The following is a 55,803-nucleotide window of genomic DNA, read 5'->3' as shown; positions in this document are numbered from 1 at the left end:
AAGTTGTAGTCACTCATCGGGTCAGCTCCGGTTCAGTCTGAGCAGCACCGCCCCGGCAAGGGTCAGCGCGGTTGAAAAAACTTTCCTGAGATCCAGTTTCTCGCCAAGGAAACCGACCCCCAGCAGGAGGGCAAAGATGATCGAGGTCTCGCGCAGCGCAGTGACCAGCGCGATGGGCGCCTGCGTGAAGGCCCACACCACCAGGACATATGCCGTGAAGGAGGCACCGCCGCCGAAAACCGCCAGCCTCCACAAGGCCGGCAGCCCCCGCAGCATCTCCGGACGGGACACCCCGATGATTGCTCCGAAGGCAAGCGCATTGGCGGCAGTCAATGTGCCGAAAAAGCCAAGCGCAGTGCCGGCAACCCGTGCGCCCTGGCCGTCGACGATGGAATAGGAGGCAATGAACATACCCGTCACCAGCGCCAGTGCACCGGCTTTCATGCTGAAGGTGCCATCCTGCCTGCGCACCAGCGCAATCGACAGGATACCGGCCGATATCATCAGCAGCGCCAGCAACTCCGCCTGGCTGAAAGCAGCGCCGAGGAACATGGCAGTCCCCGCAGCCACCAGGAGCGGAGAGGCTCCGCGGGCTATCGGGTAGACCTGCGTGAGATCGCCCAGCTTGTAGGACTGAATGAGGAACAGCTGGTAGCCCAGATGCAGCGCAATGCCCGCCAGCAAATAAGGCCAGCACGCCCAATCCAGGGGCGGCGCGATGGGCAGCAGCAGCAGCCCTGCCGCCCCCTGCCCCAGAACAACCGCCGTCATCGAAGCTGTCTTGTCAGCACCGCCTTTGACCAGCGCATTCCAAGTTGCATGCAGAGCGGCGGCCAGCAGCACGACGGCAAATACGGTCCCGCTCATTCCGCGGCCTCCCGTGCCGCCAGCGTCTGCGCCAGTTCCTCTGCCTCCCGGCGCAGTTTTCGGACCAGCTCCAGCTCGGACTGGAAGTCCACATAGTGCGGCAGCTTGATGTGCTCCAGGAATCCGGTTGCCTGGATGTTGTCGGCGTGGCTCAGGACAAACTCCTCGTCCTGCGCCGCAGCCCCCACGTTATCCTCGCCCAGTTCCTCCCAGCGCAGCGCACGATCCACCAGCGCCATGGCGATGGACTTGCGCTCCGACTGGCCGAAAACCAGCCCGTAGCCGCGGGTGAACTGCGGCGGCACAGTCTTGGAGCCCTTGAACTGGTTCACGGTCTCGCATTCGGTCAGCTCCACCTCGCCGATTTCGATGGCAAAACCCAGTTCGGGGATTTCCATCTCCACCGGCACACACCCGATGCGCAGCTCACCGACAAAGGCGTGGTTGCGCGCATAGCCGCGCTGGGTCGAATACGCCATGCCGAGGATGAAGCCCTCATCCCCGCGCGCGAGCGACTGCAGGCGCACCGCCCTGCCCGCCGGAAAAGACATCGGTTCGCGGGTCAGATCGCCCGGCTCCGCATCCGAGAACGGCTCGCGCTCGATGATATCCTCACCCTGCAGGAATTCGGTGATATGCGGCGTGGCCTCCCGCCGCGGCTCGGCAACTGCCGCTTCGGGCACCTCGCCGTCAGCGGCCAGTTTGAAATCCAGCAGCCGGTGGGTGTAGTCGAAAGTCGGCCCCAGCACCTGCCCGCCCGGCGCATCCTTGAAGGTCGCCGAAATACGCCTGTCGCAAGCCATTTTGCCGGTCTCCACCGGCTTTGAGCAGCCGAACCGCGGCAGGGTGGTTCGATAAGCGCGAATGAGGAAGATCGCCTCGATCAGATCGCCGCGCGACTGCTTGATGGCCAGCGCAGCGAGGTCCGGGTCATAGAGCGACCCCTCCGCCATCACCCGGTTCACAGCCAGGCTCAGCTGCTCGCGGATCTGGGCGAGGCTCAGCTCTGACACCTCCTTGCTGCCGCGGCGCTCCTCGGCAAGCCAGGCATGGGCGTTTTCAATGGCGCGCTCGCCGCCTTTGACTGCAACATACATGCGCTTATGCCTCCGCCGTGACCTGGGTTGACCGCGGCAGCGCAGCGACCTGCGCCCCCGCGGTGAAGAAAAAATCCACACCCAGCGGGTACAGCACTGCGTTGTTCCGGAAGGCAGAAATTTCGGGCAGCTGCATTTGGGCGGTGCCCTTAATTCCCGGTCCCTTCAGCGCCGCATTCGGCGGGCCGAAGCCAGGCACCTCGATAATCAGTGTGGCGGAACGGTCGGGATATTCGGCGGTCCCAGCGCGAAACCGGGTCAGCGGCAGCAACGCGTCCCAAGTGCCCAGCGCAAAGTCGGCCTGCCCGGCCTCAACAACCGGAGCGCCAGTGTGGAATGTCAGCCAGCCGCGCAGCGCGTCGCTGTCCAAGCCTGGAGTCAGATAGACGCCAGTTTCCGGATCACACAACGTCAGCAGCAGGGTGCCCGCAGCCACCGACACCCCCGCAGGCGGAATGGCACCGGAGATGTTCTGGATCTGGCCCGGGCGCGCCATTGCATTCATTGCCGCGCGAAAGGCATGCGCAGCCGTCACCGGGGGATTGCTGAAACCGCCGGCATAGACGGCAGTGCTTGTTTGCAGTCTCATCAGTCCTCTCCCCGCACCATGGTAAAAAACTCGACCTTGGTTGCCGCTGCCTTGGCTGCGCGCGTGTCTTTTTGCGCCTGCCGCTCTTCGGCCAGCGGCGCCAGAACCGCGGCACGCAGGGCCTCCGCGGCACCGGTCTGCATCAGCGCATCAACCTTGGCCGCGATTTCGGCCTTGGCCTTGCTGCGGCCCTGAACATAGCCGTGGCCGACGGTGCCATCGGTCAGCGCCAGCGCGCAGCGGGTGACAGTCATTTCACCCAGATTGAAGGGAGCCCCGGTGCCGCCCATGCGGCCGCGCACCATGACGCCGCCCGCCTCAGGGGCACGCAGGAATTCGCAAGCAGGGTCCGCCCCGAAGCCGTGCCACAGTTCAGTCAGCCGGGCCTCGTCAGCGGAGGCCAGCAGGCTCATCCAGCCTTTGCGGTCCTCTGCGAAAAAAGTGGTGTTCATCTGTCTAAGCCTCTTGGCCATGTTGTCTATTAACTCTATACAACTAGACAAATACTAACCGAGTCGCGCTTAACGGCGCAATCGAAGAGTTGTGAAAGTTCCGTGACATGGCCCGCACCCCTGTTTGGAAATCCATCGCCATTGCCCTGACCGACGACATTGCGCAGGGCCGTTATGAGACCGGCGGCAAGCTGCCTGCCGAGGCGCAGCTTGCAACCCGGTTCGGCGTGAACCGCCATACGGTTCGCCGGGCGCTGGCGGAGATGAGCGAACAGGGCCTGGTGCATTCCCGCCGCGGCGCTGGGGTGTTCGTGGCGGCAAAGCCGACCGATTACCCGATCGGCAGGCGGGTGCGATTCCACCAGAACCTGACACGCGAGGGCCGCAACCCAGCCAAGCAGATCCTGACGCTGGAAACCCGCGTGGCATCTGCCCGCGAGGCCAAGGCGCTGCATCTGGACCCGGGCGCCGAGGTGCATGTCTATGACGGATTATCACTGGCGGACGGTCAGCCCATTGCCCTGTTCCAAAGCATCTTTCCTGCAGACCGCTTTCCCGGCATTCTAGACGCCCTTCAGGAGCAGCGTTCGGTCACCGCAGCGCTGCAGAAATTCGGGGTTGAGGATTACACCCGGATCGAGACCCGGATCACCGCCAAGCTTGCCACGGCCACCCAGGCGCTGCACCTCAGGATCGCCGAAGGCAGCCCGATCCTGCGCACAACAGGCGTCAATGCGGATCCGCAGGGGCGGCCTGTCGAGTTCGGCCGCACCTGGTTTGCCGGCGACCGGGTGACGCTTACGGTAGGCGGCGAAAGCTGAGGGCGCTTTCCATCAGCACCAAGAAAAGCCCCCGCCAAAGGCAGGGGCTCCGTCTATCCAGATCAGATCAAGTCACTGCTGGGCGTTAAAGACGAACAGCGTTTCCCCATTGATCTGGTAGCCGTTGATCAGCTCCCTGGCCTTGTCCGAGACCAGCCATTCCTCCAGTTGCATTGCCAGGCCATTCTTCACATGGCCATGCTTCGCCGGGTTCACCGGGATATAGGCGTACTGGTTGAACAGCACCGGGTCACCGGCGAACAGCAGGCTCAGCCCCGCCTTGTTGCCGAAATTCAGCCAGCTGGCGCGGTCCGACATGATATAGGCGTCCATGCCTGCAGCGGTGTTCAGCGCTGCCCCCATGCCAGCGCCAACAGCACGATACCACTCACCGAAACCTTCGGGCTCCAGCCCTGCGGCCTTCCAGAGGCTCAGCTCCTTCTTGTGCGTGCCGCTGTCGTCGCCGCGGCTGACAAAAGCCGCCTCCGTCCCGGCAATCCTTTGCAAAGCACCGGCTGCATTTTCGGCGCCAGTGATCCCTGCTGCATCGCCTTCAGGCCCGATGAAAACAAAATCATTGTACATGATCTCGCGGCGGTGGGTGCCGTTGCCGCCCTTCAGGAATTTCTCCTCGGCCTTCTTTGAATGCACCAGAATCGCGTCGACGTCGCCCGCCTCCCCCAGGCGGATCGCCTGGCCGGTGCCGACGACCAGCAGCTGCACATCCAGCCCCAGGTCCTTCTTGATCTCCGGCAGAAGGATCTCAGCCAGCCCGGAATTGTGGAAAGAGGTGGTCACCGCCATCTTCATCTCTTCCGCCAGCGCCGCCGTGGCCCAGACCAAAGAGGCAATGGCGCCCAAAATCAGACGTTTCATTCGACAATATCTCCATTCAGAAATGCGCGCGCTTGCGCTGTTTCAGGCCCGGCGAAAAACTCTGCTGCCGGGCTGAATTCGTGGATGCGTCCCTGCAGGACAAAAATCACTTCATCCGCCAGCCGCCGGGCCTGGCCCATGTTGTGGGTGGACATGATCAGCCGGGTGCCGCTGCCGGCGGCATGTGCCAGAATTTCCTCGATCTCGCGCGTAGCCCTGCCGTCCAGCGCCGCACAGGGCTCATCCAGAAACAGCACTTGCGGCTCGCGCACCAGCGCACGGGCCAGCGCCAGCTTCTGCCGTTCGCCCCCTGACAGCATGGTGGCCTGGCGTTCCAGAATTTCACCCAAGCCGACACGGGCCGCCCAGTCCGCAGCCCGCGAGCGGGCCTGGCGGCGGCTTAAGCCCGTCAGCCGCAGCGGATAAGCGATGTTGTCGATCACCGAACGCCGCATCATCACCGGCGTCTGAAACACGAAGGCCTGATGCTTCTGCGCCTCCTCCAGCGGGCAGGCCCAGTCCAGGCTGCCGCCATTCATCCGCACGATACCATGCAGCATCTTCAGCAGCGTGGTCTTGCCCGCGCCATTCGGACCAATGATGATCGAGGTGCCCTGCCCGCCCAGCGTCAGGTCGACCGGGCCGACCAGCACCTTGCCGCGGCGGCGCACCTGGGCGCCTGTGGCCTTCAGCGGGAACATCTGCATCACCAGCGCCCCTCGCTCTCAGTGCGGCCCAGCCAGTGGATCGCCAGGTTGACCGCAATCGCCAGCGCAATCAGCACGAAGCCCAGGCCCAGCGCCATTGCAAACTCGCCCTTACCGGTTTCCAGCGCAATCGCCGTGGTCAGCACCCGCGTTGCGTGGTCAATATTGCCGCCGACCACCATGATCGCGCCCACTTCGCCAATCGCGCGGCCAAAGCCAGCTAGGGCCGCGGTCAGCAGCGCCCGGCGCCCGTCCCACAACAGCGCCTGGATGCGCTGGAACTGGGTAGCGTTCATCGAAATCAGCAGGTCGTGGTAGTCGCTCCACAGCTCGCGCAAGCTCTGATGCGCAACCGAGGCCACCAATGGCACTACGATGATCACCTGCGCAATGATCATCGCCGTTGGCGTAAACAGCAGCCCAAAGACCCCGAATGGCCCGGCGCGGGACAGGAACACATAGACCACCAGCCCAACCACAACAGGCGGCAGGCCCATCAACGCGTTCAACACCGCAATCGTGGCGCGCCGCATCCGGAACCTGCGCACCGCCAGAAAGGCTGCCAGCGGCAGCGCAATGGCGCAGGCTATCACCAGCGCGGTCAATGTGACCCGCAAGGAACGCAGGGTTATCTCCACCAGATCCGCGTCCAGCGTCACCAACAGCCAAAAGGCCTGGCTCAGTCCTGCCCACAGATCATTCATCGCGTCCGGTCACTCTCCCAGGGGCCACATACCAGCCCGGTCTAACATGGCTTTGCGCGGCTCCAAATCACAGGAGAGGACGCCGGGACAGCCAAAAACGGCAAACCGGCTGGAAAATCATGCTGCCAATACCCATCTGAGAAACAACGGCTTCCCTGAGATGCCGCCTGTTAGCGCCAAATCACCGCATTTGGCTCCGTTTCCGCTCACACGCGCTTGCGCGGATGATATGAACATGAAACAACCCCCGCCCAAAGTGTCACCCCTGACGCAACCTTGAGGATACGCCATGTTCGACCTGCAATCCATGCGGGATCAGCTCGCCAACCATTACGATCTGGCCCCCAACCCGGCCTTGGCCGAACAGATGGCAGATGTCTACGCCCGCATGGACCGCGTGGTGAACCCAATCGAATGGGCCACTCATGCACCTTATGTTGCGGCGATTCTTGAGCTGAAGAAACAGCGCAACGCGGTGATTCTGGCACATAACTACATGACGCCCGAAATCTATCACGGCATCTCGGACGTGGTCGGCGACAGCCTTCAATTGGCAATCGAAGCGACCCGGGTCGAGGCTGACGTGATCGTGCAATGCGGTGTGCATTTCATGGCCGAAACCTCCAAGATCCTCAGCCCGGACAAGACCGTGCTGATCCCGGATATGGAGGCAGGCTGCTCGCTGGCAGAAAGCATCACCGCCGAAGGTGTTGCAGAAATGCGCCGCCGCTACCCGGGCGCGCCGGTGGTCACCTATGTGAACACCACTGCCGAAGTTAAAGCCGCCTCGGACATCTGCTGCACCTCCTCCAACGCCGCGCAGATCGTTGCGGCGATGGAAGAAGACACCATCATCATGACACCGGACCAGTACCTGGCCCAGAACATTGCCCAGCAGGTTCCGGAAAAGAACATCGTCTGGTGGGAGGGCTCCTGCATTGTGCATGAGCAGTACACCGCCAAGGACCTGCGCGACTTCCGTGAATGGAACCCGGGCACACGGCTGATCGCCCACCCGGAATGCCCGCCGGATGTGGTGGCAGAGGCAGATTTCTCCGGCTCCACCAGCGGCATCGTCAAATACGTGACCGACGAGAAGCCAGAAAAGGCGCTGCTGATCACCGAATGCTCGATGGCCTCGAATATTGCTGACCAGCTGCCCGAAGTTGAGTTTGTCGGCCCCTGCAACATGTGCCCCTACATGAAGAAGATCACCCTGGAGAAAGTCCTGTGGTCGCTGCACACTATGACCGAGCCGGTCGAGGTGGACCCTGAAGTCGCCGAAAAGGCCCGCGTCGCAGTTCAGCGTATGATCGACCTTTCACAAAAGCTGGGCATCTGATCCGTGATCGAAACCGGCCGTATCGTCATTGCCGGCGCAGGTCTTGGCGCGCTTTATGCTGCGCTTGAGCTGGCACCGCGGCCGGTTCTGGTGATCTCTCCCGAACGGCTGGGCGAAGGCGCAAGCTCAGCCTGGGCCCAGGGCGGTGTCGCAGCTGCCATGGCCAATCATGACACGCCCGAGGCGCATGCCGCCGACACCCTGCAGGCAGGGGCCGGAACAGTTGATCCGGAGGTTGCCGCGATGGTGACCCGGGTTGCGCGCGAACACATCCTCGACCTGACCGAACTCGGCACGCCCTTCGACCGCGACGCGAAGGGCAACTACGTGATGAGCCGCGAGGCCGCCCACTCCGCCGCCCGCGTGGTGCGGGTGAAGGGTGACCAGGCCGGCGATCAGATCATGCAGACGCTGATTGCCGCCGTTCGCGCAGCCCCGTCTGTGCAAGTTCTGGAAAACACTCAGGCTGTGCGGCTCGAGACTGAGGACGCAACTGTCACCGGCATCTGGATCACCCGCGCCGACGCGCCCTCTGCCCCGGTGCTGATCAAGGCGCCCGGCGTGCTGCTGGCCGGCGGCGGCTCCGGCGGGCTTTTTGCCCATACTACCAACCCGCCCCGCATCCGCGGCCAGGTGATCGGTTTTGCCGCCCGGGCCGGCGCTTGCATTGCGGATCCGGAATTCGTGCAATTCCACCCTACCGCCTTTGACATCGGCGAGGACCCCGCTCCGCTGGCCACCGAAGCCCTGCGCGGCGAAGGTGCGGTGCTGATCAACTCAGACGGCGAACGCTTCATGGTCGAAGCGCACCCGGATGCCGAACTTGCCCCGCGCGACATCGTCGCCCGCGCGATTTTTGCCGAAACGCAGGCAGGCCGCCGCCCGATGCTCGACACCCGCGAGGCTCTTGGCGCCGAAGTGCTGACCCGCTTTCCGACAGTCGCCGAAACCTGCGCCCGCGCTGGCATCGATCCGGTGCGAGAGCCGATCCCCGTCGCTGTCGCCGCCCACTACCACATGGGCGGTGTTGACGCCGACCTGCAGGGCCGCACCAGCCTTTCCAACCTCTGGGTCTGCGGCGAAGCTTCCTCAACCGGGCTGCACGGCGCCAACCGGCTGGCGTCCAACGGGCTGCTTGAGGCTCTGGTCTATGCCCGCAACGCAGCACAGGACATGTCTGCGCTGGAAACCTCTGAAGGCATGGAAATGGTCCGCCCCAGCTTCCCCGCCGGAGGCAAGGAACTGGACGACACTGCGGTAAGGTCCCTGCGGGAGACGATGACCGCTCATGCCGGGGTCCGCCGCACCGCCAGCGGTCTTCGCCAAGCGCTTGCGGAGATTGCCCGTCTCGAATCCGAACAGGCTGGCGACGAGAACTTTGTCAACATGTGCGCCACCGCAACGCTGATCGCCGCAGCGGCTTTAAAGCGTAAGGAAAGCCGCGGCGGTCATTTCCGTGATGACTTCCCGTTGGCCGACCCCGCGCAGGCCCATCGCACCCGCATCACCCTGGAGGAGGCCTTGGACATCCGCACCAAGGCCGTGAAGGAGCTGACATGAGCACCCAATTCGCCACCCTGCCCGACCTGATCCTGGAACCGATGGTGCGCGCTGCGCTGATGGAGGATCTGGGCCAGAACGGTGACATCACCACCCGTGCGGTGATCCCCGCTTCCGCCACCTACTCTGCCCGGCTGAACGCGCGGGAGGACGGTGTGGTCTCGGGTATGCAGATCGCCCGCATCGCCTTTCACCTGGTGGATGCCGGACTGAAGGTGGACACCCTCCTGCCCGATGGCAGCCCTTGCAAGAAGGGCGACACTCTGATGACAATCGAAGGCTCCGCGGCCTCGATCCTGTCGGGAGAACGTGTGGCGCTGAACTTTGCCGGGCGCCTGACCGGCATTGCCTCCCTGACCGCAGCCTTTGCCGCAGAAACCAAAGGCACCAAAACGCGTATAACCTGCACCCGCAAGACCACCCCGGGTCTGCGCGTTGCCGAAAAGCAGGCGGTGCTGCACGGCGGCGGCTACAGCCACCGTTTCGGACTGTCGGACGCGATCCTGATCAAGGACAACCACATCGCGGCTGCCGGCGGAGTAAAAGCAGTGCTGGAAGCAGCCAAGGCCAGCGTCAGCCACATGATGAAGGTCGAAATAGAGGTCGATACGCTGGACCAGCTCTCCGAAGTGATTGCCACCGGCGGCGCCGATGTGGTCCTGCTTGACAACATGGACACGCCAACGCTGACCCAGGCCGTGGAGATGGCCAAGGGTCATGTAGCAACCGAGGCTTCCGGCAACATGCGCCTGGAGCGGATTGCCGAAGTGTCAGCCACCGGTGTGGACTATATCTCCTCTGGAGCGCTCACGCACTCTGCCCGCACGCTGGACCTCGGCCTCGATTTCTGATCGCAACAGCGCGCCTCAGTGCACCGCCCGGCGCTTGCGGGCTGCCTCCAGTTTATCTTCGCGCAGCGCTTCCGGCGAAAGCATCAGCACGGTGCCGCCCTCGATTTGGCGCACCGCGAAGCCGGTGCCTTGCAACCCGGCGCGCAGCTCAGCCAGAAGGCCTGAGCAGGCTTCGGGCTTGCTTTCGCACATTACGATCTCCCGGCCTGTCAGATGCTTCAGCCGGAACTCCACGGAATGCCATTTCTGCAGATCCGAGTTGCGGGCGGCCTCCAGAGAAAGATAGGTTCCGGTGACGTAGACCGGCCCTTGCCCCCCGGTCAGTTCCGCAGCCATGACCCGGCTCAGCCGGTGCCAGTCCGTGTAGTAGTAATGAGTCATACCGGCAAAAACGACATACGCAGCCGTAACCACAAACAGCAGATTGCGGCTAAGCCGGACCCGTCCGACGTCACGCAGGGACAGCACAAACAAACCGAGAAAGACTGCTCCGAAAATCCAGAGAAAGCCACCTGACCGTACCGGCATGTCAATGCCGCTGCGAATGACCTGAAGGCAAATCAGCGCCAGCCCCAGCCCCGCGCCGGACAGCATGTACAGCGCCCGCCATTTATCATGACGCAGCACGGACCAAACAGCGCAGGCAAGCAGCACGCCCTGCAGCACCGCCAAACCCGGCACGTTGTAGCCGCCCTTAAGCCCCAGGTTTACCAGGAAAGCCGCGGCCAGCTTGGCATTCTCCAGAGCCGTCGCCAAGTCGGTCGCGGGTCTGGGATTGCGCCACTCCGCCATCGGCACCCCGAAGACGCCGTGCGCGGCATAGTTCAGCGAATAGATTGCCAGCATCCCAATAGCAAAACTGGCGGTGAAAAGCGCAAGCAGACCAGCCAGGTCACGGCCCGAGCGCCGGGTGCTCGAACGCGTCAGGCACATAGCCAGGACCAGGAACGGATAGGTCGTGTAGGCCATCAGTGAGACCGGGACGAACACCAGCATCAGCCAGCGGCTGGCGCGCTCGTTCAGCTTTGTGGCCAGCCAGGCATAAAGCGCGACGATTGCCAGCCCGGGGATCAAGGTGTTGAACCAGAGCGAGATCAGCACCCAGGGCAGGCACAGGCCGGCTATCAGCGCCACCATCACCTGCTGCCAGACATCAGCTGTGCGGCCCAGGGCATTATGCACCATGCACCCCAGGTAAACCGCCCAAAGCAGCTGATAGACGGCGAAATTGAGCCAGGCAGGCGTCACCACCCCGCGCAGGTGCCACAGGTAATTTACCCAGCGCCCCTCCGTCAGGGTCTTGGAGTAAAACAGGGCCGGATCTGCCAGCAGTGCGGGGTAATCATCATGCCGGATCATCGGGTCCGGCAGTTGGAACAGCGCCGTCAGCATCAGCAATGCAAAGACGGCTGTAACCGTCAGCACCAATTTCGGATCAGAACGCCTGTCAGAGACACTTGCAGCGGAACTCGCAAGAACTGTCATGCTAGCTCCTGCTTCCGGCGCGCCCGCCTGGCCAGAACGGCTGCGCGGCCCTGGGCGATTTTTGTGACAACCGAGCGCGGCATCAGCGAAACGATCCCGCGCCGCATCCGCCAAGTCAGACTGCCCGCCAGCGGCACCTTTTGACCTTCCGGTACTGCGGCCGCCAGCACCTCCTGCGGCAAGCCTTCGCGGCCTGCCTCATTGGCGTAAAGAACGGTGTTGTAGCGGTACCATGGTTCAACCCGTTCCATGTCTTTCAGCCGCGGCCGGGCAAAATCGAATGCCGCAAAGCCGCGTGCGGCAAACAGCTCCTGCCAGAAGGACAGCGGCTTTTCATTGATGTGGAACTCACCGCCCTGCCCCGGCACGGCAGCCGAAAACAGCACCCGGTCAGCGTGGCGTGTCAGGCTATCGACCAGCCTCTCCGAGGCGGCTTCAGGAAGATGTTCACCCACTTCCAGGCTCTGCGCGAGATCGAACTTGCGGCCCAGGTCAAACGGTTTGGTAAGATCCGCCGCATGAAACTGATCACGCGGAATCGCCAGCCGGTCGCGGTCGACATAGTCGCCATCAACCCCGGCCACATCGGTGACACCTGCCTTTATCCATTCACTCAGCCAAACCCCGCGGCCGCTGCCGAGATCCAGTACGCTGCCTGCCTGCAGCTGCGGCTGCACAACAGAGATCATCGCCTGAGCCGAGGAGCGCGCACCCTGATCGATATAGTCGTAAAACTCGTTGGAATAGATATGGGACATGATTGCTCCAATCGACGCTCAGCTCTCCGCGGCGTACACCCAGAGGCGGAAGATGATGAAATTTTGAACCGGCAGGATTACCGTCACGGCGGCGGCGGACAGCCAATCCGCCCAGCCCAGCATCGGGCCGATCATACCTGTGATCAGCGCTGAGACGGCAAAACCCGCGGCAATGGTGCACGCAAACCTTGCCATCTGGTCGGGCAGCCCCAGCGGGCGGCGGAAGGTCCACCAGGTTTGCAGAACGTATTGAACCGCTACTGCGGCTGCAAAGGCCAGCGCATTTGCCGGCGCCTGCGGCAACCCAGCTGCCAAGAGCGCGGTATAGCCCAGCACATACAGCCCGGCCACTGTTGCACCGACGACAGAAAACCGAAAGATCTGGGACGCCTGCCCCATCGTCACGAGGCTTCCCGGCGCAGGGCCGCTGGTGCTGCCTCCAATGGGTCAGCCAATTCCTCTGCCCTGCCGGTTTCTTCCGACAGGAAATACATAGGCCGCTGCTTGCTCTCCATGTAGAGACGCCCGATGTATTCCCCCATGATCCCAAGAGTGAGCAGTTGGATGCCAGAGAAGAAGGAAATCGCCAGCAGCATTGAGGCCCAGCCGGGGGCAGTGTTGTAGAGGATCAGCGACAGGAACACGTAAACCGCCATCAGGAAGGTCACATAAAGGCTCAGGAAGGCCAGCCGCGTCGCCATTTTGAGCGGCTTGGTGGAAAACCCTGTCAGCGCATCCGCCGCAAAACGCAGCATTGCCCGCAGCGGGTATTTGGTAACCCCAGCCACCCGCGCGTCACGCACATACTCCAGGCCAATCTGCTTGAACCCTGCCCAGGCAAACATGCCGCGGATGAAACGCGCCCGCTCAGGCATCGCCAGCACAGCATCCAGCGCGCGGCGGCTGACCAGGCGGAAATCGCCGGTGTCCTTTGGAATGTCGACATCCGAAAGCGCATTCAGGAAACGATAGAATAGAAAGGCGGTTGCCTTCTTGAACAGGGTCTCCCCCTGCCGCACTGCCCGCCGCCCATAGACCACATCATAGCCACGATCCATCATCAGCATCATGTCCGGCAGGATTTCCGGCGGATCCTGAAGATCGGCATCCAGCATGAAGATACGGTCGCCCCGCGCGGCCTCCAGCCCTGCGGTCAGCGCCACCTGATGGCCGCGATTGGCTGACAGGCGTATGCCCCTCACTACAGGGTATTTTCGATGGGCGGCTTCGATCGCAGCCCAGGTTTCATCACTGGATCCGTCATCCGCCAGGATGATCTCGGCGTCCTGCGCCCATGGTTCAATGGCCTGCACCAGCCGCTCCACCAGCAAGGGGACCGACTCTTCTTCATTGTAGCAGGGCACAACAACGGAAAGCTGCACTTTCTCGCCCTCAAGTCTGTTTGTTAACCGCTCGTTAACCATGATAATGGCCGATCCGGCACGGCCAAGGCAACGGCGGCCCGCTGGGACCTGAATTTGCGATCAAATGGTTAAGAGCCTGTGTGCTTTCCGTAACGCACTATGGCAAAACCAAGGCAAATGCGGACGAATTGCCGAAAATCCGCCCGCTTACTGCCGCGGATTAGCGGATTACAAGACCCCCCTTGGAATCGTTTCCTGCCACTCCTTGGTCAGGACAACTTCCCTGCTCTCGCCCTCATATGCCGTCACCTTGCGCCAGAGATGGAAATTCTCCCGGTCGCACGTCACCTTGTTTTCCGTATCGACCGCCACCTGCCAGCCACTGCGCTCGAACTCAAAACGCCAGTCGCTGGCAAAGGCTGCCGTGGCCGGATCATCTGGATGCACCTCGTAATGCATCGTGACATGGCTGCCGGCACACATGCCGTGATAGGGATCCGCCGACTTGCCGTAATCATCGAAGGTATCCAGCACCAGCGTGCCGTCCTCGCGCGACCAGGTCTTGGAGGTACCGCCGGCTGCCCGCAGCTGCTTTGCCTGAAGCACCGGATAGTCCCTTGGATCACCGGGATTCTGAGGCGCAACCTCTTCTGAAACCTGGCGCTCCGGCAATACCAAAGCACAGCCTTCTAAGTGCAGGGTAACCTCTGCGGCCTCGGGCGCGGGCCAGACAATCGGCCAGTAGGACGTTGACAGGGCAAGCCGCAGCACATGGCCGGCTCTCAGATGATGCGCACATTCGTTGAGCTCGATCTCAGCTTCATAACGCTCCCCCGGAGCCAGCTTCTCCGGGGTTTCGAACCCGTTGCGGCAGCCGAGGTTCAGCGGCCGAAAGGTTATTCTCTGCGACACGCCCTCGGGTGACACATCGCACAGCCGCGCCACCAGCTGCGCCACTGGCTTGTCAACGCTGAAGGCCACCTTCACCCGCGCCCGCCCCAGCAGCTCCAGCGGCTCTGCCAGTGGCGTGGTGTCGAAACAGACCGATAGCGCATCATCAACTGCCTGATCGCCCGCCAGCTCGTTATCAAACCGCATCCCCGGGCAGAAATAGCCGGACGCCTGTCCCACTGTGGAAGGGTTGCTGACTGCAAGCGTTCCTTGCCCGGGTGTATCCGCCAAGCTCCCCTGCCCCAGATACATCACCCGATCCCGCACATTGGGCGAAGGCCATTCCGCCTCCGCAACCCAGCGGCCCTGGCGCGGCTTGTTTTGCATGGTGGGATCGAAATGCTCCTGCATGAAAACGCGGTAGTCCGGCAGGTCCTCCGCGCCGGTGTCCTCCCCTTTCAGCCATTTGCCAAACCAGCGCAGAACCTCGCCGTGAAAATCCGCCGGGTCCAGTTTGGCGATATGGGCATAGCGGTGCTCCCACGGGCCGATCATCGCCTTGGCAGGCACGGTCAGGTTGGCGGCCAGCGCAGGCGGCGCGTTCACATAGGCATCGGCCCAGCCGGTTATGGCCAGCACCGGCGCCTGGATCGCTGTCCAGTCTTCGCAGACCGAACCGTGTTTCCAGAACGCGCCCCGCACCTGCCGCCGCAGCCAATCGGCGGCCATGAAAGGCATTCCCTCGATCCGCTTGATCCAATCCTCGCGCCAGTCCGGGCGCAGCTCCGGGTCGGCAGGACGCGACTGGTAGGCAAACATTTGGCTGCCCCAGTTGATGTTATCGCTCAACAAGCAGCCGCCCATGTAATGGATGTCATCGGCATAGCGGTCCACGGTGGAGGCCACAGAAACCACTGCCTTCAATGCCGGCGGACGCCGGAAGGCCAGCTGCAGCCCGTTGAAACCGCCCCAGCTGATGCCGATCATGCCTATATTCCCGTCGCACCAGCCCTGCGAGGCAATCCATTCCAAGACCGCTTCACCGTCACTCAGCTCCTGCTCGGAATACTCGTCATCAAATACGCCTTCACTGTCGCCAGTGCCCGCGATGTCGACCCGGATACAGGCATACCCCTCAGCGGCGAAAACTGTATGCGTGGTTTCATCCCGCGGGGCGGTGCCGTCACGCTTGCGGTAGGGCAGGTATTCCAGGATCGCAGGAAAAGGCCCCCCGCCTTCAGGCAGCCACATCCGCGCGGCCAGCCTGCGTCCGTCCGGCAAGGTGATCCAAGTGTTTTCGATGATGCTGTAAGCGCCGGGCATTGAGGATGTCCTAATTGATTTTGGTTTCTGCCTTGCCACATTCATTCCCCAAATCCACGGCCACGGGAAGTGTGCGCCTTTACGCAGATGTAAGCGAATGTACGCGAACCCGCAGCTAAATCGCGAAAGGCTGTCTCGACCCGGTTTGATTATCCGGGCAAGCTAACAGCCGATGCCGCACGCCCTACTCAATGTGAAAAAATATGGGCGCCCAAAACGCTTATGCGTTCCGCAGATTTCGAATTGCAGCAAAGCAACCGGCAGCGTGTCGGACTTTTTTTCACCCGGCGAAGCAAAAGGAAAACTTCCTGTAGCCCTGCAGGAAACCTCATGTTATCGATAACGGAACTTTCACCGGCCGCGTGCCAGCAGGAGCAATTGAATTCCCCCTCCCCAGGCGGCACAATAGCCTGGCTCTGCAGCCCCCAAGGAACAGCGATGTAAAATCAATGGTTTCCCGCGTCATTCCTGTCGATCCCTTTGACCTCGTGCTGTTCGGCGCGACTGGCGACCTTGCCCGCCGCAAGATCCTGCCCGCCTTGTTCCACCGGTTTCAAATCGGCCAGTTCAGCAGTGACTGCCGGATCATCGGCACTTCGCGCAGCGAGTTGACAGCAGAAGAGTTCCGCAGCCAAACCGCAGAGGCCGTCCGCGAGTTCGGCCAGGATGTTGAAACCACCCCGGAAGAGATCGCTGCCTTCACCGCGCTTCTGGACTACGCCGCGGTCGATGCCCGCGGAGACGCAGGCTGGGATGAGATCCGCGGAAAACTGCGTGACGACGCCGTGCGTGCATTTTACCTATCGGTCGGCCCGTCATTGTTCACGGACATCGCCCGCCGCCTCAGTGAAACCGGCATCACCACGCCAGACAGCCGCATTGTGCTGGAAAAACCCTTCGGCCACGACCTCGCCTCTGCCCAGGCGCTGAACGCAGCGCTGCGTGAGCATTTTGAAGAACAGCAGATCTACCGGATCGACCATTATCTGGGCAAGGAGACGGTGCAGAACCTGATGGCGCTGCGCTTTGCAAACTCGCTGTTCGAGCCGCTCTGGAATTCTTCCCACATCGACCATGTGCAGATCACTGTGGCCGAAAGCATCGGTGTCGAGGGCCGCGGTGAATACTACGATAAATCAGGCGCCATGCGGGACATGGTGCAGAACCACCTGATGCAGCTTCTATGCCTGACCGCGATGGAGCCGCCGGCGCAGTTCACCCCCAACGCGGTGCGGGACGAGAAGGTCAAAGTGATCGAGGCACTGCGCCCGGTGGCGCAAGCAAGCATTGCCCGCGGCCAGTACCGCGGCAAGGGCGGCAGTGGCTACCGCGATCACGCGGGCAATGCCGCCAGCCGCACCGAAAGCTACATCGCGCTCAAGGTGGAGGTGGCGAACTGGCGCTGGGCCGGCACTCCGTTCTACCTGCGCACCGGCAAGTGCCTGCGCGAGCGGGTGAGCGAGATCGCCGTCTACTTCCGCGACCCACCGCACAACATCTTCGAAGGCTCGGGGCCTGTGCATGGCAATGTGCTGGTGATCCGGCTGCAGCCCGATGAAGGCATCACGCTGAAAACCACAATCAAGGACCCTGGCCCCGGCGGCATGCGCCTCACCGGCGCCAATCTGGACATGACCTTCGCCGACGAGCTGCCGGAATCAGGGCGCCCGCAGGACGCCTATGAGCGTCTGATCATGGATGTCATCCGCGGGAACCAGACCCTGTTCATGCGCGGCGACGAGGTTGAGGCTGCCTGGGCCTGGGCCGATCCGATCATCGCCGGCTGGCAGGACGCGGGCGACACACCGCAACCCTATGACAGCGGCAGTTCCGGTCCCGACGATTCCCTGCTGCTGATCCACCGCGACGGCCGCCGCTGGCGCAGCATTGGAGCCTAAGATGGCAGCCCTCCCCTACGCCCTCGCAATTTGCAGCAAAGGCACGACATGACTCTGAATTCCACACTGGCCGCAGTCACGGAGCGCATCATCCTCCGCAGCGAGGCGACCCGCGCCGCCTACTTGGATCGGATGCGCGCCGCAAAGGGCAAGGGCCCGGCCCGGGCGCATCTCAGCTGCTCCGGCCAGGCCCACGCCTATGCCGCCACCGGTGCAGACCAGCAAACGCTGGCGGCTGGCAGCAAGGGGCATCTGGGGATCGTCACCGCCTACAACGACATGCTGTCGGCGCATCAGCCGTTTGAGACCTACCCCGCATTGATCCGCGATGCCGTTCGCAAGGCGGGCGGCACAGCGCAGGTAGCGGGCGGGGTGCCTGCGATGTGCGACGGCGTCACCCAGGGCGAGGCCGGCATGGAGCTGAGCCTGTTCTCCCGCGACACCATCGCCATGGCGACGGGCGTCGCGCTCAGCCACAATGTGTTCGATGCCGCGGTGTTCCTCGGTGTCTGCGACAAGATCGTGCCCGGACTGGTGATCGGCGCCCAGGCCTTTGGCCATATCCCGGCGGTGTTCCTGCCCGCAGGACCGATGACCAGCGGCTTGGCCAATGACGAAAAGGCGCATATCCGCCAGAAATTTGCCGCCGGGGAAGTCACCCGCGAGGAGCTGCTGAAGGCAGAAATGGCCGCCTACCACGGCCCCGGCACCTGCACCTTCTACGGCACTGCCAACACCAACCAGATGCTGATGGAGTTCATGGGGCTGCATCTGCCCGGGTCCTCTTTCGTCAATCCCGGCACGCCCCTGCGCGAGGCGTTGACGGTTGAGGGTGCCAAGCGAGCGCTGTCGCTCAGCGCTCTGGGCAACAACTACACCCCGGTCTGCGACGTGCTGGACGAGAAAGCCTATGCCAACGGCATCGTTGGGCTGATGGCCACCGGCGGCTCCACCAACCTGCTGATCCACCTCATTGCCATGGCGCGGGCGGGCGGCATTCTCCTCGACTGGCAGGATTTTGCGGAACTCTCGGAGGCTGTGCCGCTGCTGGCGAAAGTTTATCCCAATGGCTTGGCCGACGTGAACCATTTCCACGCCGCAGGCGGGCTGGGCTACATGATTGGCGAGCTGCTGAAAGCGGGGCTTCTGCACCCGGACACCCGGACAGTCGCGGGTGAAGGGCTGGAGACCTATACGCAGGAGCCATTTCTGTCGGAGGACGGGCTCACCTTCCGCCCCGGCCCGGGGCAAAGCCTGAATGACGCGGTGCTACGCCCTGCGGATGCACCGTTCCAGAAGACCGGCGGGCTAAAGCGGCTGACCGGCAATCTGGGCACCGCGGTGATCAAGGTCTCGGCGGTCGCAAAAGAGCACCAAGTGGTCGAAGCCCCCGCCCGGGTCTTTCACGATCAGGAAGAAGCCAAGGCCGCCTTCAAGGCAGGCGAACTGACCAGCGACGTGATCGTGGTGGTGCGCTTCCAGGGCCCCAAGGCCAACGGCATGCCGGAACTGCACAGTCTGACGCCGTTCCTCGGCATCCTTCAGGGCCGCGGCCAGAAGGTGGCGCTGGTCACCGACGGGCGGATGTCCGGCGCCTCCGGCAAAATCCCGGCGGCGATCCATGTGGTCCCTGAAGCCCTGGACGGCGGCCCGATTGCCCGGATCCGGGACGGCGATTTGCTGCGGCTAGATGCGGTGAAGGGCACATTAGAAATCTTGACGGAAGGCGCGCTCGAGCGCGAAGCCGCCACCGCCGACCTCAGCGCCTATCAGCACGGCACCGGCCGCGAGCTGTTTTCCCTGTTCCGCCGCTCGGTTGCCTCAGCCGACGAAGGCGCCAGCGTATTTGGAGTTTGATAGATGCGGATTACCCCTCAGGACGCCAGCCTGCGCACCTGCGAAATTTGCGCCCTGGCACCGGTGATGCCGGTGCTGGTGGTTGAGGACGCGGCCCATGCCCGCCCCCTTGCCGAAGCACTGGTGGCAGGCGGGCTGCCCGCATTGGAAGTCACCCTCCGCACCGGCGCCGCGCTGGACGTGATCCGCGAGATGGCTCAGGTGAAAGGCGGCGTTGTCGGGGCCGGCACGCTGATCACCCCGAAGGACGCCGAAGCCGCCAAGGAGGCTGGCGCCCAGTTCGGCGTCTCGCCGGGCGCCACGGATTACCTTCTGGACGCATGTGAATCGATCGGCCTGCCGCTCTTGCCGGGCGCGGCGACCGCCACTGAGGCGATGCGCCTGCTGGCCCGCGGCTACGGTATGCTGAAATTCTTCCCGGCAGAAGCCTCCGGCGGCGCACCTGCGCTCAAGGCCATCGGTGCACCATTGCCGCAGATCTCCTTCTGCCCCACTGGCGGCATCACACCCGCCAATGCCGAAAGCTACCTGAGCTTGGGCAATGTGGTCTGCGCCGGCGGCAGCTGGGTCGCGCCCAAGGATCTGGTCCAGGCCGGCAACTGGAGCGAAATTGAAGACCTGGCAAGGGAAGCAAGTGAACTGGGCAAAGGCTGAATTTCAAATCTACCGGCCTTGCAAGAGGCGTTGCAGGGCGGCGTCAGGAGGCCCCTTCACTGCCTCCGAAGCCCAGTTCGTTTTGATAAGCGAACAGTGCTGGCAGCCCTCCGGTATGCAACAACAGCACCTTCTGCCCTTTGCTGATGACGCCCTCGGCCAGCAGGCCCAGAAGGCCGGCAAAGGTTTTGGCTGAATAAACCGGATCCAGCAAAACTCCCTCCGCCCGTGCCATGTACTGGAGAGCCTTCCGGACCGCTGCACCGGTGCGCCCGTATCCCGGCGCCAGCGCCCCATCCCAAGTAAGGATGTCCGCATTCCCAAACAGCCGTTGGCCCCCCATAAGATCCGCCAGATCCGCTGTTACCCGGTCCAGACGTGTTCGTTGCTGCTGCGCATCCCGACGGACGCAGACCCCGTAAACAGGTGCAGTGATGCCCGCGCGGCGGACGCCGGTCAGGAAGCCGCCGTGGGTCGCCCCGCTGCCAGAAGGAACCACAGCCGCATCAAAGCCGCCGATCTGAGCCGCCAGCTCCGCGGCGCCCAGCACATAGCCCAGAGCGCCCAAAGGCGGATGCCCCAGGCCGAGCGGAATAATATAGGGGGTACGGCCAGCCGCCCGCAGCTCCTCTGCCCGCGCCTCCAGCGCCGCGTCAGCCCCGGCTTCATCCTCGCCCTCCGGGTAGCCCATGCCTTCTGCGCCCAGAATGTCCGACAGGAAGATATTGCCCGAGCGGTAGTAGAGCGGGTCCATCCCCGGGACCCGCTCTTCACGCTGGAGAATGGCCTGCATCCCCAGTTTCGACGCGGCCGCAGCGGCGGTGCGGGCAAAATTCGATTGCACCGCACCGGTAATCAGAATGGTATCCGCCTGTTCCGCAACCGCTGCACCCAGGTAGAATTCCAGCTGCCGGGTCTTGTTGCCGCCAAAACTGAGACCCGTCAGATCGTCCCGTTTGATCCAAAGATCTATTTCCAACTCCTTGGACAACCTCTCCAGCCGCTCCAGCGGAGTGGGTTGCGCCATCAGTCTGGCGCGGGGAAAATCCGGCAGGCAATCAGGGTTCAGGATCATGACGGTTTTCTCCAGTGGCAGCCAGGGCGGATGCCCTCAACTGTGCGGCCGTATCGCGCGCCGTCAATATTAAACGCCTCCACCCGCAATGGGGATTGAGGCTTGGCCATGGGCCGCGTTGGCGGCGCCCGCGGTTGCTTTACAGCGCTGCGGCCCCCATGTGTCCTGAATGCACCGAAACGCCAAGGACCAGCCTCATGCCCGCCAGTGAACCCCGCCCTGCCCTTCGCGTCGATATAGTCTCAGACGTCGTGTGCCCGTGGTGCGCCGTGGGCTACAGCCAGCTCGCCTTTGCCGCCCGCCGCGCCGGGGTGACCCTGGACATCCACTGGCAGCCGTTTGAACTGAACCCCGATATGGCACCCGAGGGCGAGGACCTGCGGGAGCATCTGGCGGCGAAGTATGGCAGCACGACAGAGCAATCGGCACAGGTGCGGGCACAGTTGACCGAACTGGGTGAACCCCTGGGTTTCACCTTTCGCTTCTTTGACGGCATGCGGATCTACAACACGTTCCAAGCGCATCAACTGATCGAATGGGCAGAAGTGCGCCGCAAGGGCCATGAGATGAAACAGGCGCTGCTGAAAGCCTATTTCACCGATCGCCAGAATGTCTCGGATATTGATGTGCTGGTAGAAGCCGCAGATCGCCTTGGCCTTGACGGCCGAGAAGCCCGCGCATCGCTGGAAAACGGCAAACATGCTGACAGCGTGCGCCAGCGCGAGACGTTTTGGGTAAGCCAGGGTATCCGCGGCGTTCCAGCCATGGTGTTCAGCGGCCGCCATCTGGTGACCGGCGCGCAAGGCGTCGAGACTTACGCCAGCATTCTTGAACAGCTCGGATACACCGGAAACACCTTTGCCTGATGGCAGCGCCCGGCCAGCGGCCGGGCGGCGTTCTCGTTGTTCGGGGCTACTACTGCGGCAAACACTGGGTGATGGCTGATTCTAGCTTGTCCACCACCTCCGCGATCTGTTCCTCGGTAATTATAAACGGCGGTGCCAGCAGGATATGGTCGCCGTTCCGGCCATCGCGGGTGCCCGACATCGGATAGCAGATAAGCCCGGCCTGAAACGCCGCTTTCTTGATCTTGCCGGCCAGTCCCAGCGCGGGGTCGAACGGGGTCTTGGTTTCACGGTCGGTGACCAGTTCGATCCCGCGGAACAGCCCGCGGCCGCGGATGTCGCCGACGTTTGGATGCTGGCCGAAACGGTCCTCCAGCGCGGCTTGCAGCTTCTCTCCCATTTCCGCACAGCGCTGCACCAGGCCCCGGTCCAGCATCGCCTTGACCACGGCAAGGCCCGCAGCGGTCGCCACCGGATGGCCGATATAGGTGTGGCCGTGCTGGAAGAAGCCGGAGCCATTTTTGATGGCTTCATAAATTTGCTTGGTGCAAAGCATCGCGCCGATCGGCTGGTAGCCCGCACCCAACCCCTTGGCGATGCACAGAATATCCGGCGCGACGCCATCTGCCTGGCAGGCAAACAGATGCCCGGTCCGGCCCATGCCGCACATAACCTCGTCCAGGATCAGCAGCACGCCGTATGTGTCGCAGATCTCGCGGATGCGCTTGAAGTAACCCTCCACCGCAGGCACCGCGCCGGAGGTGGCACCAACCACCGGTTCCGCCATGAAGGCCATGACGGTGTCAGGCCCAAGGCGCAGGATCTCCGCCTCCAGCTCATTGGCCACGCGCTGGCCGTAGTCATAGCTGCTCTCGCCGTCGGCCCGGCCCACATATTCATAGCAGGGCGAAATGTGGGAGATGTCGATCAGCAGAGGCGCGAACTGGGTCCGGCGCCATTCATTGCCGCCTGCCGCCAGCGCGCCGAGGGTGTTGCCGTGATAGCTTTGCTTGCGGGCGATGATGTGGCGGCGCTGCGGCTCGCCGCGCTCAAGGTGGTACTGGCGGGCCAGCTTGATCGCCGCCTCGGTGGCCTCAGACCCGCCGGACACGAAATAGACCCGGTCGATGTCGCCCGGCGCGTTGGCCACCAGCAGGTCCGCCAGTTCCTCGGCCGGTTCTGAAGTCAGGAAGCCGGTGTGGGCAAAGGCCAGTTTTCCGACCTGGTCCTGAACGGCCTTGATGACATCCGCATCGGAATGGCCAAGGCAGGACACCGCGGCACCGCCGGAGCCGTCGAAATAGCGCTTGCCGTCCGCGTCGATCAGATAGCAGCCTTCACCGGATACCGCGGTGGGCAGATCAGCCTTGGTGTGGCGGGGAAAAACGTGACTCATGATCTGCACTCCTTGAGGCTATGGCCCGCATCCCGCGCGGCCTGAACAAAGGCGGCAACCGAGGCTGCGTTGTCGGCCAGCAGCCCGCCTTCGGGTGTTTCAATGTTATTCTCAAATCCGATTCGCGCATCCCCGCCTGCTGCAACCGCTGCAAGCAGGCAGGCTTGCTCATACCGGCCAAAGGCGCAGACAGCCCAGTTAAGGCACAGGTCTGCGGTTGCGTCGCGGAAGACGGCCAGCCCTTCGGGGCGGGCCAGAACCGGCGGGCTGTACTTGCCCAGAACAAAGATCGCGTCACGCATGGTTTCCGGAATGACACCGCCCCGATACCAGCGGCGCAGCTGCGCGATGCAGCTGGGGCCATAAAGGATATGCTGCACCTGGGTGCCTGCTTCCTGGCACACCGCATAAGCGCGCGCAGCCAGCCCTGGGTCCCGCGCCATTTCCCGCACTGAGACAGAGGCCGCCGCCGGGCGCAGCGCCTCCAGACAGGCAAGCTGGGCCGCTACGTCATAGATCCCGGCGCTTTCGGTGGTAATCTGCACAGCCATCCCCGGCACGCGCTCCTGCACCGCTGCCAGGGCCTCGCCGTAGCGTCCGGCATCCAATGAATGGCGCCCCTCGTCGTCACGCACATGCAGATGCAGCGCGTGGGCCCCGGCCGCAAAACAGGCTGCCGCAGTTTCCGCCGTCTGCTGCGGCGTCACAGGAAGCGCCGGGTGATCCCCGCGTCCGCGCCGGGCACCATTGGGCGCCACCATTAACCTGTATTTTGCCACCGGTGCTCTCCTGCGCAGGTTTCTCTGGCCCGGCTCGCACCCGGGCTGCAGGTGCAGTTTGTATGCGCGGCACACGCGCTCTCAATCCAGAAACTTCAAAACATCTGTTCTGCCGCCGCCAGCCTGAGCAGCTTTGTGCCGCCTGGACCGGCCAACCGCTTCTGGACTTAGGTCAGCAACCGATTTGGCCCTAACGAATTCCGCAAATCTGACGTTTCTGGTACATAATGCGCCTCATAGCCCGTGTAGGGTGCCGGGCAGCCTGATTCACTTCTAACGCCGAAAGGACATGTCATGGACGGCACGTTCAACGAAAACGATCTCTCCCGCGTTGTCGAGGCCGACAAGGCCCACATGTGGCACCACCTGTTCCAGCACAAGGCGCTGGAAAGCTCCGACCCGCGCATCATCGTCGAGGGCAAGGGCATGCGCGTGTGGGATCAGAACGGCAAGGAATTCCTGGATGCTGTTTCCGGTGGTGTCTGGACCGTCAACGTCGGCTATGGCCGCGAGAACATCTGCAAGGCAGTTTACGATCAGCTGATGAAAGTCTGCTATTTCGCCAACTCCGCAGGGTCCATTCCCGGTGCGCTGTTTGCCGAAAAGCTGATCTCCAAGATGCCGGGCATGACCCGCGTCTACTATACCAACTCCGGATCCGAGGCCAACGAGAAGGCCTTCAAAATGGTCCGCCAGATCGCCCACAAGAAGTACGGCGGCAAGAAAACCAAGATCCTGTACCGCGACCGCGACTACCACGGCTCCACTCTGGCCACCATGTCGGCCGGTGGCCAGGACGAGCGCAACGCGCAGTACGGCCCCTTTGCGCCGGATTTCGTCCGCGTTCCGCACTGCATGGAATACCGCAAGCATGAGCTGGGCCTGGAGCACCTGTCCGGCCGCGAGTTCGGCATCGCCGCGGCAGACAAGATCGAGGAAGTGATCCTGCGCGAAGGCCCGGAGACCGTAGGCGCGCTGTGCCTGGAACCGGTGACAGCAGGCGGCGGCGTGATCGAGGCCCCCGAGGGCTACTGGGAGCGCGTGCAGGAAATCTGCAAGAAGTACGACATCCTGCTGCACATCGACGAGGTGGTCTGCGGTGTCGGGCGCACCGGCAAGTGGTTCGGCTATCAGCAGTACGGCATCAAGCCGGACTTCGTGACCATGGCCAAGGGCGTTGCCTCCGGCTATGCGGCAATTGCCTGCATGGTGACCACCGAAGAAGTCTTTGCCATGTTCAAGGACGACGCGGGCGATCCGCTGAACTACTTCCGCGACATCTCCACCTTCGGAGGCTGCACCGCAGGCCCCGCCGCGGCGCTGGTCAACATGCAGATCATCGAGGACGAGAGCCTGCTGGACAACTGCGCTGCCATGGGTGAGCGGATGCTGAACAACCTGCGCGCGCTGCAGGAGAAGCACGCCGTGATCGGCGACGTGCGCGGCAAGGGCCTGTTCCTGGGCGCCGAACTGGTTCAGGACCGCGAGACCAAGGAGCCGGTGGACGAGAAACTGGCCCAGCAGGTTGTCGCGGAATGCGGCGCGCAGGGCGTGATCATCGGCGTCACCAACCGCTCACTGCCGGGCCGCAATAACACCCTGTGCTTCAGCCCGGCGCTGATCGCCACCGCGGACGACATCGACCAGATCTGCGACGCGGTCGACAAGGCACTGACCAAGGTCTTCGGCTGACATCTCTCCCTGTTGGACGATCAAACTGCGCCCCGGTACCGCCGGGGGCGCTCTTTCGTTTTGGGTCGTTACAGAACCTAAACCAGCCGCACGCCAATCCCGCCGTCAACCGCCATTGGCGCTCCGGTCATGAAGCTGGCGCGGTCTGACAGGAGAAACAACGCCGCTTGTGCAATCTCGGCCGGTGCTGCCATCCGCTTCATCGGATGCAGCCCCGCGATAAAGCTGTGAGTCCCAGGATCATCGCCAGCCATCGCAGTCCTGGTCCCGCCAGGCAGCAGCGCATTCACCCGTATGCCTTCCGCCGCAAGATCAGAGGCCAATGATTGAACCAGGCCGACCAGTCCTGCCTTTGACGCGGCATAGGCCCCCATGCCCGGCATGCCGCCATTGCTGACCCCGACAAAGGATCCGGTAAAGACAAGCGAGCCGCCTCCGCGCGCCTTCAGCGCCGGGACCTGCGCCTTGGCCGAGAAGAAGGCACCGGTGAGGTTGGCTGCTATAACAGCGTTCCAATTTCTGGCATCCATCTTGTCCACGGGTCCCATCTCACCCATTACGCCCGCATTGTTGAAAGCGCCGTCCAGCCCGCCAAATTCCTCTTGTGCAAGTGCGGTCAGGGCAATCGCGTAGGTTTCGTCGGTGACATCACCTGCGAGAAAGGCTGCATTTCCTCCGTCTTTGGTCACTTGTGTGGCGATCCGTTCAAGCTCCCCCTGCCGGCGGGCCCCCAGCACCACATTGGCTCCTTCGGCTGCAAACAGAATAGCTGCCGCTTCGCCGATCCCGCTGCTCGCACCAGTGATGATTACTGTCTTGTTTCTCAGCTCCATGTCCGTCTCCTTGTTGGCTGTGCAGACATGACTAAGGAGCCGGCCGGACCATCGGCGACCCGATACTTGCGGCTATTCCCGGCTCCGTCTTGAAACCGCAAGAATCGGGTCACCGTTCAACCTGATATGTCTCGCGGGCCAGAGCGGCCCGAAGTTTTCTCCAAACTGGCCCTAAGGCCAGATTGCACCGCGCTTAAGTCCACCCTAAGGTGGCGCGCATGGCCATCTCAGTTGACACCTTTTTCCTGAACCCGGACGCCCAGGGCACCCTGCAGGCGCAGATCCAGGAAATGATTGCCGAGGGTATTCTGTCTGGCCGGTTCCGGGTCGGGGAAAAGCTGCCGTCCTCACGCAAACTGGCAGCGCACCTGGGCATCAGCCGGATCACTGTCACCCTGGCCTATACCGAGCTGCTGGCCAACGACTACCTCACCTCGCGCGGGCGGTCGGGGTATTTTGTCTCGGACAACGCGCCGGTGCCGCCCTCCTACACGCCGCAGCAGAAATCCGGCGATGCCGTGGACTGGGGCAAGACACTGGCACGCAGCTTTACAGGCGGCGACACCCCGCGCAAACCTCAGGACTGGCGCGACTACCGCTACCCGTTCATTTACGGGCAGGCGGATGCCTCGCTGTTCGACCACGCCAACTGGCGGCTGTGCGCGCTGCGGGCACTGGGGCAAAAGGACTTCTCTGCGCTGGCCAACGACTATTTCGATCAGGACGACCCGCTCTTGATCGAATACATCGCCCGCCACACCCTGCCGCGGCGCGGCATCACCGCGCGGCCGCAGGAGATCCTGATTACGCTGGGGGCGCAGAACGCCCTGTGGATCACCTGCCAGCTGCTGCTGAACCGCGGGCGGCGGGCGGCGGTGGAGGACCCAGCATATTACACCTTGCGCGACCAGGTGATGCAGACCCGCTGCCAGGTCGATTGCATTCCGGTTGATGAGCGCGGCCTGCCGCCCGGTGACATTCCCGATGACACCAACGTCATCTTCTGCACCCCCAGCCATCAAAGCCCGACCACATTCACGATGCCGATGGAGCGGCGCAAGGAGCTGCTGCGGCGCGCCAGCGAAATCGACGCGGTCATTGTCGAGGACGACTACGAGTTCGAGATGTCCTTTCTCGGTGCCCCCTCTCCCTCTCTCAAGTCGCTGGATTCCGAAGGGCGGGTGATCTATGCCGGCAGCTTCTCGAAATCTCTGTTTCCCGGGCTGCGGCTGGGCTACTTGGTCGGTTCGGAGCCGTTCATTCGCCAGGCCCGGGCGCTGCGCGCCAGCGTGCTGCGGCATCCCCCGGGGCATGTTCAGCGCACGGTGGCCTATTTCCTGTCGCTTGGCCACTACGACGCCCAGATCCGGCGGATTGCCAAGGTGCTGCACGACCGGCGCGCAGTGATCGAGGATGCCATCCGCAAACACGGGCTGAACATTGCAGGTGTCGGCAGTTTCGGCGGTTCAGCCCTGTGGATGGAAGCACCCGAGGATGTCGATGCAACTGCAGTGGCAGAGCGGCTTCGGGAGAAAAGCGTGATCATCGAACCCGGCGCGCCTTTCTTTGCGGCTGAGCACCGCAAGCAGAACTATTACAGGCTTGGTTATTCCTCGATTCCTGCAACCAGAATCGAACCAGGCCTGGCCTTGCTGGCCGAGGCGCTGAAACAGCGCTGAGCAGTACTTCCGGCGCACCGGGCTGTGAAAATTGATACAAAAAGTATCAAAAATATACCCAAGAATCTCGATTGCCTGCCGGGCATGACCGGCTGAATCTTATGCGAAAAAACCGCCTGGCCATTTGAATGGGTCCAGTTTTGGACCTATTCCAGCCGAACAACTGGCCCTAACCCGACCTCCTTCCGCCCCCTAAACCAGAGTCAATTCCCGGCATTCCAGCCCGGGCGGAATATGCGTCTCACTCAGGAGCAAGACCCATGAAAATGACCACCGAAGAAGCCTTTGTCAAAGTGCTTCAGATGCATGGCATCGAGCATGCCTTTGGCATCATTGGCTCTGCCATGATGCCGATTTCCGACATCTTCGAGCCGGCGGGCATCACCTTCTGGGATTGCGCCCACGAGGGATCCGGCGGCATGATGGCAGATGGCTACACCCGCGCCACCGGCAAGATGTCGATGATGATCGCCCAGAACGGCCCTGGCATCACCAACTTTGTGACCGCTGTCAAAACCGCCTACTGGAACCACACCCCGCTGCTGCTGGTGACCCCGCAGGCCGCGAACAAGACCATGGGCCAGGGCGGCTTCCAGGAAATGGAACAAATGCGCATGTTTGCGGATTGCGTCTGCTACCAGGAAGAAGTCCGCGATCCGTCCCGCATGGCCGAGGTTCTGAACCGCGTGATCATGCAGGCCAAGCGCAACTCCGCTCCGGCCCAGATCAACGTGCCGCGCGACTACTTCACCCAGGTCGTCGACATTGAGCTGCCCGCGGTTGTTGACTTTGAACGCCCCGCAGGCGGCACCGAAGCGGTGAACGAAGCAGCTGAGCTGCTGTCGAACGCAAAATTCCCGGTCATCCTGAACGGCGCCGGCGTTGTCATCGGCGGCGCAATCCCGTCGTCCATCGCTCTGGCCGAGCGCCTGGACGCACCGGTCTGCGTTGGCTACCAGCACAACGACGCCTTCCCGGGCTCGCACCCGCTGTTTGCAGGCCCGCTGGGCTACAACGGCTCCAAGGCAGGTATGGAACTGATCTCCAAGGCGGACGTCGTTCTGGCCCTGGGCACCCGCCTGAACCCGTTCTCGACCCTGCCCGGCTACGGCATCGACTACTGGCCGACCGACGCCAAGATCATCCAGGTTGACATCAATCCGGACCGCATCGGCCTGACAAAGAAAGTCACCGTCGGCATCGTCGGCGACGCCAAGCAGGTTGCCGACACCATCCTTGAAAAACTCTCCGCCACTGCAGGCGACGAGGGCCGCGGCGAGCGCAAAGCGCTGATCGCGCACACCAAGTCCTCCTGGGCGCAGGAACTGTCGTCGATGGATCACGAGCAGGACGATCCCGGCACCACCTGGAACGAGCGCGCCCGTGCCGCCAAGCCTGACTGGCTCAGCCCGCGCCGCGCATGGCGTGCGATCCAGGCCGGCCTGCCGAAGGATGCGATCATCTCTTCCGACATCGGCAACAACTGCGCCATCGGCAACGCCTACCCGACCTTCGAGGAAGGCCGCAAATACCTGGCCCCCGGCCTGTTCGGCCCCTGCGGCTACGGCCTGCCGGCGGTTGTCGGCGCGAAGATCGGCTGCCCGGACGTTCCGGTTGTCGGCTTTTCCGGCGACGGTGCCTTCGGCATCGCGGTGACCGAGCTGACCGCAATCGGCCGCGAGGAATGGCCCGCGATCACCCAGGTTGTCTTCCGCAACTACCAGTGGGGCGCTGAGAAGCGGAACTCCACTCTGTGGTTCGACGACAACTTTGTCGGCACCGAGCTCGACACCCAGGTGTCTTATGCCGGTATCGCCCAGGCCTGCGGCCTGAAAGGTGTAGTGGCCCGTACCCAGGACGAGCTGACCGAGGCGCTGCGCCAGGCCTGCGAAGACCAGAAGAAGGGCATCACCACTCTGATCGAAGCCATGATCAACCAGGAACTTGGTGAACCCTTCCGCCGCGACGCGATGAAGAAACCGGTACAGGTTGCCGGCATCAGCAAGGACGACATGCGTCCGCAGAAAGTCTGAACCTGATGCCCCTGCCCTTTGACCTCTCTTTGGGCCAGGGGCTCTATCTGGCCGCCGCGTTATTCGCGGCGGCCTTGATCCGGGGCTTTTCCGGCTTCGGCTTCTCCGCCATTTTCATCATCCTTGCGGCGCTGACCACCAATCCGCTGCCGCTGATCCCAGTGGTGTTTTCCTGCGAAATCGCCATGACCGCCTTTCAGGCGAGGGACATCCGCCCGCATATTGACTGGCGCCGGGCCATTGCCCTGCTGGCAGGAGCCGCCGTCGCAACCGTTCCCGCCATCGCCATCATGGCGCGGCTGGGCGAACAGGAGGCGCGGCTGGCGATCTCAAGCCTGATCCTGGTGCTGAGCCTCGTTTTGCTCAGCGGCTGGCAGCTGGAACGTCCGGTGGGGCGAAACGGGAATGTGGGTGTGGGTGCCATAGCAGGCATCGCCAACAGCGCCGGCGTCGGCGGTCTGCCGGTGGCGGCCTTCCTGACTGCGCAGCCTGTGCCGCCTGCGGTGTTTCGCGCCACGATGATCGTGTTCCTGACCGGTATCGACGTGATGGCGCTGCCGGTGATGGCCGCGAACGGTCTGGTCGGGCCGGAAACCCTGACCGGCATCCTGCTGGCCTTTCCCATTCTGGGCCTCGGCATATGGGCCGGCTCCCACAGTTTCAAGGCGGTTTCACAGCCGCTGTTCCGCCGCGCGGTGGTGCTGATGCTCACCGCGCTTTCGCTGATCAATATCGCTCGGCTGGCGTTCTGATTGCCAGCCCCGCCCCGAAACCGCTGTTACAGGACGCACGCCCGTGACCCAGACCTTGTCCCCGCTCGAACTGCTGAAGGCCGAAGCCCCGGCCGCCCGCCCCGTTGTCGCGCTGAGCGAAGGTACTGATCCCCGCGTGGTGGCAGGCGCATTGGCGGCGCACCAGGCAGGCATCGCCGATGTGATCCTGATCGGCCCGCAGGCAGAGGTCGAAGCAGCCCTGCAAGCCGAAGGCGCCAGCGCCGGGAACGGCGTGGCGGTACACGACCCGGTCAGTTCAGAGCTGACAGCTTCTTTTGCCGCCGAATACTACGAACTCCGCAAAAACAAGGGCGTTGATCAAGCCAAGGCCCGCGAGGCGGCCGAGACTCCACTGGTCTATGCTGCCATGCTGGTGCGCCTAGGGCATGCCACCGGCACCGTTGGCGGTGCAGTGCACACCACCGGCGACGTAGTGCGCAGCGCCATTCAGGTCATCGGCATGGCGCCGGGAGCCGGCATGGTCTCTTCTTTCTTCCTGATGTACCCGCCGGAAAACGCCCCCGAAGGCGCCCGTGCGATGCTTTATTCGGACTGCGGGCTGGTAATCGACCCCAATCCTGCCGAAATGGTCTCGATCGCCGCTGCCTCGGCTCAATCGGCCCGCGCGCTGCTGCGGGTAGAGCCGAAGCTTGCGTTCCTCAGCTTCTCGACAAAGGGCAGCGCCAAACACCCTGCTGTAGACAAAGCGGCAGAGGCCTTGAGCCTTTTTCATGACGCCTATCCTGACCTGCAAGCGGATGGAGAACTGCAGTTCGACGCCGCATTTGTCCCCTCGGTCGGCGAACGCAAGTCGCCAGGATCCAGTGTCGCGGGCCAGGCCAACGTGATGATCTTCCCTAACCTGGACGCCGGCAATATCGGCTACAAGATTACCCAGCGGCTAGGCGGCTATTCCGCCATCGGCCCGGTGCTGCAGGGACTGGCGAAACCAGCCAACGACCTTTCCCGCGGCTGCAGCGCCGAAGATGTTACTCAGATCATTGCCGTTACAATCCTTCAGGCATCAGGAACAAATGGCCCATCCTCCTGAGCCGAAACAGAACACTATTCCCAAAAGAAGGCTTTCCGTCATACGGTCGCCCGAAACACCCAACAGGACCCGCCCATGACCCATCAGCAGCCAATCCTGAACACCTCGCCCAAGGTTTCGGACGAGATCCGCAAGACCACCTGCTACATGTGCGCCTGCCGCTGCGGCATCAACGTGCACATGAAGGACGGCAAGGTCGCCTATATCGAGGGCAACCGCGACCACCCGGTGAACAAGGGCGTCCTCTGCGCCAAGGGTTCAGCGGGGATCATGCAGGTGAACGCGCCTTCACGGCTGAAGGCGCCGATGATCCGCACCGGCCCGCGCGGTTCCGGCCAGTTTAAGGAAATCTCCTGGGACGAGGCGCTTGCGATTGCGGTGGGCTGGCTGGAGCCTGTCCGGCACGAGGCACCCGAGCAGTTGGCCTTCTTCACCGGCCGCGATCAATCGCAAAGCTTCACCAGCTTTTGGGCGCAAAGCTTCGGCACCCCCAACTATGCGGCGCATGGCGGTTTTTGCTCGGTCAACATGGCGACCGCGGGCATCTACACCATGGGTGGTGCGTTCTGGGAATTCGGCCAGCCCGACTGGGAGCACACCAAGCTGTTCATGCTGTTCGGCGTGGCCGAGGACCACGACTCCAACCCGATCAAAATGGGCATCGGCAAGATCAAAAAGCGCGGTGCGCGGGTGATCGGCGTCAATCCGATCCGCTCCGGCTACAACGCAGTGGCTGACGACTGGGTCGGCATTACCCCCGGCACCGACGGACTGTTCATCCTGTCCCTGATCCATGTGCTGATGAAGGCTGGCAAGATCGACCTCGACTACCTCAGCCGCTACACCAATGCGCCGGTGCTGATCAACGCCGAGGAAGGGCCAGAAAAGGGCCTGTTCCTGCGGGACGGTGACGGCAAGATGCTGGTGATCGACCGCAACACCGGCAAGCTGACCCCGTTTGACCAGCCAGGCGTGCGTCCGGACCTGAGCGCCGTCCACGAGAAAGACGGCGTCACCCACCGCCCCGTCTTCCACCTGATGGCAGAGCGTTACCTGGCTGATGAGTACGCGCCGGAGGCAATCGCAGAAAAATGCGGCATCCCGGCCCAACGCATTCGCGCCATTGCCGGCGAACTGGCCCGCGTCGCCTTTGACGAGGCCTTCGAGCTGGATGTCGAATGGACCGACTTCCGCGGCGAGAAGCACACCAAGATGGTGGGCCGCCCGGTCTCGATGCACTCAATGCGCGGGGTTTCGGCGCATGCGAACGGCTTCCAGACCTGCCGCGCGCTGCATGTGCTGCAGATCCTGCTGGGCACTGTCGAGGTTCCCGGCGGCTTCCGCTTCAAACCGCCCTACCCTAAGCCGGTGGAGGCGCATCCGACACCGCACTGCAAATCCACGCCTGACACCCCGCTGGACGGCCCGCATCTGGGCTTTGTCCGCGGCCCGGAGCATCTGGCGCTGAAGGAAGACGGCAGCCCGGCGCGGATCGACAAGGCCTTCACCTGGGAAAACCCGATGTCGGCGCATGGTCTTATGCACATGGTGATCTCCAACGCCTATGCCGGCGATCCCTACAAGATCGACACGCTGTTCATGTACATGGCCAACATGTCGTGGAACTCCTCCATGAACACCAAGGGTGTGATGGAGATGCTGACCGGCAAGGATGAAAACGGCGACTACAAGATCCCGCATATCATCTACTCGGATGCCTATTCCTCCGAGATGGTGGCCTTTGCCGACCTGATCCTGCCCGACACCACCTATCTCGAGCGCCACGACTGCATCTCGCTGCTGGACCGCCCGATCTGCGAGGCGGATGCAGCGGCGGATGCGATCCGCTGGCCGGTGATCGAGCCGGACCGGAACGTGCGCGGCTTCCAGACGGTGCTGATCCAGCTGGCCAACCGGATGAAGCTGCCGAATTTCACCAATGAGGACCGCACCCCCAAGTGGAGGAACTACGCCGACTACATCGTCAACCACGAACGCAAGCCGGGCATCGGCCCGCTGGCAGGCTTCCGCGGTGAAAACGGCGACAAGGAAGGCCGCGGCGAGGTGAACCCCGAGCAGCTGGACAAATACATCGAAAACGGCGGTTTCTACGTCGCCCACATCCCGGACGGCGCGGACTACTACAAACCCTGGAACACCGCCTATCAGGACTGGGCGGTGGGCATGGGCATCTATGACAGCCCGCAGCCCTATCTGTTCCAGCTGTATGTGGAGCCGATGCGCAAGTTCCAGCTGGCTGCAGAGGGCCATGGCGAACGCCAGCCCCCCGAGCATCTGCGCCAGCGGGTGAAGGACGTGATGGACCCGCTGCCGATCTGGTACGAGACCGACCAGCAGGGCAACGAGGGCTTTACAGTCAACGCGCTAACCCAGCGCCCGATGGCGATGTACCACTCTTGGGGCACCCAAAACGCCTGGCTGCGGCAGCTGCATGGACGCAATCCGCTCTATGTCCCAACCAAGCTGATGCGCAAGCATGGGTTGCAGGACGGCGACTGGGCCAAGGTCACCTCGCCGCACGGTGAAATCACCGTGCCGGTGATGGAGATGGCCGCGCTGAATGACAACACCGTCTGGACCTGGAACGCCATCGGCAAGCGCAAGGGAGCCTGGGCGCTGGAGAAGGACGCGCCGGAGGCCACCAAGGGCTTCCTCTTGAACCACCTGATCCACGAACTGCTGCCTGCGAAGGGCGATGGCATGCGGTGGGCCAACTCGGACCCGATCACCGGCCAGGCGGCCTGGTTCGACCTGAAGGTCAAAATCGAAAAAGCCGCCGCGCCGGAGGATCTGCAGGAAAGCCAGCCGGCCTTCCCGGCGCAGGAATCTCCGGTTGGCACCGGCCCGAAAGAACTGAAGTGGAAAGTAGGCAAATGACCGAGCTCCCCAACTCCACAGACCGCAAGATGGGCCTGGTCATCGACCTGGACACTTGCGTCGGCTGCCATGCCTGCGTGATCTCCTGCAAGGGCTGGAATACCGAAAACTACGGCGCCCCCTTGTCAGACCAGAACCCCTACGGCGGCGACCCGTCGGGCACCTTCCTGAACCGGGTGCACTCATACGAGGTGCAGCCCGCGGAAGGCCATGCGCAGCTGATCCATTTCCCCAAGTCCTGCCTGCACTGCGAGGACGCGCCCTGCGTCACCGTCTGCCCCACCGGCGCCAGCTATAAGCGCGCCGAGGACGGCATCGTGCTGGTGAATGAGGACCACTGCATCGGCTGCGGCCTCTGCGCCTGGTCCTGCCCTTACGGAGCGCGGGAACTGGACCTGGCAGAAGGCGTGATGAAGAAATGCACCCTCTGCGTTGACCGGATCTACAACGAGAACCTGCCGGAAGTGGACCGCATCCCCTCTTGCGTGCGGACCTGCCCCGCAGGCGCCCGCCATTTCGGCGATCTGGGCGATCCGGACAGCGATGTCTCCAAACTGGTGGCAGAACGCGGCGGCATGGATCTGATGCCGGAAATGGGCACCAAGCCGGTGAACAAGTACCTGCCGCCCCGTCCCAAGGACCAGATCGAGGAGCAGATCGACATTCTCGCCCCGCTGCTGGCACCGGTCGCTGACGAACCGCAAGGCTTCATGGGCTGGCTGGACAAGGCCCTCGACAAACTTCCGGGAGGAGCGAACTGATGCATCCCGCACCATCCGTCATTATCTTCACTACGCTCTCCGGCCTCGGCTTTGGCCTCTTGTTCTTCCTCGGCCTCGGCCAGCCCGCCGTGACCGGGAAAGTGGCCTTTGTGTTCTACGCCATAGCCTTCGGCCTGGCCTGCGGCGGCCTGTTGGCATCTACCTTCCACCTGGGCCGCCCGGAGCGCGCCTGGCGTGCCCTGACCCAGTGGAAAACCAGCTGGCTCAGCCGCGAGGGCGTCTGCGCCGTCGGGGCGCTGATTGTCATGGGCCTCTACGCGCTTGGCGCGGTTTTCATGGACAGCCATTGGACGCTGTTGGGCTGGATCGGCGCGGCACTCAGCCTCGCCACAGTCTTCACCACCTCGATGATCTACACCCAATTGAAGACCATCCCGCGCTGGAACATGGAATTGACGCCTGCGATGTTCCTGTCTTTCAGCCTGGCAGGCGGCGCGCTGCTGGCCGGAGCCGAGTCGGTGGCGCCCTGGCTGCTGGCCATCGCCGGCGCGGTGCAGCTGGCCTATTGGGCCAAGGGCGACAAGGCGCTGGAGAACTCCGGCACCAATCTGGGCACTGCCACCGGCCTTGGCGACCGCGGCGCGGTCCGCGCCTTTGAACCGCCGCACACCGGCTCCAACTACCTCTTGCGCGAGTTCGTTCATGTGGTCGGCCGCAAGCACGCGCAGAAGCTGCGGATGATTGCCTTTATCCTCGGCTTTGCCCTGCCGCTGCTGCTGATCCTGACCCCGGTTCAGGGCATCGTGATCAAGCATGTGTTTGCTGCCCTCGCGGTGCTGTCGCATCTTGCAGGCATCGCCACCTCGCGCTGGCTGTTCTTTGCCCAGGCCGAACATGTGGTCGGCCTCTACTACGGCAAACGCTGACATTCCCGGGGCGCCCAATGCGGCGCCCCGATCTATTTCGAGTATTTTTTACCAGCCATGTCACAAACGTCCTGGCTGCCTCGTCCTGTTCCTGAAGCCACCAGAAAGGAACAGACAAATGTCCCAACGCCTCGACTATTTCGCCATCACCCCCGACCTGTTTCAGCCGATGCTGGAGCAGGAGAAGCTGTTCAAGGACAGCACCCTGGAGCACAGTCTGGTGGAGCTGGTGAAGCTGCGGGCTTCGCAGATCAACGGCTGTGCCTTCTGCATCCACATGCACAGCCACGACCTGCGCGCTCATGGTGAAAGCGAGGACCGGATGCAGCTGCTGAATGCCTGGCGTGAATCCTCGCTTTACACCAAGCGGGAGCGTGCTGCGCTGGCCTGGTGCGAAGCGCTGACGCGGGTGGAAAAGACCGGCGCGCCTGATACAGACTATGAGGAAATGACCCGGCTGTTCTCCCCGCGCGAGCAGGTGGTGCTGACACTTCTGATCAGCGCCATCAATGCCTGGAACCGCATTGCAATCGGTTTCCGCACCTCGCATCCTGCCGCTGAGGAGGCCAATGCCGCGTGACAGCCCAGCACAAAAAAGACGGAACCGATGTGTTCCTGACAGCGCGGCCGCGATTGTTTGCGGCCGCCTACCGGATGCTGGGCACGGTTAGCGACGCCGAGGACATCCTGCAGGATGCGTTCCTGCGCTGGCAGGCAACAGACAAGGCTGAGGTGCGGGACCCGACCGGCTACCTGATGAGGATCACTACCCGGCTGTGCCTGGACCAGCTGAAATCGGCCCGTGTGCGGCGCGAGACGTATCCCGGCGAATGGCTGCCGGAGCCGCTTCTGACCGAGGACGCAACCGAACAGCTGGACCATGACGTCTCGGTTGCGCTGCTGATGGCGCTGGAAGCCCTGTCGCCGCTGGAACGCGCCGCTTTCCTGCTGCGTGACATTTTCGACAGCTCATATGACGACATTTCCTCCGCGCTGAACCGCTCTCCCGAGGCTTGCCGCCAATTGGCTGCCCGCGCCAGGCGCAAGGTCCAGAAGCTGCGGCCGCGGGCCCCGGCCGACCCGGATCAGGGGCGGGAATTGACCGAAGCTTTCTTCCGGGCGTCCAGAACAGGCGACACAGCGGCCCTGACCCAGCTTCTGGCGCAGGATGTGCAGCTCATTTCGGATGGCGGCGGCAAGGCCATAGCGGCGCTCAATCCGATCTACGGGCGGGACAAGGTGCTGCGGCTGCTGGAAGGCATTGCCCGCAAGTTCGGCAAAACGGTTCCGACCCGCTGGCGTTTTTGCCGCCTGAACGGCCTTCCGGCGATTTTGAACCTGGCCGAGGATGGTATCCTGCAAGCAACCTCGCTGGAGATCGCGGAGGGCAAGATCACAAGGATCTATGTGACCCGCAACCCGGATAAGACCCGGCACCTGGCGGATGCTCTGAGCTGAAGGGGCAACCCCTCTTGCCCCTTCAGGGCAACACCTCCCTGAGTATTTCCAACCGGCAAGAGGCAAAAAGGGCGGCACTGGGATGGAGGCCGCCCTAGCTGTTTTCAGATGCGGATAAAGTTTACAGCAGGCCCGCGTGCACCATGGCCGCGTCGATGGCAGCCTTGGTGCTGTCCTCCAGCGTGGTCAGCGGCGAGCGAACCTCTTCGCTGCACATGCCGAGCTTGGACAGGCCGTATTTGGCGCCTGCAAGGCCCGGCTCGATGAAGATCGCCTCGTGCAGCGGCATCAGCCTGTCCTGATACTCCAGAGCCTTGGCATAGTCGCCTGCCAGGGTAGCGGCCTGGAATTCGGCACAGAGCTTCGGCGCGACGTTCGCGGTCACCGAGATGCAGCCAACACCGCCGTGGGCGTTGAAACCCAGTGCGGTCGCGTCTTCGCCAGACAGCTGCACGAATTCCTTGCCGCAAGCGGCACGCTGCTGGCTGACGCGGGCCAGATCGCCGGTGGCATCCTTCACCCCGATGATGCGCGGCAGCTTGGCCAGCTCCCCCATGGTCGCAGGCGTCATGTCGACGACCGAGCGGCCGGGGATGTTGTAGATGATGATCGGGATCTCGGCACAGTCATGGGCGGCCTGGAAGTGCTGCACCATGCCGCGCTGCGTCGGCTTGTTGTAATACGGCGTCACGACCAGCGCCGCATCGGCACCGACTTTCTTGGCAAACTCGACAAAGCGAATCATCTCGACGGTGTTGTTGGAGCCTGCGCCCGCAATCACCGGCACCCGGCCAGCCGCTGCCTTGACCGTCTCTGCGATGACCTGCTCATGCTCCTCGTGGGTCAGCGTCGGGCTTTCACCGGTGGTCCCGACGGGCACCAGGCCGGTCGACCCTTCGGCAATCTGCCATTCCACCAGGCGTTTGAGCGCATCCAGATCCAGCTCGCCGTTCGAAAACGGGGTAACGAGTGCTGGCATAGAGCCTTTGAACATGGGCACGCTCCCTTCGCTGCAGGTGCAGGCGGCAATCCGCCGCCGTCAAGGTACGGAATGCCAGTGATTTGAGTTGATACCGGCACGCCAATAAGTAACGTTCAAGCCTCTATCCCCGGACCGTTGGAAAATGCAAGAGATGACACGCATTCTGGCCCTTATTCTGCTCATTGCGGCGGCCCTGCCCGGAGCACCTGCCCAAGCCCGCGATTTGGGCACGGCGCTTGATCTGATGCGGGCCGAGAAATGGGATCAGGCCGCGCGCGAAGCGGGCAAGCGTCAAAGCGTGGCGCGCGATGTCATCGAATGGCACCGGCTGCGGGCCGGGCTGGGATCAGCAGGCGATGTAATGGCGTTTCTGGATCGGCGCCCGGACTGGCCCGGGCTCGACTACCTGCGCCGCCAGAATGAGGACGCCATAGCCGCCACCGGGCGCGAGACCATCCTGGCCTTTTATGCCGAAGACCGTCCGCAAACTGCTGAAGGCGCGCTGAGCCTGGGCAAGGCCCTGATTGCTGCCGGGCGCCGCGGCGACGGCGAGGCGGAGATCGTGCTGGCCTGGCGCACCATGGCGATGGGCAGCGCGATCCAGAAGCTCTACTTGCGGGACTTCGGCAAGCTGCTGAAGCCGCACCACACCGCGCGGCTGGACCGGCTCTTGTGGGAGGATCATCTGGTTAGTTCCAAGCGGATGCTGCCACTGGTTCCCGAGCCTGAGCGTAAACTGGCAGAAGCCCGCATAGCCCTGCAGGAACGTGCCCCAGGCGTGGACGCCAAGATCGAAGCCGTTCCCGCCAGCCTGCAAGCCTCTGCCGGTCTTGCGTACGACCGCTTTGCCTGGCGCGACCGCAAGCGGCTGCAGGACAGCGCCATCGACATGATGATGGACCGCAGTACCAGCGCAGAGAAACTGGGCGAGCCGGGAAAATGGCTCAACCGCCGCCGCGATCTGGCCCGGCAATTGATGCGCGACGGCGATCACGAGCGCGCCTACCAGCTTGCGGCCTATCATTTCTCCACGCCCGAGGACGGTTATGGCTATTCCGACTGCGAATGGCTGGCCGGCTACATCGCCTTGCAGAATTTGCGCGACCCCGAGCTTGCTGTGGTGCATTTTCAGCGGTTCCTTTCCTCGGTCGAGACCCCGATCTCGATCGGCCGCGGCGGCTACTGGCTGGGCCGGGCCTATGCGGCAATGGGCGAAGCCGACAAGGCGCACGAGGCCTATGCCAAAGGCGCGGAATACCAGACGTCTTTCTATGGCCTGCTGGCCGCCGAAAAACTTGGACGCCCCTTTGATCCGGCGCTGGTGAAACCCGCCCCCATGCCTGACTGGCGCAAGGCGGCTTTCATGCAATCCTCGGTGGCCGAGGCCGGGCTGATGCTGCTGGAAGCCGGCGATCTGGCGCTGGCAGAGCGCTTTCTTACTCATCTGGTGGAGACCCTGCCACCGGTCCAGGCGCGCCAGCTGGGGCAAATGGCGGTGGAATTGGACCAGCCGCATCTGGCGGTGATGATCTCAAAACGCGCTGCCCGCGGCGGGGTGGAGCTGGAGGGCGCCTACTACCCGCTGCACGCGGTTGCCAAGCGTCAGCTGCCTATGGCCGAAGAAATGACCCTGGCCATTGCCCGGCGCGAAAGCGAGTTTGATCCTGCGGTCGTCAGCCATGCCGGCGCACGCGGGCTGATGCAGGTGATGCCGGCAACGGCCAAGCTGGTGGCAACGGAACTGGGCATTCTGGCAAACCACAAGACGTCCCGCCTGACAGCGGAGTGGGATTACAACGCCAAGCTGGGGGCCAATTACCTGGCAGGCCTGGCCGGCAAGTTCCGCGGCAACGTTGTGATGATGGCGGCCGGCTACAACGCCGGCCCGCACCGCCCCATAGCCTGGATGGAACGCTATGGTGATCCCCGGGACGGCGACCCAGATATCGTTGACTGGATCGAACACATCCCCTTCAACGAGACCCGCAACTACGTGATGCGGGTCACCGAAAGCCTGCCGGTCTACCGGGCCCGGCTGGGCAAGGCGCCGCTGCCGGTTCCGTTCTCCAAGGAGCTGAAGGGCTCAACCCTTCACGCGTTCGCGCCATAGGGTGAACAGGCCCGCGGCGATGATGATGCCTGCACCGATGGCGACATTGGTGCGGATCACCTCGCCGAACACCGCCATGCCCAGCATCGCCGCCCAGATCAGGTGGAAATAGGCGAAAGGCTGAACTGCGCTGGCCTCGGCCATCTCGTAGCACTTGATCAGCAGCCAGTGGCCGGTCACGCCCGAAACGCACAGCAGCGCCATCCAGAACCAGTCGCCTTGGCTCATCGGCTCCCAGAACCAGATGCCGATTGCGGTCATGAAGACCATGCCGGCAACCCCGGTCCAGAAGAAACTGGTGGCGGTGCTGTCCCTGCGCGCGGCGTAGCGCGTCACCAGCCCGTAAACGGCAAACATCAGCGCCGAGATGAACGGTATCACCGCGGCCGGGTTGAACACGCCCATGCCCGGCTGCAGGATAACCAGCACCCCGATCAGGCCGACGCCGATCGCCACCCAGCGCCGCCAGCCGACGCTTTCACCCAGGACCGGGCCGCTCAGCGCCGCGACCAGCAGCGGATAGCAGATGAACACCGCCTGGCTCTCGATAAGGCCCAGCACGGTAAAGCCATAGACCGCCACACAGATTTCAGCGACCAGCAAAACGCCGCGGAAGATCTGCAGCCACAGCTGGTCGGTACGGGCAGCCTCCTTGATCCCTCCCGGCGCCCTTGCCGCCAGGAAAACCACAAAGGCAGCAAAGAACCAGTAGCGCACCATCACCACCATGTAGGTGTTGTAGGTGCCCGCCAGATGGCGCGAAATGCCGTCCTGCAGGGCAAAGACGATGGTGGCTCCGATCATCAGCAGAATACCCAGCGGCACGTTGTTCTGCTGCACCCGGGGCTGAGGCAGGCTTTTGCCCTGTGGAACCATGCTCATCGCAATACCGCCTTTGTCATATGCCGCTTGCGCCCGTAACCGGGAATGCGGGTCACTTCAAATCCTGCTGCCTCCAGCCCGCGGCGGACAAAGCCCGCTGCAGTATAGGTCGCCGCCGAGCCGCCGGGCGCGGTATGCGCCGCAACCTCCGCCATCAGCGCCTCCTCCCACAACTCAGGGTTTTTGGCCGGAGAGAACCCGTCCAGAAACCAAGCATCCGCCAGCCCTGTCCACTCCGGCAGCGACACCCGCGCGTCGCCCTGGATCACCTCCAGTTGCAGGCTGCCCAGATCGCAAGCCCCTGTGCCATGCCACTTGGCCAGGAACCGCTCCGCCCAGGGGGCAACCGCCGGAAACGCCTCCAGCGCCTTGTCCATATCACCAGGCGCCATCGGGAAGGCCTCGAAACTGGTGAAGCGCAGCGGCCCTTCCTGCCCTGCTGCTTCCCAGGCACGCCAGGCCGCCAGCATGTTGAGACCGGTGCCAAAGCCCAGCTCGGCAATATGAAAGCCCGGAGCAAACCGCTCCGGCAAGCTGTTTCCAGCCAGGAACACATGCTCCGTCTCTGCCAGCCCGTCCTGGTTTGAGAAATAGGGATCATCGAACTGATCCGACACCGGAACAGTGCCATCGCGCCAGCTGAGGCGGGCCTGCTGGTCTGCCATGCTATAATCCCCTAAGTGAGTGTCTGGAACGGCGCGACACTGGCGAAAGGATCAGCAAATGGCAATGGCAGATGTAACAGTGCGCGGGGCGGGCATTTTCGGCCTGTCAATTGCCTGGCTCTGCGCCCGGCACGGTGCAAAGGTGCAGGTGGTGGACCCGTTCGGGGCAGGTGCAGGCTCCAGCGGCGGCCTGGTCGGCGCCTTGGCCCCGCATGTGCCGGAAAACTGGAACTCCAAGAAGCAGTTCCAGCTTGAAAGCCTGCTGATGGCAGAAGGCTTCTGGGAAGGGGTCGAGGCCACCGGCGGTGTGTCCCCCGGTTACGGCCGCACCGGGCGCCTGCAGCCCATCAACGATGAACGCTCCCTAGAGCTTGCCCGCAGTCGCGAAGCTTCCGCCCGCAAACTGTGGAAGAATGAGGCCGAGTGGACGGTCTGCGACGCGGACAGCCTCGGGCCCTGGGTGCCGCCCAGCGCCACCGGCTATGTCATTCACGACACCCTCAGCGCCCGCATGCACCCCCGCCGCGCCTGCGCCGCGCTGGTCTCCGCCCTGGCGGTTATGGGTGTTGAGGTGCAGCAGGAAGCGGCCGATCAGGGCAAGGTGGTGCATGCCAAGGGCTACGCGGGCCTCTTGGAGCTGAACGAAAACTTCGGCAAGACGATCGGCGGCGGCGTCAAGGGCCAGGCGGCGCTCTTGCGCTTTCACGAAGGCGAGGTGCCGCAGCTCTATGCTGACGGCCTGCACATCATCCCGCATGCGGACGGAACCCTGGCGATCGGCTCCACCAGCGAACGGGAATTCGACGACGGAAGAGCCACTGATGGCCAGCTTGACGACGTGATTGAGCGCGCCCGCGCCGCGGTGCCGGTGCTGCACGGGGCGGAGGTCATCGAACGCTGGGCCGGCGTGCGCCCCCGGGCCAAGTCCCGTGCCCCGATGCTCGGCGCCTGGCCGGGCCGCAATGGCCATTACATTGCTAACGGTGGCTTCAAGATCGGCTTCGGCATGGCCCCCAAGGTAGCACATGTGATGGCGGACCTGCTGCTGGAAGACATGGACAGCATCCCGCAAGGCTTCAGGGTAGAGGACAACCTCTAATCCCAGCCCCTTCGCCCTTTGACGGGCCAAGGGCGGCGCCAGTCGCCGCGCAGCAGCACTACGCCCAAGCCGCTAATCTGCCCGGCTCAGGGCACCCTTGGGCCCAGGAGCGCTCCGATTCATAGCTTGGGGGCTGCCGTTGCGCTCATGCACTGCCGCCCGTCCGGTCCGCGCACCCACAGGTCCGGGCCGTTGCGGCACAAAACGGCGCTTTCGGAATGCATCAGCGGCGACGACGCCCGGAACGAAAACTCCGCCAGTGGCCCCATCAGTTCCTCTGCCAGCAGCATCAGGTGCTGCGCCAGCAGCGGTCCGTGCACCACCAGACCTTCGTAACCCTCAACATCGCGGGCGTAGTCCAGGTCATAGTGGATCCGGTGCCCGTTGAAGGTCAGCGCCGAGTAACGGAACAGCAGGGTTGAGCTGAACGACACCTCCCGCGCTTCCGTCTCGTCGGTACGCGCTTCTGGCGGCACAGGTTTCGGCGCTGCCGGATCGGGGTCCTCGCGATAGACCAGATCATGCCATTCGGTCAGGCACAGCGCGCCCTCCTGCCGGATCTCATGGCGCAGCGTCACAATCCCCAAGGGCCCGGTTCTGCCGGTTTTCCGCTCCGCCTTTTCCAGCACGGAGGTTTTCTCTGCCGCGATGCCGGCCCGCAAAGGCGCCTGAAACCGCAACCGCCCGCCAGCCCACATGCGCCGCGGCAGGCCCATGTCCGGGATCAGCCCGGCTCCGCCGACCTTGGGGTGACCGTCGCGGCCCAGTGCACCCGGCGGCAGCGGCGTCCAGAAGTAAAGCTGATGAAAGAAGGGCGGCAGCCGGCTGCCTGCCGCAACCTGCGGCGTCAGCCCCAGCGCAGCCTGAAAGGCGGCTGCGCGGGCCGGGTCCATCATGTCCGTTACAAGCAGCGCGGGGGCGGAGGCGGTGTCGTTACTCATGCCGCCACATTAGCCGCGCCCCGCCAGGTGGCAAGTTCAGCGGCTGATGTTTTCCCGCAGCTTCTGCATCAGCTTGGTCAGCGTGGCCTCGTACTGGTCGCTCGTCAGCCGTCCGCGCTCGTCAAATTCCTTGCTGGATCCGGCAAGATGCACCTCAGGTCCGGTGATCAGCCGCGGCTGGAAGGGCACCAGGAAGCCGCGCAGGATCATCTGCGCGCGCTCGCCCCCGGCCCGGCCTGCCGCCGCTGACATCACCGCCACCGGCTTGTCCGCCCAGGGGCTGCCCTCGGTGCGGCTGACCCAGTCGAGCGCATTCTTCAGCACGCCCGACGGCCCCTTGTTGTATTCCGGGGTGGAGATCGCCACCGCATCCGCAGCCGCGATCTGATCTGCTAGCACCTGCACGGCAGGCGGGATCCCCTCCGCTGCTTCTACATCGCCATCATACAGCGGCAGGTTCAGATCGGCCTCCACGACAGTGGCCGGGCCGAACACCCGCGCGGCTTCGGCCAGAAGCTTGCGGTTGGTGGCCTCACGGCGCAGCGAGCCGGAAATGGTCAGCAGGACAGGGTCAGCCATGGGGAGTTCCTTCTGTTCGCGTCTGTGTTGCCCCTATCATGTAAGAGGCCGCCTCCAGCATGAAACAGCCATGCCCGCGCAAGCAATGTGCAGCGTTGCGTAAAGCTGCTGTAGCAGAACGAAAACAGCCCGCCCCTTGCGGGGCGGGCTGCAATTCATGCCGGCAGAGCCAGATCAGGCAGCCTGCGGGATCACCACCACCTCGACGCGGCGGTTGCGGGCCTTGCCCTCCGGCGTCAGGTTCGAGGCCACCGGCTGCTCCTCGCCGCGGCCGATGATGCGCATGCGGTGGTAAGGCACGCCGCCGGCTGCAATTTCGCTGGCCACTGCGTTGGCGCGGCGCTCTGACAGGCCCTGGTTGTAGCCCGCGTCGCCATCGCTGTCGGTATGGCCGATCACCTGGATGGTGCTGTTGGGGTAGCGCACCAGGCTGTTGGCCACGCGGCGCAGATCGCCCTGCACCGCCGGCGAGATTGCCGCGCTGTCGGTGGCAAAGGTCAAGTCATTCGGGAAGGACAGGATCAGCCGGTCGCCGGTGTTGACGATGGTGATATCGTCATTCGACAGGTTCTGGCGCAGCTCGCGCTCCTGCGCGTCCAGTTGGTTGCCGATCACGCTGCCTGCAGCGGCCCCGACCAGCGCGCCGGTCGCAGCCCCCAGCCCACGGTCGGAGTCGTTGGCAATCGCGCCAACGCCGGCACCGATGATACCGCCCAGAACCGCGCCCTTCTGGGTGTTGCTGCCCGGAGTGCCGATGGTTGCGGGGTCGGTACAGGCGCTCAGGCCCAGTGCTGCGGCGACAATACCAGCCGTGGTGAGTTTCATCTGCATTTTCAAATTGCCTTCTGCTTTCTAAGGTCCGGGCGGCGCCCGGCAGTCGGCACGAATATCGTGATGCTGCGCGGCGTTCTCAAGGGAAGGGAAATCCGGTTCGGCGGAATACCGCGCAAAACCCGCAGAAGGACCCGGTTTCAGGGCGAAAATGCGAAGTTCCAGCCTTCCTGTTCCATCCAGAGCCTGCGGAGGGTTTTCGCCTCGGCGGCAAAACTGTCCTCCCGGATCTCCGCCGACAGCATACGGTCGGTGCGGAAATGCCGGAAGCCGCCGCGCAATTCGCACCAGGCGGCGAGCATGGTGCATTCAATGTGATAGATCAGCGCCAGCGGCCGCAGGGTCCTGCGGCTTTCTCCGCGTTCGGGGCTGAGGTAGGTCAGCTGCAGCTTGCGGCATTCGCGCACCGCCTGGCGCAGCAGCGCCTTGGACACGCAGCCCTGCTCGGGGTCATCCAGCGGCGCCCCCCAGGGAGCCACCTGCAGCCATTCCGCCGAGGCATGCACATCACGAATCTTGCGGCTGACCCTGGCGGCGGCCTGCTGCATGGCGCCATCGCCGGTGCGCATCAGCATTGCCAGTCCGACGTGCAGCGCCTCCAGCTCTTCTTCGTCGAAATTAAGCGGTGGCAGATCATAGCCCTTGCGCAGCATGTAACCGATACCCGCCTCCCCCTCGACCGGCGTGCGCATCGCCTGCAAGGCGGCAATGTCGCGGTAGATGGTGCGTTTTGAGACCTCAAGCTTCTCCGCGAGGTCTTCCGCCCGCACCGGTGCCGGGGCAGAGCGCAGGATCTGGATGATTTCGAACAGGCGTCCGGTGCGGGGCATGGGCAGGCTCCAGTGACAATCTGCTGCCACCTTAACACAAGCCGCTGACAACAGGATGTCAGCAGACCTCTGGTTTTCTGCCTCTCAGAAAAAGGAGAAAACCCATGCTGAGTTATGACTGGTTCGTTCTGATCACCCTGGGACTGGACCGCTGGGAAAGCCAGCGGCGCCCCTTGGCCCCGCATGAAATCGAGCGCGAGGAAGCGCGCAGGCGATACGAAGCTCAGAGGGTTGCCCGCCCTACCCTTCCCGGCCTGCTTCATCGCCTGTTCAGCCGGCGGCGCGCATATCTCCGGCCGCCGCCTCCTCCTCCCGCGCGGCCTCAAAAGCAAGCATCGCGCGTTTGACCGGCAGCCCCCAGTGGTAACCGCCAAGAGCGCCGGACTTGCGCAGGGCACGGTGGCAGGGGATCAGCCAGCTGACCGGGTTGCGCCCGACCGCCGTGCCCACCGCCCGCACCGCCTTGGGTACGCCGATCGCCTGGGCCAGTTCGGAATATGTTGTGACATGGCCGGAAGGGATGCGCAGCAGCGCTTCCCAAACCTTGATCTGCAGCGGGGCGCCGATCATGTGCAGCGCAGTTTCGCCCTTCTGGGCAAAGGCCGCCTCTGCCAGGGGGCGGAGCGCTTCGGCGTCCTCAACATATTCCGCTTGCGGCCAGCGTGAGCGCATGTCTTCCATGGCGGCCTCGGCCCCGGTTTCGGCAGCAAAGCCAAGCCCGCAGATACCTTTCTCCGTCCCCATCACCAAGGCCAGTCCAAAGGGGCTGTCGAACCAGCCCCAGAAAATCCGCAGGCCATCCCCCCTGCGGGCATATTCTCCGGGGCTCATCGCCTCCCATCGAAGAAACAGGTCGTGCAGCCGGCCGGAGCCGGACAGCCCCACCGCATGCGATGCCTCCAGCGTGGTGAACCGTTCGCGCAGCAACGCCTTGGCATGGCCCAGCCGCAGATACTGCTGGTAGCGCTTTGGCGACACCCCGACCCAGGCCGAGAACAGCCGCTGAAAATGCGCCGGGCTCATGTCCATACGGGCGGCCAGCTGCTCCAGCGTCAGATCCTCGCCGCCATCGTCGATCAGCTCAATCGCCCGCCGCATGACGCCGTAGTGGTATGAGTTTTCCCGCGCTTCGATTTTCATTGGCCCAATCCGATTTTACTTGCAGCCAAGTTAATACGCCCGCCCCAAGCACGCGACCCGGAACTTGCGCTATTGCAGCATTCTCCCTCTAACTCTGATGAAGCGCTGCTTTCCCGCCCAATTTCAATTGCGCTTTAAGGTCCGCTCTGTACATATGGCGCGCGATGGCAAAGCAACTCGATTATCATACGCTCCGCGAAATCTTCACGCGGTTCCAGGCAGCCGAGCCCGAACCCAAGGGAGAGCTGGAGCACGTCAACGCCTACACGCTTGTGGTTGCCGTCGCGCTGTCGGCGCAGGCAACTGATGCCGGTGTCAACAAGGCAACCCGCGCGCTCTTCAAGGTCGCCGACACCCCGCAAAAAATGCTGGACCTGGGCGAGGAGCGCCTGATCGAGCATATCAAGACGATCGGCCTGTACCGCAACAAGGCCAAGAATGTGATCAAGCTGTCGAAGATCCTGGTGGAGGACTACGGCGGCGAAGTTCCGAACTCCCGGGCAGCCTTGCAGTCCCTGCCGGGGGTGGGCCGCAAGACCGCCAATGTGGTCCTGAACATGTGGTGGAAACAGCCCGCTCAGGCGGTGGACACTCATATCTTCCGCGTCGGCAACCGGTCCGGCATCGCGCCGGGCAAGGATGTGGATGCGGTGGAGCGCGCGATTGAGGACAATATCCCCGCGGACTTCCAGCAGCACGCCCATCACTGGCTGATCCTGCACGGGCGCTACCACTGCAAGGCGCGCAAGCCGATGTGCGGCAGCTGCATTATCCGCGACCTCTGCATGTATGAGGACAAGAACCTTTGAGGCTTTACCCGCCCGGCCTGCAGCCTGGCTAAACCTCGTCACTCCATATCGCTAGACAAATCCGCCGGACCCGGCGCAACACTCCCCGAGGAGGGCAGCCCATGACCAAAACCTACCAGCTCGTCGGAATCGGCAATGCCGTCGTCGATGTGATCGCCCAGTGCGAGGACAGTTTCCTGGCCGAGCAAGGCATCGAAAAAGGCATCATGCAGCTCATTGAGCGCGACCGCTGCGAGGATCTCTATGCGGCAATGGGAAACCGGGTTATGACTCCGGGCGGCTCGGTCGCCAACACCATCGCCGGCGCCGGTGCGCTGGGGCTCCAGGCCGCCTTCATCGGCCGGGTCCGTGACGACTCGCTGGGAAGTTTCTACGCGGATGCGATGAACAACGAGGGCGTTGGCTTTGTGAATCCGCCGGTTGCGGACGGCGAGATGCCGACCTCGCGGTCGATGATCTTTGTCTCGCCGGACGGTGAGCGTTCAATGAACACCTACCTTGGCATTTCGTCGGAACTGAGTTCCGCCGACGTGCCCCAGGACGTGGCCGGCAACGCGCAGATCATGTTCCTGGAGGGCTATCTGTTCGACAAGGACAAGGGCAAGACCGCCTTTCTGGAAGCGGCCCGCGACTGCCGTGAAGGCGGCGGCAAAGTTGGCATTTCGATCTCCGACCCGTTCTGCGTCGAGCGCCACCGGGCCGATTTCCTGAACCTGATCGGCAACGAGCTGGATTTCGTGATCGGCAACCAGGACGAAATCTGCGCCTTGTTCGAAACCAGCGACCTGGAAGAGGCAATGGCCAAAACCGCCGCGATCTGTCCGCTGGTGGTCTGCACCCGGTCCGGCGACGGCGTGACCGTGCTGAATGATGGCACGCGCGTCGACGTGCCGGTCGAAACCATCGTGCCGGTGGATGCGACCGGGGCCGGCGACCAGTTTGCTGCCGGCTTCCTGTACGGCTTGGCGACTGGCCGCAGCATGGAAACCTGCGCCCGCATGGGCTGCATCTGTGCAGGCGAAGTCATCCGCCATATCGGCCCGCGCCCCGAAACCAACGTCCGGCACCTGCTGGAAGAAGCCGGGCTGGTTTAATCCAGCCGGGCACTCCCGCCCGCCGGAACTGCAGCTCGCGGTGCACTTCCGGCCCTTGGGCGTAGCGCGGCGCGGCCTTGCCGCCCCGCGCAGCCTGCCTGCGGCAGGCACACGGGCTTACCGGTTCCGGCCTCAGCTGTCAGCCGAAAGCTGCGCCTTGCTCAGAAGCGCTTTGAAGGTCTCGACCTCCTGAGCGCTCATCCCGCTCAGCAGCCGTGTCTGAGTTTCAACATGGGCTGCGACGGCCCGGTCGATCAGGGCAAAGCCTTCTTCCGTCAGCCCGACCAGGAAACTGCGGCTGTCCTCCGGGTTCACCTCGCGCTTGACCAGTCCGTCCGCCTCCAGCCGGTCGATGCGGTTGGTCATGGTGCCGGACGCCACCATCGTCGCCTTCAGCAGATCGCCCGGCGACAGCGTGTAAGGCGCCCCGGACCGGCGCAGCGTGGCCAGCACGTCGAATTTGGCCGCGTTCAGCCCGAATTCCGCAAATGTCTTATGCATCTCGCGCTGATAGGCCAAGTACAGCCTGGCCACTCTGCCGATCACTCCCATGGCCGTCACATCCAGGTCCGGCCGCTCCTGCCCCCATTGCTGGGTGATAAAATCCACATGGTCCATGCCACCGGTTTAGGCATTTACATCTTGACGTCAAGATAAAACCTATTATCTCGACATCAAGACAAGGAGAAACACATGCCGATCCGGACCCTTCTGCTGACCGCGCTGGCCCCTGCCATCTGGGGCAGCAGCTACATCGTGACAACGACTTTCCTGCCAGGCCACTCGCCGCTGGTGGTAGCACTCCTCAGGGCGCTGCCCGCGGGCCTGCTGCTGCTGCTGCTGGTGCGCCAGCTACCGCCGCTCAGCTGGCTGCCGCGGCTGATGGTGCTTGGCGCGCTGAACTTCTCGCTGTTCTGGGTGCTGTTGTTCCTGTCCGCCTACCGCCTGCCCGGCGGGGTCGCCGCGACGCTTGGCGCCGTGCAGCCGCTGATCGTAGTGTTCCTGTCCGCCTTGCTGCTGCAGACGCAGATCCGCGCTGCTGCCGTTGCCGCCGCGCTTCTGAGCATGGCAGGCGTTGCCTTGCTGGTGCTGACCCCGGCCGCCAAGCTGGACACGCTGGGCGTCCTGGCCGGCCTTGGCGGCGCCTTGTCGATGGCCGCCGGCGTTGTTCTGACCCGGAAGTGGCAGCCGCCGGTGCCGCCGCTCACCTTCACCGCCTGGCAGCTGACCGCAGGCGGGCTGCTGCTGGTGCCTGTTGCGCTGTGGATGGTGCCGGAGATGCCGGTCTTCACGGCTGCCAATATCCTGGGCCTTGCCTACATGAGCCTCATCGGCGGTGCGCTGACTTATATCCTGTGGTTCCGCGGCCTCGCTCGGATCGACCCGTCGCAAGTCTCACTGCTCGGCGTCCTGAGCCCGCTGTCTGCCGTGATCCTGGGCTGGCTGCTGCTGGGAGAAACCCTGACGCCCAACCAGATGCTGGGCGCCACACTGGCCCTGTTCAGCCTTTGGCTCGGCCAGGTGCGGCTGCGGTCACAGCGCCCCGCAACCGCAGCTGAATAACCAGCATCACCGCGGCACGGCCGGTTCACAGGCCTTGCCGCGGTGGCAGTCCAGAACCTGCCGCCGCACGTTGGAGGTGTCGTCAAACGCAAACCCGCCGCAGGCGTTGGCCCGGACCACCAGCTCCTGCCCGCGCTGCTCGGCAAAGACCACATAGCCTGCACCGGGCTTCATGCCGCCGCACCAGGGTCCGAGGCACTCCACCTCAATAACCGCAGGCACACTAACCCGGGTTGAGAAATACTTTCCGTCCAGCAGCTTGCCTGAGAGCTGTGCCGGGATGCGGGTCAGCGGCGGGGTATCATTGGGATTGTCCGAATGAGACTTAGGCAGCTGGCTTTCGTCAAACCGCAGTTCACCCGCAATGACATTAAAGACGCTGTCCGAATTCGCGGCATGCAAATAGGCATCCGCAGGGCCCCAGGGAAGGCAGCTGAGGGCAGCAGCGGGGCCGGCGGCAACAGCCAGAATACACGCGGTCAGGGCAGCACCGGCTCCGGCAGGTCGAAGACAGGCTCGCAAATCCATCTCACAGATACTCCCGGAACTCTGCCACCACCCGCGCATAGACCTCGCGCTTGAACGGCACGATTTTCTCCACAAGGCTCTCCACCGGCTGCCAGCACCAGGCCGAGAACTCCGGATCATCCGTCTCGATATTGACCTGATCATCCGTCCCGAGGAACCGCATCAGATACCACTTCTGCTCTTGCCCGCGGTATTTTCCGCCCCAGAAGCTGGGCACCACGTCATGCGGCAGGTCATAGGGCAGCCAGCCGTTGCTTTCGGCGATGATCTCGACCAGCTCCGGCGCCACACCGGTTTCTTCCTCCAGCTCGCGCAGCGCCGCAATCCGCGGGTCCTCGCCCGCGTCAATCCCGCCCTGCGGCATCTGCCAGGCATCCTTGTAGCGGTCCTTGCGCTGGCCGACGAACACCGCACCCTCGGCATTGATCAGCATCACCCCGACGTTGGGGCGGTAGGGCAGCTTGGCAATCTCTTCCGGCGTCATCAGGCTCTCCTCGGCATGGGTTTTCACAACCTTAGACCGCTTGCCGCCGGGGCACGCAAGGGGGTGACGCGGCGTTTGCCCGTGACAAGGCGGCCCGCGCCCATGATCCTAGGGGCAACTGCCAGGGAGAGTTTCAAGATGACTGCGTACCCCAATCTGCTTGCCCCGCTGGATCTGGGCTTTACCACGCTGAAGAACCGGGTGCTGATGGGCTCGATGCACACGGGGCTGGAGGAAACCGGCGACTGGAACCGCGTTGCCGAATTCTATGCCGCCCGCGCCCGCGGCGGGGTGGCGCTGATGGTGACCGGCGGGATCGGCCCGAACCTGGAGGGCTCGGTGCTGCCCGGCGCCTCGATGATGACCTCGCCCAAAGACGTCGAAAACCACCGGGTGGTGACAAACCGGGTGCATGATGCTGGCGGCAAGATTGCCATGCAGATCCTGCACGCGGGCCGGTATGCCTACGGCCCGAAATGTGTCGCTCCCAGCCCGGTGAAATCTCCGATTTCCCCCTTCCCGCCGCACGAGCTGGACGAGGATGGCATCGAAAAGCAGATTGCCGACATCGTGAACGCCGCCCGGCTGGCACAGGAGGCAGGCTATGACGGCGTCGAGATCATGGGGAGCGAGGGCTACTTTCTCAACCAGTTCCTGGTCACCCACACCAACAAGCGCACCGACCGCTGGGGCGGCTCCTATGAAAACCGGATGCGCCTGCCGATTGAGGTCGTGCGCCGCACCCGCGAGGCCGTGGGCCGCGATTTCATCATCATCTACCGCCTGTCGATGATCGACCTTGTGCCAAACGGCTCCACCCACGAGGAGGTGGTGCAGCTGGCGCAGGAAATCGAGAAGGCCGGCGCCACAATCCTCAACACCGGCATCGGCTGGCACGAGGCACGCATTCCGACCATCGCCACCTCGGTTCCCCGCGCGGCGTTTGCCTGGGTCACCAAAAAGCTGATGGGCAAGGTCGGCATCCCGGTGATCACCTCGAACCGTATCAACACGCCGGAAGTGGCCGAAGAAGTCCTGGCGGATGGCTGCGCCGACATGGTGTCAATGGCGCGTCCGATGCTGGCGGACGCGGATTTCGTGGCCAAGGCCGAGGCCGGACAGGCAGACCAGATCGCCCCCTGCATCGCTTGCAACCAGGCCTGTCTCGACCATACCTTCAGCGGCAAGCTCACCTCCTGCCTGGTGAATCCGCGCGCCTGCCATGAGACCGAACTGGTGATTGAGCCTGCTGAGACCTCCAAGACCGTTGCCATCGTTGGCGCCGGCCCCGCGGGCCTCGCCACCGCGCTCACCGCCGCCCAGCGCGGCCACCAAGTGACGCTGTTCGACCGCGCCGATGAAATTGGCGGCCAGCTCAACATGGCCAAGCAGGTGCCGGGCAAGGAAGAATTCTGGGGGCTGGTCGACTGGTACCGGGTCATGGTGGCAGACGCCGGCATCACTCTGGAGCTGGGCCGCGAGGTTGCGGCAGAGGATCTGACCGGCTTCGACGAAGTGGTGATCGCCACCGGCGTCACCCCGCGCGACCCCGCCATTCCCGGCCAGGACCAAGACAATGTGCTCAGCTACATTGACGTTCTGCGCCACAAGAAACCGGTGGGACAGCGTGTCGCCGTGGTCGGCGCCGGCGGCATCGGCTTTGACGTCTCCGAATTCCTGCTGGAAGAGGGTCACAGCCCCACCACCGACCTGCCCGCCTGGATGAAGGAATGGGGTGTGGCCGACCCGGCGGAGCACCGCGCGGGCCTGGCGCCCGAGGGCCCTCAGCCCGCGGCCCCTGCCCGCCAGGTGACACTGCTGCAGCGCAAGGCCGAACGCCACGGAAAGCGGCTGGGCAAGACCACCGGCTGGATCCACCGGGCGACGCTCAAGATGAAGGAGGTGGAATTCGTCGGCGGCGTCAACTACGAGCGGATCGACGCTGAGGGCCTGCATGTGAGCTTCGGCGAAGCCCGCGAAAACCCGCGGGTGATCCTGGCGGACACCATCGTGCTCTGCGCGGGCCAGGTTTCCGAACGGTCTCTGGCTGATGAACTGGCCGAGCGCGGGATCTCTGCCCATGTGATCGGCGGCGCTGATGTGGCCGCGGAACTGGACGCCAAGCGCGCGATCAACCAGGGCACCCGCCTGGCCGCCAGCCTGTAAGGCAGCAGACGTCCTCCCGCTTGCGGCAGCCGCCCCTTTCAGGTCCGGCCCGCAGTTGGGCCGGGCACCGCGCCGGCGGCACGGCGGATGGCACCGCGCTCCGCGCGGTGCTGCGCCCAACGGGCGCGGCGTATTTTCAATGCGCCTAAGCTAGACGGGAACCGCCCGCAGCAGCCCTGCAGCAGCGTGGCCCGCGCGGCGCTCAGCCGTGTGCCGCGATGCTGTCCGCCGGGGCCTCCTCCCGCGCCTCCATCCCGTAATCGCGGATCACCCCCGCAACGCGCAGCCGGTAGTCCGCGAAATAGCCGCTGCGGCCCCTGGCCTGCGCTGCCCGGTGCGCCGGGACCTGGCGCCAGGCGGCCAAGGCCTCCTCGCTCTCCCAGAACGACAGCGACAGCAGCTTGCCCGGCGTTGTCAGGCTCTGGAAGCGCTCGACCGAGATGAACCCCTCAATCCCCTCAAACAGCGGCCGCAGCCCGGCGGCATGCTCAAGGTAAGTGTCCTTCATGCCCTCGGCCGGCTCCACTTCAAAAATAACGGCAATCATCAGGGTCTACTCCTATCCGTCGCCATGCGGGGCTGAGGCCAGTTTCAGCCAGGTCCGGTCTTCACGCAGCAAAATCCGTTCCTTCTGGGCAAATTCATAGTTCTCGCGCCCCAGCGGGTCTGCCGCCAGCCGCGCCCTGTAGGCCTCATACTCTGCCAGGCTGCCCACGTTATAAATACCATACGCCAAGGTCGAAGACCCCTCATGCGGTGCGAAATAACCAACCAGATCCGCCCCGCAGCGCGGAATCGCCTGGCCCCAGTTGCGGGCGTATTGTTCGAACTGCGCCTTCTTGGC

At 63.6% G+C, this 55,803-nt stretch carries 54 protein-coding genes (2 of these 54 only partly in view); 24 read left to right on the top strand and 30 right to left on the bottom strand.

Annotated features, from left to right (window positions below):
* The 5 genes in view from KUW17_RS11665 to phnG are tightly spaced (at most 4 nt apart) and all read right to left on the bottom strand, a layout consistent with a single transcriptional unit that may run on beyond the window.
* Positions 1-17, bottom strand: partial view of an alpha-D-ribose 1-methylphosphonate 5-phosphate C-P-lyase PhnJ gene (locus KUW17_RS11665; protein WP_222479209.1) — the 5' end (the start) only. 841 nt of this gene lie to the left of the window's left edge; only the first 17 of its 858 coding nucleotides appear in the window; its start codon is at positions 15-17; its stop codon lies off the left edge, out of view.
* 4 nt (positions 18-21) lie between these two features.
* Positions 22-867, bottom strand: coding sequence for a DMT family transporter (locus KUW17_RS11660; RefSeq protein WP_222479207.1), 846 nt, complete (start codon positions 865-867; stop codon positions 22-24).
* Positions 864-1,964, bottom strand: coding sequence for a carbon-phosphorus lyase complex subunit PhnI (locus KUW17_RS11655; protein WP_222479205.1), 1,101 nt, complete (start codon positions 1,962-1,964; stop codon positions 864-866). Before KUW17_RS11655 ends, KUW17_RS11660 begins: the two co-directional genes overlap by 4 nt.
* A gap of 4 nt (positions 1,965-1,968) precedes the next feature.
* On the bottom strand, positions 1,969-2,553 hold the full coding sequence (phnH, locus tag KUW17_RS11650; protein ID WP_222479203.1) for a phosphonate C-P lyase system protein PhnH: 585 nt from the start codon (positions 2,551-2,553) through the stop codon (positions 1,969-1,971).
* Positions 2,553-3,005, bottom strand: a complete 453-nt coding sequence (phnG, locus tag KUW17_RS11645) for a phosphonate C-P lyase system protein PhnG (protein WP_222479200.1) — start codon at positions 3,003-3,005, stop codon at positions 2,553-2,555. The genes phnH and phnG overlap by 1 nt, the downstream gene beginning before the upstream one ends.
* A gap of 107 nt (positions 3,006-3,112) precedes the next feature.
* On the opposite strand from phnG, the gene phnF reads away from it, so the two are divergent.
* Positions 3,113-3,826 (top strand): phosphonate metabolism transcriptional regulator PhnF, encoded by a 714-nt coding sequence (gene phnF / locus KUW17_RS11640; protein ID WP_222479198.1) that lies wholly within the window; start codon positions 3,113-3,115, stop codon positions 3,824-3,826.
* A gap of 72 nt (positions 3,827-3,898) precedes the next feature.
* Here phnF and KUW17_RS11635 read toward each other — a convergent pair whose 3' ends face one another.
* From KUW17_RS11635 to KUW17_RS11625, 3 genes are read right to left on the bottom strand one after another with little or no spacing between them, the layout of a single operon-like run.
* Positions 3,899-4,702 carry a substrate-binding domain-containing protein gene (locus KUW17_RS11635; RefSeq protein ID WP_222479196.1) on the bottom strand — a complete coding sequence of 268 codons (804 nt, stop codon included), beginning with the start codon at positions 4,700-4,702 and terminating at the stop codon, positions 3,899-3,901.
* A complete protein-coding gene (locus tag KUW17_RS11630; protein ID WP_222479195.1) occupies positions 4,699-5,409 on the bottom strand; it encodes an ATP-binding cassette domain-containing protein in 711 nt (236 codons plus the stop codon). The genes KUW17_RS11635 and KUW17_RS11630 overlap by 4 nt, the downstream gene beginning before the upstream one ends.
* Positions 5,409-6,113: an ABC transporter permease gene (locus KUW17_RS11625; protein WP_222479193.1), complete on the bottom strand. Its 705-nt coding sequence runs from the start codon at positions 6,111-6,113 to the stop codon at positions 5,409-5,411. Before KUW17_RS11625 ends, KUW17_RS11630 begins: the two co-directional genes overlap by 1 nt.
* 289 nt (positions 6,114-6,402) lie before the next feature.
* Here KUW17_RS11625 and nadA point away from each other — a divergent pair, with 289 nt between their 5' ends.
* Genes nadA through nadC form a run of 3 tightly spaced genes read left to right on the top strand, consistent with a single transcriptional unit; the run spans position 6,403 to position 9,866 of the window.
* A complete protein-coding gene (gene nadA, locus KUW17_RS11620) occupies positions 6,403-7,455 on the top strand; it encodes a quinolinate synthase NadA (protein ID WP_222479191.1) in 1,053 nt (350 codons plus the stop codon).
* Between the two features lie 3 nt (positions 7,456-7,458).
* Positions 7,459-9,015: an L-aspartate oxidase gene (locus tag KUW17_RS11615; protein ID WP_222479190.1), complete on the top strand. Its 1,557-nt coding sequence runs from the start codon at positions 7,459-7,461 to the stop codon at positions 9,013-9,015.
* Complete coding sequence (gene nadC, locus KUW17_RS11610) at positions 9,012-9,866, top strand: carboxylating nicotinate-nucleotide diphosphorylase (protein WP_222479188.1); 855 nt, start codon at positions 9,012-9,014, stop codon at positions 9,864-9,866. Before KUW17_RS11615 ends, nadC begins: the two co-directional genes overlap by 4 nt.
* A gap of 15 nt (positions 9,867-9,881) precedes the next feature.
* Here the strand turns inward: nadC and KUW17_RS11605 are convergent, their stop codons facing one another.
* The 5 genes from KUW17_RS11605 to KUW17_RS11585 all read right to left on the bottom strand — a co-directional run bounded on the left by KUW17_RS11605 (position 9,882) and on the right by KUW17_RS11585 (position 15,687).
* Complete coding sequence (locus tag KUW17_RS11605) at positions 9,882-11,351, bottom strand: hypothetical protein (protein ID WP_222479186.1); 1,470 nt, start codon at positions 11,349-11,351, stop codon at positions 9,882-9,884.
* Positions 11,348-12,109: a class I SAM-dependent methyltransferase gene (locus KUW17_RS11600; protein WP_222479183.1), complete on the bottom strand. Its 762-nt coding sequence runs from the start codon at positions 12,107-12,109 to the stop codon at positions 11,348-11,350. Before KUW17_RS11600 ends, KUW17_RS11605 begins: the two co-directional genes overlap by 4 nt.
* An 18-nt stretch (positions 12,110-12,127) precedes the next feature.
* On the bottom strand, positions 12,128-12,508 hold the full coding sequence (locus KUW17_RS11595) for a GtrA family protein (protein ID WP_222479743.1): 381 nt from the start codon (positions 12,506-12,508) through the stop codon (positions 12,128-12,130).
* Positions 12,509-12,510: 2 nt separating this feature from the next.
* Positions 12,511-13,491: a glycosyltransferase family 2 protein gene (locus KUW17_RS11590; protein ID WP_222479181.1), complete on the bottom strand. Its 981-nt coding sequence runs from the start codon at positions 13,489-13,491 to the stop codon at positions 12,511-12,513.
* Positions 13,492-13,701: 210 nt separating this feature from the next.
* Positions 13,702-15,687 carry a CocE/NonD family hydrolase gene (locus KUW17_RS11585; protein ID WP_222479179.1) on the bottom strand — a complete coding sequence of 662 codons (1,986 nt, stop codon included), beginning with the start codon at positions 15,685-15,687 and terminating at the stop codon, positions 13,702-13,704.
* A gap of 449 nt (positions 15,688-16,136) precedes the next feature.
* Here KUW17_RS11585 and zwf point away from each other — a divergent pair, with 449 nt between their 5' ends.
* The 3 genes from zwf to eda are packed head-to-tail and all read left to right on the top strand — an operon-like array spanning position 16,137 to position 20,096.
* A complete protein-coding gene (gene zwf, locus KUW17_RS11580) occupies positions 16,137-17,585 on the top strand; it encodes a glucose-6-phosphate dehydrogenase (protein WP_222479177.1) in 1,449 nt (482 codons plus the stop codon).
* A gap of 48 nt (positions 17,586-17,633) precedes the next feature.
* Positions 17,634-19,442 carry a phosphogluconate dehydratase gene (gene edd, locus KUW17_RS11575; protein WP_222479175.1) on the top strand — a complete coding sequence of 603 codons (1,809 nt, stop codon included), beginning with the start codon at positions 17,634-17,636 and terminating at the stop codon, positions 19,440-19,442.
* 3 nt (positions 19,443-19,445) lie between these two features.
* Complete coding sequence (gene eda / locus KUW17_RS11570) at positions 19,446-20,096, top strand: bifunctional 4-hydroxy-2-oxoglutarate aldolase/2-dehydro-3-deoxy-phosphogluconate aldolase (RefSeq protein ID WP_222479172.1); 651 nt, start codon at positions 19,446-19,448, stop codon at positions 20,094-20,096.
* Between the two features lie 43 nt (positions 20,097-20,139).
* Here eda and KUW17_RS11565 read toward each other — a convergent pair whose 3' ends face one another.
* Entirely contained in the window at positions 20,140-21,171 is a 1,032-nt protein-coding gene (locus tag KUW17_RS11565; RefSeq protein WP_222479170.1) for a D-cysteine desulfhydrase family protein, read from the bottom strand.
* A 197-nt stretch (positions 21,172-21,368) separates the two neighbouring features.
* Between KUW17_RS11565 and KUW17_RS11560 the strand changes: the two genes are divergently transcribed.
* Positions 21,369-22,037 (top strand): DsbA family oxidoreductase, encoded by a 669-nt coding sequence (locus tag KUW17_RS11560; RefSeq protein ID WP_222479168.1) that lies wholly within the window; start codon positions 21,369-21,371, stop codon positions 22,035-22,037.
* A 49-nt stretch (positions 22,038-22,086) separates the two neighbouring features.
* On the opposite strand, the gene KUW17_RS11555 is transcribed toward KUW17_RS11560, so the two are convergent.
* Positions 22,087-23,412: an aspartate aminotransferase family protein gene (locus KUW17_RS11555; protein WP_222479166.1), complete on the bottom strand. Its 1,326-nt coding sequence runs from the start codon at positions 23,410-23,412 to the stop codon at positions 22,087-22,089.
* Entirely contained in the window at positions 23,409-24,191 is a 783-nt protein-coding gene (locus KUW17_RS11550) for a 3-keto-5-aminohexanoate cleavage protein (RefSeq protein ID WP_315899397.1), read from the bottom strand. Before KUW17_RS11550 ends, KUW17_RS11555 begins: the two co-directional genes overlap by 4 nt.
* A gap of 294 nt (positions 24,192-24,485) precedes the next feature.
* On the opposite strand from KUW17_RS11550, the gene KUW17_RS11545 reads away from it, so the two are divergent.
* Entirely contained in the window at positions 24,486-25,883 is a 1,398-nt protein-coding gene (locus KUW17_RS11545) for an aspartate aminotransferase family protein (protein ID WP_222479164.1), read from the top strand.
* A 77-nt stretch (positions 25,884-25,960) separates the two neighbouring features.
* On the opposite strand, the gene KUW17_RS11540 is transcribed toward KUW17_RS11545, so the two are convergent.
* Positions 25,961-26,716 carry an SDR family oxidoreductase gene (locus KUW17_RS11540; RefSeq protein ID WP_222479162.1) on the bottom strand — a complete coding sequence of 252 codons (756 nt, stop codon included), beginning with the start codon at positions 26,714-26,716 and terminating at the stop codon, positions 25,961-25,963.
* Between the two features lie 218 nt (positions 26,717-26,934).
* Here KUW17_RS11540 and KUW17_RS11535 point away from each other — a divergent pair, with 218 nt between their 5' ends.
* The 9 genes from KUW17_RS11535 (at position 26,935) to KUW17_RS11495 (ending at position 38,256) form a co-directional block, all read left to right on the top strand.
* Positions 26,935-28,395, top strand: a complete 1,461-nt coding sequence (locus KUW17_RS11535) for a PLP-dependent aminotransferase family protein (protein ID WP_222479160.1) — start codon at positions 26,935-26,937, stop codon at positions 28,393-28,395.
* Positions 28,396-28,655: 260 nt separating this feature from the next.
* The gene (gene xsc / locus KUW17_RS11530; protein ID WP_222479158.1) at positions 28,656-30,428 is read left to right on the top strand and encodes a sulfoacetaldehyde acetyltransferase; all 1,773 of its coding nucleotides are present in this window, start codon (positions 28,656-28,658) and stop codon (positions 30,426-30,428) included.
* A 5-nt stretch (positions 30,429-30,433) separates the two neighbouring features.
* On the top strand, positions 30,434-31,180 hold the full coding sequence (locus tag KUW17_RS11525) for a sulfite exporter TauE/SafE family protein (RefSeq protein WP_222479156.1): 747 nt from the start codon (positions 30,434-30,436) through the stop codon (positions 31,178-31,180).
* A 43-nt stretch (positions 31,181-31,223) separates the two neighbouring features.
* The gene (pta, locus tag KUW17_RS11520; RefSeq protein WP_315899396.1) at positions 31,224-32,252 is read left to right on the top strand and encodes a phosphate acetyltransferase; all 1,029 of its coding nucleotides are present in this window, start codon (positions 31,224-31,226) and stop codon (positions 32,250-32,252) included.
* 75 nt (positions 32,253-32,327) lie between these two features.
* Positions 32,328-35,150, top strand: a complete 2,823-nt coding sequence (locus KUW17_RS11515; protein ID WP_222479154.1) for a molybdopterin oxidoreductase family protein — start codon at positions 32,328-32,330, stop codon at positions 35,148-35,150.
* Positions 35,147-35,911 carry a 4Fe-4S dicluster domain-containing protein gene (locus tag KUW17_RS11510; protein ID WP_222479152.1) on the top strand — a complete coding sequence of 255 codons (765 nt, stop codon included), beginning with the start codon at positions 35,147-35,149 and terminating at the stop codon, positions 35,909-35,911. Before KUW17_RS11515 ends, KUW17_RS11510 begins: the two co-directional genes overlap by 4 nt.
* A complete protein-coding gene (locus KUW17_RS11505; protein ID WP_222479150.1) occupies positions 35,911-36,798 on the top strand; it encodes a dimethyl sulfoxide reductase anchor subunit family protein in 888 nt (295 codons plus the stop codon). The genes KUW17_RS11510 and KUW17_RS11505 overlap by 1 nt, the downstream gene beginning before the upstream one ends.
* Before the next feature lie 118 nt (positions 36,799-36,916).
* Positions 36,917-37,378, top strand: coding sequence for a carboxymuconolactone decarboxylase family protein (locus tag KUW17_RS11500; RefSeq protein WP_222479148.1), 462 nt, complete (start codon positions 36,917-36,919; stop codon positions 37,376-37,378).
* A complete protein-coding gene (locus KUW17_RS11495) occupies positions 37,375-38,256 on the top strand; it encodes a sigma-70 family RNA polymerase sigma factor (RefSeq protein ID WP_222479146.1) in 882 nt (293 codons plus the stop codon). The genes KUW17_RS11500 and KUW17_RS11495 overlap by 4 nt, the downstream gene beginning before the upstream one ends.
* 121 nt (positions 38,257-38,377) lie before the next feature.
* Here the strand turns inward: KUW17_RS11495 and dapA are convergent, their stop codons facing one another.
* On the bottom strand, positions 38,378-39,250 hold the full coding sequence (gene dapA, locus KUW17_RS11490) for a 4-hydroxy-tetrahydrodipicolinate synthase (RefSeq protein ID WP_222479144.1): 873 nt from the start codon (positions 39,248-39,250) through the stop codon (positions 38,378-38,380).
* Between the two features lie 139 nt (positions 39,251-39,389).
* Here dapA and KUW17_RS11485 point away from each other — a divergent pair, with 139 nt between their 5' ends.
* Positions 39,390-41,348 (top strand): lytic transglycosylase domain-containing protein, encoded by a 1,959-nt coding sequence (locus KUW17_RS11485; RefSeq protein ID WP_222479142.1) that lies wholly within the window; start codon positions 39,390-39,392, stop codon positions 41,346-41,348.
* Here KUW17_RS11485 and KUW17_RS11480 read toward each other — a convergent pair.
* Positions 41,322-42,230 carry a DMT family transporter gene (locus KUW17_RS11480; RefSeq protein WP_222479140.1) on the bottom strand — a complete coding sequence of 303 codons (909 nt, stop codon included), beginning with the start codon at positions 42,228-42,230 and terminating at the stop codon, positions 41,322-41,324. The genes KUW17_RS11485 and KUW17_RS11480 overlap by 27 nt on opposite strands.
* Entirely contained in the window at positions 42,227-42,895 is a 669-nt protein-coding gene (gene mnmD, locus KUW17_RS11475; RefSeq protein ID WP_222479138.1) for a tRNA (5-methylaminomethyl-2-thiouridine)(34)-methyltransferase MnmD, read from the bottom strand. The genes KUW17_RS11480 and mnmD overlap by 4 nt, the downstream gene beginning before the upstream one ends.
* A 58-nt stretch (positions 42,896-42,953) precedes the next feature.
* On the opposite strand from mnmD, the gene KUW17_RS11470 reads away from it, so the two are divergent.
* Positions 42,954-43,994, top strand: a complete 1,041-nt coding sequence (locus KUW17_RS11470) for an NAD(P)/FAD-dependent oxidoreductase (RefSeq protein ID WP_222479136.1) — start codon at positions 42,954-42,956, stop codon at positions 43,992-43,994.
* A gap of 119 nt (positions 43,995-44,113) precedes the next feature.
* Here the strand turns inward: KUW17_RS11470 and KUW17_RS11465 are convergent, their stop codons facing one another.
* From KUW17_RS11465 to KUW17_RS11445, 5 genes are all read right to left on the bottom strand, one after another.
* Entirely contained in the window at positions 44,114-44,935 is an 822-nt protein-coding gene (locus KUW17_RS11465) for an acyl dehydratase (protein WP_222479134.1), read from the bottom strand.
* Positions 44,936-44,971: 36 nt separating this feature from the next.
* Positions 44,972-45,514 carry an NADPH-dependent FMN reductase gene (locus KUW17_RS11460; RefSeq protein ID WP_222479131.1) on the bottom strand — a complete coding sequence of 181 codons (543 nt, stop codon included), beginning with the start codon at positions 45,512-45,514 and terminating at the stop codon, positions 44,972-44,974.
* A 174-nt stretch (positions 45,515-45,688) separates the two neighbouring features.
* A complete protein-coding gene (locus KUW17_RS11455; protein WP_222479129.1) occupies positions 45,689-46,345 on the bottom strand; it encodes an OmpA family protein in 657 nt (218 codons plus the stop codon).
* A gap of 140 nt (positions 46,346-46,485) precedes the next feature.
* Complete coding sequence (locus KUW17_RS11450) at positions 46,486-47,175, bottom strand: helix-turn-helix transcriptional regulator (RefSeq protein WP_222479127.1); 690 nt, start codon at positions 47,173-47,175, stop codon at positions 46,486-46,488.
* Between the two features lie 270 nt (positions 47,176-47,445).
* On the bottom strand, positions 47,446-48,315 hold the full coding sequence (locus tag KUW17_RS11445) for a methylated-DNA--[protein]-cysteine S-methyltransferase (RefSeq protein WP_222479125.1): 870 nt from the start codon (positions 48,313-48,315) through the stop codon (positions 47,446-47,448).
* Between the two features lie 164 nt (positions 48,316-48,479).
* On the opposite strand from KUW17_RS11445, the gene nth reads away from it, so the two are divergent.
* Together nth and KUW17_RS11435 are read left to right on the top strand one after the other, a co-directional pair.
* Entirely contained in the window at positions 48,480-49,124 is a 645-nt protein-coding gene (nth, locus tag KUW17_RS11440) for an endonuclease III (protein ID WP_222479123.1), read from the top strand.
* A 101-nt stretch (positions 49,125-49,225) separates the two neighbouring features.
* Positions 49,226-50,218, top strand: coding sequence for an adenosine kinase (locus KUW17_RS11435; RefSeq protein WP_222479121.1), 993 nt, complete (start codon positions 49,226-49,228; stop codon positions 50,216-50,218).
* A 132-nt stretch (positions 50,219-50,350) separates the two neighbouring features.
* Here KUW17_RS11435 and KUW17_RS11430 read toward each other — a convergent pair whose 3' ends face one another.
* On the bottom strand, positions 50,351-50,836 hold the full coding sequence (locus KUW17_RS11430) for a MarR family winged helix-turn-helix transcriptional regulator (protein ID WP_222479119.1): 486 nt from the start codon (positions 50,834-50,836) through the stop codon (positions 50,351-50,353).
* Between the two features lie 75 nt (positions 50,837-50,911).
* On the opposite strand from KUW17_RS11430, the gene KUW17_RS11425 reads away from it, so the two are divergent.
* Positions 50,912-51,781: an EamA family transporter gene (locus KUW17_RS11425; RefSeq protein WP_222479117.1), complete on the top strand. Its 870-nt coding sequence runs from the start codon at positions 50,912-50,914 to the stop codon at positions 51,779-51,781.
* A 6-nt stretch (positions 51,782-51,787) separates the two neighbouring features.
* On the opposite strand, the gene KUW17_RS11420 is transcribed toward KUW17_RS11425, so the two are convergent.
* A complete protein-coding gene (locus tag KUW17_RS11420; protein WP_261397165.1) occupies positions 51,788-52,183 on the bottom strand; it encodes a hypothetical protein in 396 nt (131 codons plus the stop codon).
* Positions 52,184-52,310: 127 nt separating this feature from the next.
* Positions 52,311-52,793: an RNA pyrophosphohydrolase gene (locus tag KUW17_RS11415; RefSeq protein ID WP_222479113.1), complete on the bottom strand. Its 483-nt coding sequence runs from the start codon at positions 52,791-52,793 to the stop codon at positions 52,311-52,313.
* 138 nt (positions 52,794-52,931) lie between these two features.
* Here KUW17_RS11415 and KUW17_RS11410 point away from each other — a divergent pair, with 138 nt between their 5' ends.
* Positions 52,932-54,959, top strand: coding sequence for an NADPH-dependent 2,4-dienoyl-CoA reductase (locus KUW17_RS11410; RefSeq protein ID WP_222479111.1), 2,028 nt, complete (start codon positions 52,932-52,934; stop codon positions 54,957-54,959).
* 202 nt (positions 54,960-55,161) lie between these two features.
* On the opposite strand, the gene KUW17_RS11405 is transcribed toward KUW17_RS11410, so the two are convergent.
* Together KUW17_RS11405 and KUW17_RS11400 are read right to left on the bottom strand one after the other, a co-directional pair.
* The gene (locus KUW17_RS11405; RefSeq protein ID WP_222479109.1) at positions 55,162-55,506 is read right to left on the bottom strand and encodes an antibiotic biosynthesis monooxygenase family protein; all 345 of its coding nucleotides are present in this window, start codon (positions 55,504-55,506) and stop codon (positions 55,162-55,164) included.
* A 12-nt stretch (positions 55,507-55,518) separates the two neighbouring features.
* Positions 55,519-55,803 carry the 3' portion of an NIPSNAP family protein gene (locus KUW17_RS11400; RefSeq protein ID WP_222479106.1) on the bottom strand. The gene runs 36 nt beyond the window's last position, so the window shows 285 of its 321 coding nt (coding positions 37-321); its start codon lies off the right edge, out of view — the gene reads right to left on this strand; it ends in the stop codon at positions 55,519-55,521.

The sequence above is a fragment of the Leisingera aquaemixtae genome, assembly GCF_019801145.1.
GTDB lineage: Bacteria > Pseudomonadota > Alphaproteobacteria > Rhodobacterales > Rhodobacteraceae > Leisingera > Leisingera aquaemixtae_A.
Note: the sequence above shows the minus strand (reverse complement) of the source record. Positions and strands in the feature narration are given on the sequence as shown.

What these genes read in the sequence shown, in the direction of transcription:
- KUW17_RS11660 (WP_222479207.1), bottom strand. Translation starts at nt 867, where the DNA reads ATGAGCGGGACCGTATTTGCCGTCGTGCTGCTGGCCGCCGCTCTGCAT.
- KUW17_RS11655 (WP_222479205.1), bottom strand. Translation starts at nt 1,964, where the DNA reads ATGTATGTTGCAGTCAAAGGCGGCGAGCGCGCCATTGAAAACGCCCAT.
- phnH (WP_222479203.1), bottom strand. Translation starts at nt 2,553, where the DNA reads ATGAGACTGCAAACAAGCACTGCCGTCTATGCCGGCGGTTTCAGCAAT.
- phnG (WP_222479200.1), bottom strand. Translation starts at nt 3,005, where the DNA reads ATGAACACCACTTTTTTCGCAGAGGACCGCAAAGGCTGGATGAGCCTG.
- phnF (WP_222479198.1), top strand. Translation starts at nt 3,113, where the DNA reads ATGGCCCGCACCCCTGTTTGGAAATCCATCGCCATTGCCCTGACCGAC.
- KUW17_RS11635 (WP_222479196.1), bottom strand. Translation starts at nt 4,702, where the DNA reads ATGAAACGTCTGATTTTGGGCGCCATTGCCTCTTTGGTCTGGGCCACG.
- KUW17_RS11630 (WP_222479195.1), bottom strand. Translation starts at nt 5,409, where the DNA reads ATGCAGATGTTCCCGCTGAAGGCCACAGGCGCCCAGGTGCGCCGCCGC.
- KUW17_RS11625 (WP_222479193.1), bottom strand. Translation starts at nt 6,113, where the DNA reads ATGAATGATCTGTGGGCAGGACTGAGCCAGGCCTTTTGGCTGTTGGTG.
- nadA (WP_222479191.1), top strand. Translation starts at nt 6,403, where the DNA reads ATGTTCGACCTGCAATCCATGCGGGATCAGCTCGCCAACCATTACGAT.
- nadC (WP_222479188.1), top strand. Translation starts at nt 9,012, where the DNA reads ATGAGCACCCAATTCGCCACCCTGCCCGACCTGATCCTGGAACCGATG.
- KUW17_RS11605 (WP_222479186.1), bottom strand. Translation starts at nt 11,351, where the DNA reads ATGACAGTTCTTGCGAGTTCCGCTGCAAGTGTCTCTGACAGGCGTTCT.
- KUW17_RS11600 (WP_222479183.1), bottom strand. Translation starts at nt 12,109, where the DNA reads ATGTCCCATATCTATTCCAACGAGTTTTACGACTATATCGATCAGGGT.
- KUW17_RS11595 (WP_222479743.1), bottom strand. Translation starts at nt 12,508, where the DNA reads ATGGGGCAGGCGTCCCAGATCTTTCGGTTTTCTGTCGTCGGTGCAACA.
- KUW17_RS11585 (WP_222479179.1), bottom strand. Translation starts at nt 15,687, where the DNA reads ATGCCCGGCGCTTACAGCATCATCGAAAACACTTGGATCACCTTGCCG.
- zwf (WP_222479177.1), top strand. Translation starts at nt 16,137, where the DNA reads ATGGTTTCCCGCGTCATTCCTGTCGATCCCTTTGACCTCGTGCTGTTC.
- edd (WP_222479175.1), top strand. Translation starts at nt 17,634, where the DNA reads ATGACTCTGAATTCCACACTGGCCGCAGTCACGGAGCGCATCATCCTC.
- eda (WP_222479172.1), top strand. Translation starts at nt 19,446, where the DNA reads ATGCGGATTACCCCTCAGGACGCCAGCCTGCGCACCTGCGAAATTTGC.
- KUW17_RS11565 (WP_222479170.1), bottom strand. Translation starts at nt 21,171, where the DNA reads ATGATCCTGAACCCTGATTGCCTGCCGGATTTTCCCCGCGCCAGACTG.
- KUW17_RS11560 (WP_222479168.1), top strand. Translation starts at nt 21,369, where the DNA reads ATGCCCGCCAGTGAACCCCGCCCTGCCCTTCGCGTCGATATAGTCTCA.
- KUW17_RS11555 (WP_222479166.1), bottom strand. Translation starts at nt 23,412, where the DNA reads ATGAGTCACGTTTTTCCCCGCCACACCAAGGCTGATCTGCCCACCGCG.
- KUW17_RS11545 (WP_222479164.1), top strand. Translation starts at nt 24,486, where the DNA reads ATGGACGGCACGTTCAACGAAAACGATCTCTCCCGCGTTGTCGAGGCC.
- KUW17_RS11540 (WP_222479162.1), bottom strand. Translation starts at nt 26,716, where the DNA reads ATGGAGCTGAGAAACAAGACAGTAATCATCACTGGTGCGAGCAGCGGG.
- KUW17_RS11535 (WP_222479160.1), top strand. Translation starts at nt 26,935, where the DNA reads ATGGCCATCTCAGTTGACACCTTTTTCCTGAACCCGGACGCCCAGGGC.
- xsc (WP_222479158.1), top strand. Translation starts at nt 28,656, where the DNA reads ATGAAAATGACCACCGAAGAAGCCTTTGTCAAAGTGCTTCAGATGCAT.
- KUW17_RS11525 (WP_222479156.1), top strand. Translation starts at nt 30,434, where the DNA reads ATGCCCCTGCCCTTTGACCTCTCTTTGGGCCAGGGGCTCTATCTGGCC.
- KUW17_RS11515 (WP_222479154.1), top strand. Translation starts at nt 32,328, where the DNA reads ATGACCCATCAGCAGCCAATCCTGAACACCTCGCCCAAGGTTTCGGAC.
- KUW17_RS11510 (WP_222479152.1), top strand. Translation starts at nt 35,147, where the DNA reads ATGACCGAGCTCCCCAACTCCACAGACCGCAAGATGGGCCTGGTCATC.
- KUW17_RS11505 (WP_222479150.1), top strand. Translation starts at nt 35,911, where the DNA reads ATGCATCCCGCACCATCCGTCATTATCTTCACTACGCTCTCCGGCCTC.
- KUW17_RS11500 (WP_222479148.1), top strand. Translation starts at nt 36,917, where the DNA reads ATGTCCCAACGCCTCGACTATTTCGCCATCACCCCCGACCTGTTTCAG.
- dapA (WP_222479144.1), bottom strand. Translation starts at nt 39,250, where the DNA reads ATGTTCAAAGGCTCTATGCCAGCACTCGTTACCCCGTTTTCGAACGGC.
- KUW17_RS11485 (WP_222479142.1), top strand. Translation starts at nt 39,390, where the DNA reads ATGACACGCATTCTGGCCCTTATTCTGCTCATTGCGGCGGCCCTGCCC.
- KUW17_RS11480 (WP_222479140.1), bottom strand. Translation starts at nt 42,230, where the DNA reads ATGAGCATGGTTCCACAGGGCAAAAGCCTGCCTCAGCCCCGGGTGCAG.
- mnmD (WP_222479138.1), bottom strand. Translation starts at nt 42,895, where the DNA reads ATGGCAGACCAGCAGGCCCGCCTCAGCTGGCGCGATGGCACTGTTCCG.
- KUW17_RS11470 (WP_222479136.1), top strand. Translation starts at nt 42,954, where the DNA reads ATGGCAATGGCAGATGTAACAGTGCGCGGGGCGGGCATTTTCGGCCTG.
- KUW17_RS11465 (WP_222479134.1), bottom strand. Translation starts at nt 44,935, where the DNA reads ATGAGTAACGACACCGCCTCCGCCCCCGCGCTGCTTGTAACGGACATG.
- KUW17_RS11460 (WP_222479131.1), bottom strand. Translation starts at nt 45,514, where the DNA reads ATGGCTGACCCTGTCCTGCTGACCATTTCCGGCTCGCTGCGCCGTGAG.
- KUW17_RS11455 (WP_222479129.1), bottom strand. Translation starts at nt 46,345, where the DNA reads ATGCAGATGAAACTCACCACGGCTGGTATTGTCGCCGCAGCACTGGGC.
- KUW17_RS11450 (WP_222479127.1), bottom strand. Translation starts at nt 47,175, where the DNA reads ATGCCCCGCACCGGACGCCTGTTCGAAATCATCCAGATCCTGCGCTCT.
- KUW17_RS11445 (WP_222479125.1), bottom strand. Translation starts at nt 48,315, where the DNA reads ATGAAAATCGAAGCGCGGGAAAACTCATACCACTACGGCGTCATGCGG.
- nth (WP_222479123.1), top strand. Translation starts at nt 48,480, where the DNA reads ATGGCAAAGCAACTCGATTATCATACGCTCCGCGAAATCTTCACGCGG.
- KUW17_RS11435 (WP_222479121.1), top strand. Translation starts at nt 49,226, where the DNA reads ATGACCAAAACCTACCAGCTCGTCGGAATCGGCAATGCCGTCGTCGAT.
- KUW17_RS11430 (WP_222479119.1), bottom strand. Translation starts at nt 50,836, where the DNA reads ATGGACCATGTGGATTTTATCACCCAGCAATGGGGGCAGGAGCGGCCG.
- KUW17_RS11425 (WP_222479117.1), top strand. Translation starts at nt 50,912, where the DNA reads ATGCCGATCCGGACCCTTCTGCTGACCGCGCTGGCCCCTGCCATCTGG.
- KUW17_RS11415 (WP_222479113.1), bottom strand. Translation starts at nt 52,793, where the DNA reads ATGACGCCGGAAGAGATTGCCAAGCTGCCCTACCGCCCCAACGTCGGG.
- KUW17_RS11410 (WP_222479111.1), top strand. Translation starts at nt 52,932, where the DNA reads ATGACTGCGTACCCCAATCTGCTTGCCCCGCTGGATCTGGGCTTTACC.
- KUW17_RS11405 (WP_222479109.1), bottom strand. Translation starts at nt 55,506, where the DNA reads ATGATTGCCGTTATTTTTGAAGTGGAGCCGGCCGAGGGCATGAAGGAC.